Annotated in this window: 51 protein-coding genes and 1 other RNA gene (1 of these 52 running past the window's edge); 18 read left to right on the top strand and 34 right to left on the bottom strand. The window is 66.9% G+C overall.

Annotated elements, in window-relative coordinates; genetic code table 11:
• Nucleotides 1–473, bottom strand: partial view of a TlpA disulfide reductase family protein gene (locus KXJ60_RS16420; protein ID WP_291130409.1) — the 5' portion only. It extends 55 nt beyond the left edge of the window; the window shows 473 of its 528 coding nt (coding positions 1–473); it begins with the start codon at nucleotides 471–473; its stop codon lies beyond the left edge, outside the window.
• On the bottom strand, nucleotides 470–1,078 hold the full coding sequence (locus tag KXJ60_RS16415) for a hypothetical protein (RefSeq protein WP_291130406.1): 609 nt from the start codon (nucleotides 1,076–1,078) through the stop codon (nucleotides 470–472). Before KXJ60_RS16415 ends, KXJ60_RS16420 begins: the two co-directional genes overlap by 4 nt.
• 89 nt (nucleotides 1,079–1,167) lie before the next feature.
• Here KXJ60_RS16415 and mpl point away from each other — a divergent pair, with 89 nt between their 5' ends.
• Complete coding sequence (gene mpl / locus KXJ60_RS16410) at nucleotides 1,168–2,553, top strand: UDP-N-acetylmuramate:L-alanyl-gamma-D-glutamyl-meso-diaminopimelate ligase (RefSeq protein ID WP_291130403.1); 1,386 nt, start codon at nucleotides 1,168–1,170, stop codon at nucleotides 2,551–2,553.
• A 22-nt stretch (nucleotides 2,554–2,575) separates the two neighbouring features.
• Here mpl and KXJ60_RS16405 read toward each other — a convergent pair whose 3' ends face one another.
• The 4 genes from KXJ60_RS16405 to rodA all read right to left on the bottom strand — a co-directional run bounded on the left by KXJ60_RS16405 (nucleotide 2,576) and on the right by rodA (nucleotide 6,998).
• A complete protein-coding gene (locus KXJ60_RS16405) occupies nucleotides 2,576–2,896 on the bottom strand; it encodes a hypothetical protein (protein ID WP_291130400.1) in 321 nt (106 codons plus the stop codon).
• Between the two features lie 78 nt (nucleotides 2,897–2,974).
• Nucleotides 2,975–4,108, bottom strand: a complete 1,134-nt coding sequence (locus KXJ60_RS16400; protein ID WP_291130392.1) for a 3-deoxy-7-phosphoheptulonate synthase — start codon at nucleotides 4,106–4,108, stop codon at nucleotides 2,975–2,977.
• Nucleotides 4,109–4,320: 212 nt separating this feature from the next.
• A complete protein-coding gene (tldD, locus tag KXJ60_RS16395) occupies nucleotides 4,321–5,781 on the bottom strand; it encodes a metalloprotease TldD (protein WP_291130386.1) in 1,461 nt (486 codons plus the stop codon).
• Nucleotides 5,782–5,840: 59 nt separating this feature from the next.
• The gene (gene rodA / locus KXJ60_RS16390; RefSeq protein WP_291130384.1) at nucleotides 5,841–6,998 is read right to left on the bottom strand and encodes a rod shape-determining protein RodA; all 1,158 of its coding nucleotides are present in this window, start codon (nucleotides 6,996–6,998) and stop codon (nucleotides 5,841–5,843) included.
• Nucleotides 6,999–7,020: 22 nt separating this feature from the next.
• Here rodA and KXJ60_RS16385 point away from each other — a divergent pair, with 22 nt between their 5' ends.
• From KXJ60_RS16385 to KXJ60_RS16350, 8 genes are read left to right on the top strand one after another with little or no spacing between them, the layout of a single operon-like run.
• Nucleotides 7,021–7,632, top strand: coding sequence for a YqiA/YcfP family alpha/beta fold hydrolase (locus KXJ60_RS16385; protein WP_291130382.1), 612 nt, complete (start codon nucleotides 7,021–7,023; stop codon nucleotides 7,630–7,632).
• Between the two features lie 35 nt (nucleotides 7,633–7,667).
• Nucleotides 7,668–9,743, top strand: a complete 2,076-nt coding sequence (locus KXJ60_RS16380) for a ribonuclease catalytic domain-containing protein (RefSeq protein ID WP_291130380.1) — start codon at nucleotides 7,668–7,670, stop codon at nucleotides 9,741–9,743.
• A 34-nt stretch (nucleotides 9,744–9,777) separates the two neighbouring features.
• Nucleotides 9,778–10,647, top strand: a complete 870-nt coding sequence (locus KXJ60_RS16375) for a TonB family protein (RefSeq protein WP_291130377.1) — start codon at nucleotides 9,778–9,780, stop codon at nucleotides 10,645–10,647.
• A gap of 11 nt (nucleotides 10,648–10,658) precedes the next feature.
• The gene (gene mtgA / locus KXJ60_RS16370) at nucleotides 10,659–11,405 is read left to right on the top strand and encodes a monofunctional biosynthetic peptidoglycan transglycosylase (protein WP_291130374.1); all 747 of its coding nucleotides are present in this window, start codon (nucleotides 10,659–10,661) and stop codon (nucleotides 11,403–11,405) included.
• 10 nt (nucleotides 11,406–11,415) lie between these two features.
• On the top strand, nucleotides 11,416–12,033 hold the full coding sequence (locus KXJ60_RS16365) for a lysophospholipid acyltransferase family protein (protein ID WP_291130371.1): 618 nt from the start codon (nucleotides 11,416–11,418) through the stop codon (nucleotides 12,031–12,033).
• A 3-nt stretch (nucleotides 12,034–12,036) separates the two neighbouring features.
• Nucleotides 12,037–13,029 carry a phosphatidate cytidylyltransferase gene (locus KXJ60_RS16360; RefSeq protein ID WP_291130370.1) on the top strand — a complete coding sequence of 331 codons (993 nt, stop codon included), beginning with the start codon at nucleotides 12,037–12,039 and terminating at the stop codon, nucleotides 13,027–13,029.
• Between the two features lie 10 nt (nucleotides 13,030–13,039).
• Nucleotides 13,040–13,588: a crossover junction endodeoxyribonuclease RuvC gene (gene ruvC / locus KXJ60_RS16355; protein ID WP_291130367.1), complete on the top strand. Its 549-nt coding sequence runs from the start codon at nucleotides 13,040–13,042 to the stop codon at nucleotides 13,586–13,588.
• A 1-nt stretch (nucleotide 13,589) separates the two neighbouring features.
• On the top strand, nucleotides 13,590–15,152 hold the full coding sequence (locus KXJ60_RS16350; RefSeq protein ID WP_291130365.1) for a cache domain-containing protein: 1,563 nt from the start codon (nucleotides 13,590–13,592) through the stop codon (nucleotides 15,150–15,152).
• A gap of 4 nt (nucleotides 15,153–15,156) precedes the next feature.
• On the opposite strand, the gene KXJ60_RS16345 is transcribed toward KXJ60_RS16350, so the two are convergent.
• The 26 genes from KXJ60_RS16345 to dapF form a co-directional block, all read right to left on the bottom strand.
• Nucleotides 15,157–15,333, bottom strand: coding sequence for a hypothetical protein (locus KXJ60_RS16345; RefSeq protein WP_291130364.1), 177 nt, complete (start codon nucleotides 15,331–15,333; stop codon nucleotides 15,157–15,159).
• Between the two features lie 12 nt (nucleotides 15,334–15,345).
• Nucleotides 15,346–16,269, bottom strand: a complete 924-nt coding sequence (gene lpxC / locus KXJ60_RS16340) for a UDP-3-O-acyl-N-acetylglucosamine deacetylase (protein ID WP_291130362.1) — start codon at nucleotides 16,267–16,269, stop codon at nucleotides 15,346–15,348.
• A gap of 131 nt (nucleotides 16,270–16,400) precedes the next feature.
• Nucleotides 16,401–17,609 carry a cell division protein FtsZ gene (gene ftsZ, locus KXJ60_RS16335; RefSeq protein ID WP_291130359.1) on the bottom strand — a complete coding sequence of 403 codons (1,209 nt, stop codon included), beginning with the start codon at nucleotides 17,607–17,609 and terminating at the stop codon, nucleotides 16,401–16,403.
• A 159-nt stretch (nucleotides 17,610–17,768) separates the two neighbouring features.
• Nucleotides 17,769–18,998, bottom strand: coding sequence for a cell division protein FtsA (gene ftsA, locus KXJ60_RS16330; RefSeq protein ID WP_291130355.1), 1,230 nt, complete (start codon nucleotides 18,996–18,998; stop codon nucleotides 17,769–17,771).
• A 13-nt stretch (nucleotides 18,999–19,011) separates the two neighbouring features.
• The gene (locus KXJ60_RS16325; protein ID WP_291130352.1) at nucleotides 19,012–19,806 is read right to left on the bottom strand and encodes a cell division protein FtsQ/DivIB; all 795 of its coding nucleotides are present in this window, start codon (nucleotides 19,804–19,806) and stop codon (nucleotides 19,012–19,014) included.
• A 16-nt stretch (nucleotides 19,807–19,822) separates the two neighbouring features.
• Complete coding sequence (locus tag KXJ60_RS16320; protein WP_291130349.1) at nucleotides 19,823–20,788, bottom strand: D-alanine--D-alanine ligase; 966 nt, start codon at nucleotides 20,786–20,788, stop codon at nucleotides 19,823–19,825.
• Complete coding sequence (gene murC, locus KXJ60_RS16315) at nucleotides 20,785–22,194, bottom strand: UDP-N-acetylmuramate--L-alanine ligase (RefSeq protein WP_291130346.1); 1,410 nt, start codon at nucleotides 22,192–22,194, stop codon at nucleotides 20,785–20,787. Before murC ends, KXJ60_RS16320 begins: the two co-directional genes overlap by 4 nt.
• Nucleotides 22,191–23,267, bottom strand: a complete 1,077-nt coding sequence (murG, locus tag KXJ60_RS16310; RefSeq protein ID WP_291130343.1) for an undecaprenyldiphospho-muramoylpentapeptide beta-N-acetylglucosaminyltransferase — start codon at nucleotides 23,265–23,267, stop codon at nucleotides 22,191–22,193. Before murG ends, murC begins: the two co-directional genes overlap by 4 nt.
• A gap of 85 nt (nucleotides 23,268–23,352) precedes the next feature.
• Nucleotides 23,353–24,606, bottom strand: a complete 1,254-nt coding sequence (gene ftsW / locus KXJ60_RS16305) for a putative lipid II flippase FtsW (protein ID WP_291130437.1) — start codon at nucleotides 24,604–24,606, stop codon at nucleotides 23,353–23,355.
• Between the two features lie 71 nt (nucleotides 24,607–24,677).
• Nucleotides 24,678–26,471, bottom strand: coding sequence for a UDP-N-acetylmuramoyl-L-alanine--D-glutamate ligase (gene murD, locus KXJ60_RS16300; protein WP_291130340.1), 1,794 nt, complete (start codon nucleotides 26,469–26,471; stop codon nucleotides 24,678–24,680).
• Nucleotides 26,468–27,646 carry a phospho-N-acetylmuramoyl-pentapeptide-transferase gene (gene mraY, locus KXJ60_RS16295; RefSeq protein WP_291130337.1) on the bottom strand — a complete coding sequence of 393 codons (1,179 nt, stop codon included), beginning with the start codon at nucleotides 27,644–27,646 and terminating at the stop codon, nucleotides 26,468–26,470. The genes murD and mraY overlap by 4 nt, the downstream gene beginning before the upstream one ends.
• Nucleotides 27,636–29,054 (bottom strand): UDP-N-acetylmuramoyl-tripeptide--D-alanyl-D-alanine ligase, encoded by a 1,419-nt coding sequence (gene murF / locus KXJ60_RS16290; protein ID WP_291130334.1) that lies wholly within the window; start codon nucleotides 29,052–29,054, stop codon nucleotides 27,636–27,638. The genes mraY and murF overlap by 11 nt, the downstream gene beginning before the upstream one ends.
• Nucleotides 29,051–30,613 (bottom strand): UDP-N-acetylmuramoyl-L-alanyl-D-glutamate--2,6-diaminopimelate ligase, encoded by a 1,563-nt coding sequence (locus KXJ60_RS16285; protein ID WP_291130332.1) that lies wholly within the window; start codon nucleotides 30,611–30,613, stop codon nucleotides 29,051–29,053. The genes murF and KXJ60_RS16285 overlap by 4 nt, the downstream gene beginning before the upstream one ends.
• Entirely contained in the window at nucleotides 30,613–32,343 is a 1,731-nt protein-coding gene (locus tag KXJ60_RS16280; protein ID WP_291130330.1) for a penicillin-binding protein 2, read from the bottom strand. Before KXJ60_RS16280 ends, KXJ60_RS16285 begins: the two co-directional genes overlap by 1 nt.
• A 2-nt stretch (nucleotides 32,344–32,345) precedes the next feature.
• Nucleotides 32,346–32,645 carry a cell division protein FtsL gene (gene ftsL, locus KXJ60_RS16275; protein WP_291130327.1) on the bottom strand — a complete coding sequence of 100 codons (300 nt, stop codon included), beginning with the start codon at nucleotides 32,643–32,645 and terminating at the stop codon, nucleotides 32,346–32,348.
• The gene (gene rsmH / locus KXJ60_RS16270) at nucleotides 32,642–33,568 is read right to left on the bottom strand and encodes a 16S rRNA (cytosine(1402)-N(4))-methyltransferase RsmH (RefSeq protein ID WP_291130324.1); all 927 of its coding nucleotides are present in this window, start codon (nucleotides 33,566–33,568) and stop codon (nucleotides 32,642–32,644) included. Before rsmH ends, ftsL begins: the two co-directional genes overlap by 4 nt.
• A gap of 5 nt (nucleotides 33,569–33,573) precedes the next feature.
• Nucleotides 33,574–33,990, bottom strand: a complete 417-nt coding sequence (gene mraZ / locus KXJ60_RS16265; RefSeq protein ID WP_291130434.1) for a division/cell wall cluster transcriptional repressor MraZ — start codon at nucleotides 33,988–33,990, stop codon at nucleotides 33,574–33,576.
• Nucleotides 33,991–34,314: 324 nt separating this feature from the next.
• Nucleotides 34,315–35,652, bottom strand: a complete 1,338-nt coding sequence (gene hslU, locus KXJ60_RS16260; RefSeq protein WP_291130321.1) for an ATP-dependent protease ATPase subunit HslU — start codon at nucleotides 35,650–35,652, stop codon at nucleotides 34,315–34,317.
• Between the two features lie 85 nt (nucleotides 35,653–35,737).
• Entirely contained in the window at nucleotides 35,738–36,283 is a 546-nt protein-coding gene (gene hslV, locus KXJ60_RS16255; protein ID WP_291130319.1) for an ATP-dependent protease subunit HslV, read from the bottom strand.
• Between the two features lie 106 nt (nucleotides 36,284–36,389).
• Complete coding sequence (locus KXJ60_RS16250; RefSeq protein WP_291130316.1) at nucleotides 36,390–38,270, bottom strand: STAS domain-containing protein; 1,881 nt, start codon at nucleotides 38,268–38,270, stop codon at nucleotides 36,390–36,392.
• Nucleotides 38,271–38,314: 44 nt separating this feature from the next.
• Nucleotides 38,315–39,376: an RNA polymerase-binding protein DksA gene (dksA, locus tag KXJ60_RS16245; protein ID WP_291130313.1), complete on the bottom strand. Its 1,062-nt coding sequence runs from the start codon at nucleotides 39,374–39,376 to the stop codon at nucleotides 38,315–38,317.
• Nucleotides 39,377–39,806: 430 nt separating this feature from the next.
• Nucleotides 39,807–40,871: a GTP-binding protein gene (locus KXJ60_RS16240; RefSeq protein ID WP_291130310.1), complete on the bottom strand. Its 1,065-nt coding sequence runs from the start codon at nucleotides 40,869–40,871 to the stop codon at nucleotides 39,807–39,809.
• 137 nt (nucleotides 40,872–41,008) lie between these two features.
• Nucleotides 41,009–41,410, bottom strand: a complete 402-nt coding sequence (locus KXJ60_RS16235; RefSeq protein WP_291130430.1) for a DsrE family protein — start codon at nucleotides 41,408–41,410, stop codon at nucleotides 41,009–41,011.
• A gap of 141 nt (nucleotides 41,411–41,551) precedes the next feature.
• The gene (locus tag KXJ60_RS16230; protein WP_291130427.1) at nucleotides 41,552–42,553 is read right to left on the bottom strand and encodes a tyrosine recombinase XerC; all 1,002 of its coding nucleotides are present in this window, start codon (nucleotides 42,551–42,553) and stop codon (nucleotides 41,552–41,554) included.
• 55 nt (nucleotides 42,554–42,608) lie between these two features.
• Complete coding sequence (locus KXJ60_RS16225) at nucleotides 42,609–43,292, bottom strand: DUF484 family protein (protein ID WP_291130307.1); 684 nt, start codon at nucleotides 43,290–43,292, stop codon at nucleotides 42,609–42,611.
• Between the two features lie 24 nt (nucleotides 43,293–43,316).
• A complete protein-coding gene (dapF, locus tag KXJ60_RS16220) occupies nucleotides 43,317–44,192 on the bottom strand; it encodes a diaminopimelate epimerase (RefSeq protein WP_291130304.1) in 876 nt (291 codons plus the stop codon).
• Nucleotides 44,193–44,403: 211 nt separating this feature from the next.
• Here dapF and KXJ60_RS16215 point away from each other — a divergent pair, with 211 nt between their 5' ends.
• The 7 genes from KXJ60_RS16215 (at nucleotide 44,404) to KXJ60_RS16185 (ending at nucleotide 52,031) form a co-directional block, all read left to right on the top strand.
• Nucleotides 44,404–45,429, top strand: coding sequence for an ABC transporter ATP-binding protein (locus KXJ60_RS16215; protein WP_291130301.1), 1,026 nt, complete (start codon nucleotides 44,404–44,406; stop codon nucleotides 45,427–45,429).
• 56 nt (nucleotides 45,430–45,485) lie between these two features.
• Complete coding sequence (locus tag KXJ60_RS16210) at nucleotides 45,486–46,784, top strand: PotD/PotF family extracellular solute-binding protein (RefSeq protein ID WP_291130297.1); 1,299 nt, start codon at nucleotides 45,486–45,488, stop codon at nucleotides 46,782–46,784.
• A 158-nt stretch (nucleotides 46,785–46,942) separates the two neighbouring features.
• A complete protein-coding gene (locus tag KXJ60_RS16205; RefSeq protein ID WP_291130290.1) occupies nucleotides 46,943–47,863 on the top strand; it encodes an ABC transporter permease in 921 nt (306 codons plus the stop codon).
• A gap of 2 nt (nucleotides 47,864–47,865) precedes the next feature.
• Entirely contained in the window at nucleotides 47,866–48,765 is a 900-nt protein-coding gene (locus KXJ60_RS16200; protein WP_291130287.1) for an ABC transporter permease, read from the top strand.
• Nucleotides 48,762–49,505 carry a GntR family transcriptional regulator gene (locus tag KXJ60_RS16195; RefSeq protein WP_291130285.1) on the top strand — a complete coding sequence of 248 codons (744 nt, stop codon included), beginning with the start codon at nucleotides 48,762–48,764 and terminating at the stop codon, nucleotides 49,503–49,505. The genes KXJ60_RS16200 and KXJ60_RS16195 overlap by 4 nt, the downstream gene beginning before the upstream one ends.
• Before the next feature lie 14 nt (nucleotides 49,506–49,519).
• Entirely contained in the window at nucleotides 49,520–50,275 is a 756-nt protein-coding gene (locus KXJ60_RS16190) for an aspartate/glutamate racemase family protein (RefSeq protein ID WP_291130282.1), read from the top strand.
• 34 nt (nucleotides 50,276–50,309) lie between these two features.
• On the top strand, nucleotides 50,310–52,031 hold the full coding sequence (locus tag KXJ60_RS16185; protein WP_291130280.1) for an MBL fold metallo-hydrolase: 1,722 nt from the start codon (nucleotides 50,310–50,312) through the stop codon (nucleotides 52,029–52,031).
• A gap of 48 nt (nucleotides 52,032–52,079) precedes the next feature.
• Here the strand turns inward: KXJ60_RS16185 and rnpB are convergent.
• Nucleotides 52,080–52,440: RNase P RNA component class A (gene rnpB, locus KXJ60_RS16180), an RNA gene on the bottom strand.
• A 22-nt stretch (nucleotides 52,441–52,462) separates the two neighbouring features.
• On the bottom strand, nucleotides 52,463–53,821 hold the full coding sequence (locus tag KXJ60_RS16175; protein ID WP_291130278.1) for an MATE family efflux transporter: 1,359 nt from the start codon (nucleotides 53,819–53,821) through the stop codon (nucleotides 52,463–52,465).
• A gap of 124 nt (nucleotides 53,822–53,945) precedes the next feature.
• On the opposite strand from KXJ60_RS16175, the gene KXJ60_RS16170 reads away from it, so the two are divergent.
• Both KXJ60_RS16170 and KXJ60_RS16165 read left to right on the top strand, forming a co-directional pair.
• Nucleotides 53,946–55,790 (top strand): FAD-dependent protein, encoded by a 1,845-nt coding sequence (locus tag KXJ60_RS16170; RefSeq protein ID WP_291130275.1) that lies wholly within the window; start codon nucleotides 53,946–53,948, stop codon nucleotides 55,788–55,790.
• Nucleotides 55,791–55,892: 102 nt separating this feature from the next.
• The gene (locus KXJ60_RS16165; protein ID WP_291130272.1) at nucleotides 55,893–56,636 is read left to right on the top strand and encodes a glycine zipper 2TM domain-containing protein; all 744 of its coding nucleotides are present in this window, start codon (nucleotides 55,893–55,895) and stop codon (nucleotides 56,634–56,636) included.
• Nucleotides 56,637–56,711 lie beyond the last annotated feature (75 nt).

Genomic DNA, 56,711 nt, shown 5'->3' with positions numbered 1-56,711 from the left:
CGGTGCAACAGGGCGCCGTCGGCCCCGAACACCACGGTGAATGGAAGCGCGCCCGAGGGGTTGCCCAGGCTGCGACTGAGCTCCGTGCCTGCAAATCCCGCCATGCCCACCGGGAAGTTCAAGGGCAACTTGAGGAGGAATGAGCGCACCGCGCTGGGCTGGTCAACCGCGAGACCCAGCACCTTCCATCCTTTGGTCGCATGCACTTGATGGAAGCGGTTGAGCATCGGCAGCTCCTCCACGCAGGGAGGGCACCATGTGGCCCAGAAGTTCACCAGCAAGGGTTGGCCCCGGAAATCGGCCATGCGCACGCGCTCCCCGTGGGGCCCTTCAAACTCGCCCGTCCAGAAAGCCAGCTCCGCCTCGCTCATCACGGGCTGGAGCTGGAAGCGGCGTGTGGCCACCAGCGCGCCACCGCCACCGGCGGCCACTGCCACGCCCGCCATCACAAGGGTCCGGCGCTGCAGTTTCATGCGGCCACCTCCCCGGCGATCAGGCGGCGCAGGCTGGCGGCATCTCCGCGGGGTTTGCGCCCCTGTGCGTCTGGCTTGAGCGCTCCGCGCAAGTCGTCGTGCCCATGCACCATCAGATGCACCAGCACCCATTGGCCCAACGCTTCGCAGCGGGTGCGCAAGGTCAGCGCCTCCACCGGCTCGCCGCGCCAGCCGTTCACGGTGCCAGGGTGGTAGTCCACGCGGTGGTCGAGCAAAGCCCATTCCGGCGCCTTGGGATCGTCACAAAACAACTGGAGATAGATGTCGCTGTGGCGCGTGGCCAGGCCATGCCAGACCGAACCGCCCACATGAGGGCGGAAGTCCTTGAGTCGGTCCATCCAGATCAGGGCGAGTTCGCGCAAGGCCTGGAGTTCGGCCGCCTGGGTGTCGGGGCAAAACACGGCAATGTCTTCGCGCACAGCGGCCTCCAGAACGGCGTTGTCCGGCAGGGGCGTGCGCGGCGGCAGGCCGAGCTGCTTGACCGCGCGGCGTTTGGCGGCCGCGTACTCCAGGCCTTCCTCGACCACCAGGCGTGCAGCCACGGCGGCGATCTCATGGGTGATGTCGTCTCGGCTGGCGTCCATGATGCGAATTGTGCCCGCTTGCACCTGTCTCGACCGCACAGGCCAGCCATACCCCCGAGCCCCATGGGTTGCCCACCTAGAATTCGCGCATGCACATTCATATTCTGGGTATCTGTGGCACTTTCATGGGTGGCCTCGCCGCCCTGGCCCGCGAAGCGGGTCACCGCGTGACCGGCTGCGACGCCGGGGTCTACCCCCCCATGAGTGACCAGCTGCGGGCCTTGGGGATCGAGCTCATCGAGGGCTTCGCTGCAGACCAGCTGGCGCTCAAACCCGACATGTTCGTGGTGGGCAACGTGGTGAGCCGCGCCCGTCAGGCGGACGGCACGCCCAAATTTCCCCTCATGGAAGCCATCATGGACAGCGGCGCGGCGTACACCAGCGGCCCGCAATGGTTGGCAGAACACGTGCTGCAGGGTCGCCACGTACTGGCCGTGGCCGGCACCCATGGGAAGACGACCACCACAGGCATGCTGACCTGGATTCTGGAAGCCTGCGGCCTGCAACCCGGATTTCTGATTGGCGGTGTGCCCCTCAACTTTGGTGTCTCCGCTCGCCTCGGCCAGGGCAGCACGTTCACCATTGAAGCCGACGAATACGACACGGCGTTCTTTGACAAGCGCAGCAAGTTTGTTCACTACCGCCCGCGCACGGCGATCCTGAACAACCTGGAGTTCGACCACGCCGACATCTTTGACGACCTTGCCGCGATCGAGCGGCAGTTTCACCACCTGATTCGTACCGTACCCGGCACGGGCCGCGTGGTGGTGAATGGGCTGGAGGACAGCCTGGAGCGTGTGTTGCACAAGGGCCTCTGGAGCGAGTTGCGCAGTTTCGGGGCTGCGGTGAGCGACTTCACCGCACGTGGTGAACCCCACGCCTTCGACGTCTTGCACCAGGGTCGGGCTGTTGGGAGAGTGGAGTGGGCGCTCACAGGCGTTCACAACCAGCTCAACGCGCTGGCAGCGATCGCGGCCGCCGAGCATGTCGGTGTGGCGCCTGCCGATGCGTCGCGCGCGCTGGCCACCTTTCAAAATGTGCGCCGGCGTATGGAAGTGCGGGGCACGGTGCCGCGCGCGGGCGGCGCCATCACCGTCTATGACGATTTCGCTCACCACCCGACGGCGATCCGCACCACGCTGGATGGGCTGCAGCGCAAACTCGGTTCTCCGCGGGGGCGCATCCTGGCGGTCTTCGAGCCCCGCAGCAACACCATGAAACTGGGCACGATGAAGGCTCAGTTGCCCTGGAGCCTGGAAGCGGCCGACCTCGCGTTCTGTCACGCCGGCGGACTCGACTGGGATGCCGCAGAAGCGCTCGCCCCGATGGGCTCAAGGGCCAGCGTGGGTCGCGACATTGACGAGCTGGTGTCGATGGTGAGCGCCGCCGCGCAACCCGGCGATCACATCGTATGCATGAGCAACGGCGGCTTTGGCGGCATTCACGACCGCCTGCTCAAGGCCCTCGCGGTCTGAGCAGCTCGGCGTACCGCAGCGCCTAATAGGTGAGTGACTGACGGGGCACGTCAATGGAGACGACCGGCTTGGCCAGTGCCGCGCTCGCCGCACGCGCAAAGGCTGCGGCCCAGGTGCTGTGCAGCGCGTCTCGAAAACGCGCTTCGCCCGCGGCCTCTGCCACGCACAGCACCTTGTCTGCGGTGAGCACTTTGCCCGTGGGCCGAATCGGCTCACAGCCCAGGGTGGTGAATTGTTCGTCCAGCCACGCCCGGGCCAGGTCGTGGGGCATCGGCTGGACTTCTTCCAGATCAAATCGGTAGCTGGCAGGCTCACCCCAGCTCACGGTCACTTGGCTGCGCATGGCGTTCTCCTGGTGAATCGATGCATTGTGGACCAGCGCACCCGCGCGATCCACCCCGGAGAAGCCCGCGACCACGCCTCATCCGCGAACGCTTCGCGCCTTCTGCACCGCGCCCGACAACACCTCCAGCGCCTGCAGGGAATCGCTCCAGCCCAGGCAGGCATCGGTGATGCTCTGACCGTACTTGAGCGCGCCAACCTCGTCCTTTCCGGGGGTGAACTTCTGCGCGCCGGCCTCGATGTGGCTCTCGATCATCACGCCGAACACGCTGCGCGAGCCTCCGGAAATCTGGCCCGCGATATCGCGTGCCACATCCAGCTGCTTTTCATGCTGTTTGCTGCTGTTGGCATGGCTGCAGTCGACCATGAGGCGCGGCGGCAACTTGGCGGCTTCCAGCTCCTTCACGGACGCGGCCACGCTGGCGGCGTCGTAATTGGGTGCCTTGCCACCGCGCAGGATGACGTGGCAGTCCTTGTTGCCATTCGTCTGCACGATCGCGACCTGGCCGTTCTTGTGCACCGACAGGAAGTGGTGCCCGCGCGATGCGGCCTGGATCGCGTCGGTGGCGATCTTGATGTTGCCGTCCGTGCCGTTCTTGAAACCAATCGGCGCCGACAGGCCCGATGCCAGTTCGCGATGCACCTGGCTTTCGGTGGTGCGCGCGCCGATGGCGCCCCATGCGATCAGGTCACCGATGTACTGGGGCGAAATCACATCCAGGAACTCGCTGCCCGCTGGCAGGCCCAGGCGGTTGATCTCGATCAGCAGTTGGCGAGCGATGCGCAAGCCCTCGTCGATGCGGTAGCTTTCATCGAGATAGGGGTCGTTGATCAAGCCCTTCCACCCCACCGTGGTGCGCGGCTTTTCGAAGTACACGCGCATCACGATCTCCAGCGTGTCGGCGTACTTTTCGCGCAGCGGCTTGAGTCGACGCGCGTAATCCAGCGCGGCAGCCGGGTCGTGGATCGAGCACGGACCAATGACCACCAGCAAACGATCGTCGTGTCCGTGAAGGATGTTGTGAATGCGCTGTCGGGTCTGGCTGATCAGCGCCTCCACCGGCGTGCCGCCAATGGGAAAGAAGCGGATCAGATGCTCGGGAGGGGGCAACACGGTGATGTCCTTGATGCGTTCGTCGTCGGTCTGGCTGGTTTTGTCGACAGGACGGGCATGCCAGGCGTCGCTGCTGGCGGGGGCGTTCTGGGCGGTCATCACAAAGCTCCTGGGTGGGGTTGGGTGGGTAACTTGAGGGGCGAAAAAAAACCGCCGGGCTTGTGGCTCCGGCGGTTTGATCGAGATTCGGTGATGCGCTTACAGCCTCGCCTCTCGTCCGCCGGGGACTGAGAACCAAAAGTAAAAAGCAAAAAAGGTGAAGCGCGAAGACATGGGCGAGAAATGTAGCACAGGCAAACGGGGCCGCGGTGTCAGGCTGTTCCGCCCACGGTCAGGCCATCGATCCGCAACGTGGGTTGACCCACGCCCACTGGCACGCTCTGGCCTTCCTTGCCGCAGGTGCCCACACCGCTGTCGAGTCGCATGTCGTTGCCGATCATCGACACGCGGGTGAGGGCATCCGGCCCGTTGCCCACCAGCGTGGCGCCCTTCACCGGGTACTGGATCTGTCCGTTTTCCACCCAGTAGGCCTGGCTCGCGGAGAACACGAACTTGCCACTGGTGATGTCGACCTGACCACCGCCGAAGTTGGTCGCGTACAGGCCCTTTTTGATGCTGGCGACGATTTCCTCGGGCGCCTTGTCGCCGCCCAGCATGTAGGTGTTGGTCATGCGCGGCATGGGCACGTGTGCGTAGCTTTCCCGCCGGCCATTGCCGGTGGGCTTCACACCCATCAAGCGCGCGTTCATGGCGTCCTGGATGTAGCCACGCAGGATGCCATCCTCGATCAGCACGTTCTTCTGCGAAGTGTGGCCTTCGTCGTCCACGTTGAGCGACCCACGCCGGTCGGCGATGGTGCCGTCATCGAGGACCGTAACGCCCTTGGCCGCCACCCGTTGGCCGATGCGCCCGGCAAACGCGCTGGAGCCTTTGCGGTTGAAGTCGCCTTCCAGGCCGTGGCCCACGGCTTCATGCAGCAGGATGCCCGGCCAGCCCGAACCCAGCACCACCACCATTTCACCAGCAGGCGCTGGACGGGCATCGAGGTTGGTGAGTGCATAGCCCACGGCCTCGTCCACATACGACTGCACCATCGCGTCGTCGAAATACGCCAGGCCGAAACGACCACCGCCACCGGAAGACCCGGCTTCACGCCGGCCAGACTGCTCGGCGATCACCGTGACCGAGAGGCGGATCAAAGGGCGCACGTCGGCGGCCAGCGTGCCGTCGGCCCGCGCGACCAGGACCACGTCGTACTCGCTGGCCAGGCCGGCCATGACCTGCTTGACGCGCGGATCTTTGGCCTTGGCCATGCGCTCGACCTTTTCCAGTAGCGCCACCTTGGCCGTGCTGTCCAGCGTGGCAATGGGGTCCAGGCCAGGGTAGAGAGAGCGCGACTTGGACACCTTCACCGCCGGCACGCGCACCTTGCGGCCCTGCCCTTGCGCAGAGATCGAGCGCACGGTGTGGGCGGCGTCGATGAGCGAATCCCAGGACAAGTCGTCGGAGTAGGCAAACGCCGTCTTCTCACCACTGACCGCGCGCACGCCCACGCCCTGATCAATGCTGAAGCTGCCCGTCTTGACGATGCCTTCTTCCAGACTCCAGCCCTCGCTTCGCGTGGTCTGGAAATACAGGTCGGCGTCGTCTACGCCATGCGACATGATCTCGCCGAGCGCGCGCTGCAGGTGCGCGGGGCTCAGACCGAAGGGCTCAAGCAACAGGCTTTGGGCGGTGGCAAGACGGGCCAGGGTGGGTTCGCGTGAAATCATCGGGCCATTGTAAGAACCCCTGCGCTGCGCGCTGGCGTCAGGGTCTTGCCCGTCGCCGGCTACGACTGCATGAGCCGCTTGGACTTGGCGATCGACATCAGGATGCCCAGCCCCACGCCCAGTGTGACCATGGCGGTGCCCCCATAGCTCACGAACGGCAGCGGCACCCCCACCACGGGCAGGATGCCGCTGACCATGCCCATGTTGACGAAGGCATACACGAAGACATTGAGCGTGACCGCGCCCGCCAGCAGGCGCGAGAACTGGGTAGGCGCCTCCACGGCGATCATCAGGCCGCGAACGATCAGGAAGATGAAGCCGCTCATCAGGCAGAGCACACCGACCAGACCGAACTCCTCCGAAAAGGCCGCGTAGATGAAGTCGGTCGTGCGCTCCGGGATGAATTCCAGGTGGGTCTGGGTGCCCTGCATGAAGCCTTTGCCCCAGACCCCCCCCGAGCCGATGGCGATCATGCCCTGGATGATGTGAAAGCCCTTGCCCAGCGGGTCCTTGGAGGGATCCAGCAGCGTGCACACGCGCTGGCGCTGGTATTCGTGCAGGATCTGCCAGTCCACACCGGGCGCGCACCATTGGGATTCCATGGCGATCAGCGTCACGACCCCCACCACGCCGAGCAGCAACGGCGGCAAGATGAGCTTCCAGCTCAAGCCGGCAAAGAAGATCACGAACAGCCCGGAAGACAGCACCAGCAGCGAGGTGCCCAGGTCGGGCTGCTTGAGAATCAGCGCCACCGGCATCATTAGCAGACCGCCGGCGACCACGAAGTCCAGCGGCTTGAGCTGTCCCTCGCGCCGGTGAAACCACCAGGCCAGCATGAGCGGCATGGCGATCTTCATGATTTCGCTGGGCTGGATCACGGTGACGCCGATGTCCAGCCAGCGCTGCGAGCCCTTTCGCATGATGCCGAAAAGCTCAACGCCCAGCAGCAGCAAGACGCCCGCCGCGTACAGCGGCAAGGCCAGCGCCATCAAGCGTTGCGGCGGCACCTGAGACACCAGAAACAGCAGCCCCAGCGCCAGAAGCATGTTGCGGCTGTGGGCAGAAAAGCGGGTGCCGTGGTCGAAACCCACCGAATACATCGTGACCAGCCCGGCGCCCGCCATGAGCAGGATGGCAAACAGCAGCCAGCCATCGAAGCCCTGAAAGATCGGGGCGATGCGCTGCAGGATGGTGGGCTTGTCGAAGGCGGCGGACATAGCCGGCGATTATCCTTCGCCCATGGCCGTTCCCACCACCACCCACCTCCTCTACCTGCATGGTTTTCGCTCATCTCCGCAATCGATGAAGGCGCAGAAGGTCGCGTCGCGCGTGCGCACTGCGCACCCCGATGTGGTGTGGTGGTGTCCGCAGCTGCCCCCCTCCCCACAAGGCGCCCTGGAGATGGTGATGCGCGGCATTGAAATGTGGCCTCGGCACACCATGGCGGTCGCAGGGTCATCGCTCGGCGGGTTTTATGCGCGCTGGCTGGCGCTGCAGACCGGCTGCCGCGCGGTGCTTCTCAACCCGGCGGTGTTCCCGGCGCGCGATCTCGCCCGGCACATCGGCGAACAGACGGCCTGGCACGACCCGCAGGAACGCTTCTTCTTCGAACCCGGTTTCGTGGCCGAGCTGCAGGCGCAACAGGACGACATCGAGCGCTGCTCGTCTCTTCGGCCGACCACGCCCGAGCGCCAGTTCGCCATCGTGGCCCGGGGCGACGAGGTGCTGGACTGGCGCGAGATGCAGGCCTTCTGCGCTGGCGGCACCATCCGGCTGCTGGAAGGCAGCGACCACGCAATCAGCGACTTTGACGACCACATCGACGCGGTTTTTGCCTTCCTCGGCCTGTAGCCGACACCCTCTGCCCCCATGGGACAATCGCGCCCATGCACATCCTGTTTGATGAAGCCGGCAAGCTGTTGACCGGCCGCCTCCTGTCGGAGGCCGAAAGTTCCCTGCAAGTCGAGCTCGAATCGGGCAAGCGGGTCAAGGTCAAGTCCGCCAATGCCCTCCTCCGTTTTGAAAAACCCGCCCCCAGCCAGCTGATGGCTGCCGCCACCGAGCTCTGCGGCTCGATGGAGCTGGAGCTGGCGTATGAATTCGCACCCGAGGACGAGTTCGGGTTTGCAGACCTCGCGCGCGAGTATTTCAGCGACCACGCCAGCACCACCGAACAGGTGGCCGCACTCATGTGCCTGCAGGGCGCGCCGCACTATTTCCGCCGCGCAGGCAAGGGCCGCTACAAAAAGGCGCCGGCAGACATCCTCGCGCAGGCACTGGCAGCCATCGAGAAGAAAAAGCAGGTCCAGGCGCAGATCGAGGCTTGGGCCGCCGAGCTGGGCAGCGGCGTGTGCCCCGAGCCCGTGCGGCAGCAGCTCTACAAAATCCTCTTCAAGCCGGACAAGAACGCGCCGGAATACAAGGCGGTGGTCGAGGCCGCGCGCCACACCCACACCGCGCCACTCACCCTGCTGCAGAACGCCGGCGCGATCCGCAGCGCGTACCAGTTCCATTGGCAACGCTTCCTGTTCGATCAGTTCCCCAAGGGCACCGGCTTCCCGGCGCTGCAGGCGCCCGTCATCGCCGACGAGCTGCCGCTGGCGCCTGTGCAGGCGTTTTCCATCGATGACTCGCAGACCACCGAGATCGACGACGCGCTCTCGCTGCAGGGGCTGGGCAGCGGCACGGTCACGCTGGGCATTCACATCGCCGCACCGGGCCTGGCCATCGCACCCGACAGCGCCATCGACCAGGTGGCGCGCACCCGCCTGTCCACCGTGTACATGCCAGGCCACAAGATCACGATGTTGCCCGACGAAGTGGTGCAGGCCTACACGCTGATGGCCGGGCGCGACTGTCCGGCCGTGTCGCTGTACGTGACGTTCGAGGAAGCCACGTTGGCGGTGACCAGCAGCCGCACGGCGCTGGAACGCGTGCCCATTGCGATCAACCTGCGGCACGACCAGCTCGACGCCGTGATCACGCAGGCCTGGCTCGGAGGCCAGGCGTCTGAGTCCGAAGTCGCGCCCGACATTGCGGCTTTGCAGCCCTCGCTGGCCTTCCTGTTCCGCCTCGCGCTCCACCTGAAGGCGCAGCGCGAGGTGGTGCGCGGCAAACCTGAAAACTTCAACCGCCCGGACTACACCTTCCGCCTGGAAGGCGTGAGCGGCGAGGAGCCGCAAGGCGACGAACGCGTGCTGATCGGCACGCGTCAGCGGGGTGCACCGCTGGACCTGATGGTAGCCGAGGCGATGATCCTGGCCAACAGCACCTGGGGCAACTGGCTGGCCGAATGCGGCGTGCCGGGCATCTACCGCAGCCAGGCCAGCCTGCAGCCGGGTGTGAAGGTGCGCATGGGCACCAAGGCGCAGCCCCACGCGGGCATCGGCGTCAAAAGCTACGCCTGGAGCACGTCGCCCCTGCGCCGTTACGTGGACATGGTCAACCAGTGGCAGATCATTGCCTGCGCGCGCCACGGCAAGACAGCGGCGCTGGCCGCGCCTTTCAAGCCCAAGGACGCCAACCTGTTCTCGGTCATCAGCGCGTTCGATGCCGCCTACACCGCCTACAACGGTTTCCAGAACGGCATGGAGCGCTACTGGACACTGCAACACGTGAAGCAGCAGGGCATCACGGAGCTCACGGCCACGCTGATCAAGGACAACCTGGTGCGCGCAGACACCCTGCCGCTGGTGCTGCCGGTGCTGGGCTCGGACGGCCTGCCGCGTGGCGCGCACGTGCGCGTGAAGCTCGGCGAGATCGACGACATCACCCTGGACATCCACGGCACCGTGACCGAGCGGCTGGACCTGCCGGTGGACGATGTCGGCGAAGCATCGGGCGACGAGGGCGAGGACGACGAAGCGCTGGCCGCGCCGCTGGCCCTGGCCATCGACGTGAACGAAGCCGATGGCGAGTCTGCCGCCCAGCCCCCACAAACGCCCGACCCGGCAGGGGATTGAGGCACTGGCGACACCCAGCACGGATAATGCCCGCGTGAAGTCGTCTGCCCTGTCCTTTTTCAAGAAGCTGAGCACGCTGCAACTGGCACTGGGTGTGTCGGTGGCGGTTCACGCGGCGCTGCTCACTGTGCGCTTTGTGGACCCGGAGCGCTTCAACCGTGTGTTCCAGGACACCCCCCTGGAAGTCATCCTGGTCAACTCGCGCAGCACCGAGCGGCCCGAGAAGGCCACGGCGATTGCACAGGCCTCGCTGGCTGGCGGTGGCGACAAGGAACGGGGCCGCGCCACGTCTCCCCTGCCCCCTTCTGCCGTGGCGCGCATCGGCGACGCGAACGAAGACAACGACCGCATGATCGAAGCGCTGCGCGAGCAGCAAAACCGCCTGCTCGCGCAAGTGCGGCGAGAGCTCGCCAAGATGCCCCCGCCCGATCCCGAGTCGGTCAACCCCAGCGCCGAATCGGCCGACCGCGAACAGAAGCGCCGCGCCCTGGTGAAGATCCTGGCCGAGATCGAGAAGCGCATCAACGAGGAAAACGCGCGGCCCAAGAAACGCTACATCAGCCCCGCCACCCGCGAAGCGGTGTACGCCATTTACTACGACGAGCTGCGCCGCAAGATCGAAGACCGGGGCACCTCCAACTTCCCCGAGGCCGGTGGACGCAAGCTGTATGGCGAGCTCACCATGACCATCACCGTGAACCACAACGGCACCGTGCTCGACACCGAGGTCGTGCAACCCTCGGGCGTCGCCCAGCTCGACCGGCGGGCCCAGGCCATCGTGCGCAGCCTGTCGTTCGGCAGCTTCAATGACGCCATGCGGCGCCAGGCCGACCAGATCGTGGTCGTCTCGCGCTTTCGCTTCACCCGCGACGAGACGCTGCAGACCCAGCTCTCCGGGCAATAGATCGCCACCGCATGAGAGGCTTGGGTCGCTGGTTGTTGTGGTTGTTCCTGGCGGGCGTGGCGCTGCAACTGTTTTTCGTGGCGCGCATCGCGCTGATGGTCGCGGTCGATCCCGCGAGCACCGCCTTCATGCGCTCCGAGGCATGGCGCGTCGCCGGTGGCAGCCTGCAGGGCGACAAGGCCTGGCGCTGGTCCCACCAGTGGGTGGACGACGCGCAGATCAGCCCCTACCTCAAGCGCGCCGTGATCGCATCGGAGGACGCGGGGTTTGTGGACCACCGTGGCGTGGACTGGAGCGCGATCGAAGGCGCCTGGCAAAAGAACGAGCGGCGCCAGCAGCAAGCCGAGAAACGCGCGGCGCGCCAGCCAGCACAGCCTGCGCGCGAGCCCCGCATCGTCGGCGGCTCCACCATCACCCAGCAACTCGCCAAGAACCTGCTGCTCTCGGGCGAACGCCAGCTGTTTCGCAAAGGCCAGGAGCTGCTGCTCACGCTCGCGCTGGAGGCCCTGCTCGACAAGCGCCGCATCCTGGAGATCTACCTCAACAGCGTGGAATGGGGCGAAGGCGTGTTCGGTGCTGAAGCGGCGTCGCAGCGTTACTTCAACAAGCCCGCCAGCAAGCTCAGCCCGAGCGAGGCCGCCCGGCTGGCCGTGATGCTCCCCTCGCCCAAGTTCTTCGAGACCCGGCAGGGGTCTGCCTACCTCGCCCGGCGCACGGGCACCATCGTCGCGCGCATGGGCGCTGTGGCCCTGCCATGAGGCTCAAGCGATGAACTGGCGCGCGCAACTCATGAGCTTCTTTCTGCTCGGCCTCGTGCGCCTGCTCACCGGCGCACAGGCACGCTGGTACGGCTGCCCACCCAAGGCCGAGCAGCGCATTTACTTCGCCAACCACCAGAGCCATGCCGATCTGGTGCTGATCTGGGCCGCGCTGCCGCAGGAGCTGCGCAGCATCACACGCCCGATTGCGGCCAAAGACTACTGGACGGCCTCGAACTTCAAGCGCTGGATCACCACCGAGGTGTTCAACGCCGTGTACGTCGAACGCGAACGCAAGGGCGACGAAGACCCGCTGGCGCCGCTGGCCGAAGCGCTCCACAGCGGCGACTCGCTGATCCTGTTCCCCGAAGGCACGCGCGGCCACGAGGAAGACCCGCAGCCCTTCAAGTCGGGTCTGTACAACCTGGCGCAACGCTTCCCCGACGTGGTGCTCGTGCCCGCCTGGATCCACAACGTGCAGCGCGTGATTCCCAAAGGCGAGGTGGTGCCCGTGCCCGTGCTCTGCTCGGTGACCTTTGGCGAACCTGTCGCGCTCGGCACCGACGAACCCCGAGCCGATTTTCTGAAACGTGCGCGCGAGGCCGTGATGGCCCTGCGGGAAGTCTGATCCATGGGCTCCTTTCTGCGCAGCCTCACCGCGGACCAACAGGTCAGCCTGGTGTTCGTGCTGCTGTTCGGTTTGCTGCTGATTGCCAGCGGCGTGGGCGTTTTGCTCTCCGTGCGCGAGCGCCGCGCCAGCGACGACGACCTCACCGGCGAACGCGCTTTGCGGTTGCAAGACAACCAGGCGCTCCTGCGCAGCTCCTGGATGATGATGGTGGTGTTCTGGATCGGCTGGGTGATGGGCGAAGGCTTTGCCATCGTGCTGTTTGGCGCGGTGTCCTTCTTCATCCTGCGCGAGTTCATCAGCCTCTCTCCGACGCGCCGGGGCGATCACCGCAGCCTCGTGCTCGCGTTCTTTGCCGTGCTGCCCCTGCAGTACGCGCTGGTCTGGACGGAGCGCTTCAACCTCTTCACCGTGTTCATTCCGGTGTACGTGTTCCTCGCCATCCCCGTGGTGAGCGCACTGGGCAACGACCCGCAGCGTTTTCTGGAGCGCAACGCCAAACTGCAGTGGGGCATCATGGTCTGCGTCTATGGCATGAGCCATGTGCCCGCGCTATTGCTGCTCAACTTCCCCGGCTTCGCGGGCAAGACCGCGTTTCTCGTGTTCTTTCTCGTGCTGGTGGTGCAGACCTGCATGCTGGTGCAGCACCTCGCTGCGCGAGGACTGCGCCGCCCGGTGGCCCCCGCCATCAGCGTGAGCTTTCACTGGCGCAGCTGGGCGCTGGGCCTGGCCGCGGGCGGTTTCCTGGGCGTCCTGCTCTCGGGCTTCACGCCCTTCAAACCCTTGCCCGCGCTGGCCATGGCGCTCGTGGCCTGCGTGGCGGGCAGCCTGGGCCATCTGGTCATGAAAGCCATCAAGCGCGACCGCGGCGTGACCCACTGGGGCCTGGCGGGTCGCTCCGTCACGGGGGCCAGCGGGCTGCTCGACCGCGTCGACGCCCTGTGCTTTGCCGCACCCGTGTTCTTCCACTCGGTGCGCTGGACATTCAACCTCTGAGGCCCACGCCATGCGCATTCTTGGCATCGACCCCGGCCTGCAGTGCACCGGCTTTGGCGTCATCGACACCGAAGGCTCGCGGCTCCACTACGTGGCCAGCGGCACCATCCAGACCAGCCCCAAAGACGGCGCCCTGCTGCCCGGGCGCCTGAAGGTGCTGTTTGACGGCATCACCGAAGTGGTGGCGCGCTACAAACCCGAGGTATCGGTCTGCGAGATCGTGTTCGTCAACGTCAACCCGCAGGCCACGCTGTTGCTGGGCCAGGCGCGCGGCGCCTGCCTCACCGCCTTGGTGGCCAACCAGCTCGACGTGGCGGAATACACCGCGCTGCAGTTGAAGAAAGCCGTCGCCGGCAGCGGGCGCGCAGGCAAGCCGCAGATGCAGGAAATGGTCAAGCGGCTGCTGCAGTTGCCTGGCCTGCCGGGCAAGGATGCCGCCGATGCGCTGGGTCTTGCCATCACGCATGCGCAGGTCAGCCGCACACTCGCGGCCATCAACAAGGTCTCGCCCCAGCAGGCGCGCACGCACGCGGCCTACAAGGACGGCCGGGTGTACTGACATGAACCTGGATCGCTGGCGCCGCTTCAGCCTGGGCGCGTGGCTGGCAGTCGCATTCACCGCGCTCTCGCTGCTGCTCACGCTCAGCCTCACGCTCTTCAGCGACCGCACCGCCAGCCACCAGGTGCGCGAAGGCATCGGTGCCAACCTGACCGAGCTGGCCCAGCAAACCGCCAGCCATCTCGACCGCGACATGTTCGAGCGCTACCGCGAGGTGCGCCTGATCGCCCAGCAACTCAACGGCAACATCGACGCGGTCGCTGCCCGGCGCGCCATCGAGGCGCTGCAAAAGAGCTACCCGTATTACGCGTGGATCGGCGTGACCGACACGGCGGGCGTGGTGCGCGTGGCCACCCGCAGCATGCTCGAAGGCGTGGACGTGTCGCAACGCCCGTGGTTTGAAAACGCGCAGGCCGACCGCCCCATGGGCGATGTGCACGAAGCCATGCTGCTGGCCCCATTGCTGGGCGCACCGGGCAATGAACCCCTTCGGTTCGTCGATATCGCCTTTCCCCTCACCGACGCCCAGGGGCAGTTTGCCGGCGTGCTGGGGGTGCACCTGTCGTGGAACTGGGCCAGTGAAGTGCGCGACGCCATCTTTGCACCGGTGGGCCGGCATCGCGCAGTCGATCTGCTGATCGTTTCAACCGCTGGCACGGTGCTGCTGGGACCACGCGACTTGCAGGGCACCGTGTTGCAGGTGCCCAGCCTGGATGCTGCGGGTCGCGGCACATCGGGCCATTCCAGAGAAACCTGGCCCGATGGCAAGAGCTATCTGGTGGGCTACAGCCGCGACGCCGGCTTCGAGGCTTACCCCGGCCTGGGTTGGCGCGTTCTGGTGCGCCAGCCGCTGGACGAGGCCTACGCGCCGGTGAACCAGCTGCACCGGCACATGCTGCTGGGTGGCGTGGGCGCGGCGCTGCTGTTCTCGCTGCTCGGCTGGGCGGTGGCCCGCCTGATCACCCGCCCCCTGCTCGACCTGACCGACGTGGCGCGCGGCATCGCGGCCGGCTACGCCGTGAAGGCGCCCGCCAGCGCCGCCTACCGCGAAGTCGCCTTGCTGGGCAGCGCATTCAACGCGCTGGTGAAAGGCCTGCAGGACAACGAGAACGAACTGCGCCACATCAATGCCGCCCTGGAACGCCGCGTGAGCGAGCGCACCGCCGAACTGCGCGAAGCCATGGACGACGTGCGCGCCAGCACAGAGCGCGTGCACGCGGTGATCGACCACGCACAGGAGGCCTTCATCGGCATGGACTTTGAAGGTGTCATCACCGACTGGAACGATCAGGCCGAGAAGCTGTTCGGGTGGAAGCGCGCCGACGTGCTGGGCGAGTCGCTGGCCGACACCATCCTGCCCGAGCGCTACCAGACCGCGTTCGTGCAGGCACTGGCGCACTTCCTCACCACCGGCGAGGCGCCCTTCACCGGGCAGCTGATGGAGCGCACGGTGGTCCACCAGCGTGGCGAGGAAATGCAGGTGGAGATGACGATCGGCCTGATCAACACCGCCCACCTGAAACTGTTCAATGCGTTCGTTCGCCCGGCATCGCGGCGGACATGATCCGCTAGAGCAGCCGCTCGAGCACCAGCACACCAAAGAAGCCGAGCGCGGCGATCACCGTCCATTTGAGGATGACGATGCCCCAGGTGCGAAAGCGCGGCTGCCCGGTGCCGATGTAGAACGCAAAGCACACGCCCGCTGCGATGAGCAGCAGCATGACCGTCCAGCGAAACAGCAGCATGGCGGCGAACGCTTACCAGGCAGGCGCGAGTTGCGCGAAGCCGCGCGGCGCGTCGCGGTCTTGCTCAAAGCTCACGACCTCATAGGCGTCGGAGCGCTCCAGCAGCGCGCGAAGCAGCTGGTTGTTCATCGCGTGGCCACTGCGAAACGCGCTGTACGCGGCGAGCAAGGGCTTGCCCACGATGTACAGGTCACCCATGGCGTCCAGGATCTTGTGCTTGACGAATTCGTCCTGGTAGCGCAGCCCGTCGGCATTGAGCACCTTGACGTCGTCCATCACGATGGCGTTATCCAGCCCACCGCCCATGGCCAGCCCGTTGGAGCGCATCATTTCCACGTCGCGCGTGAAACCGAAGGTGCGCGCACGGGCAATTTCGCGTGCGTACTGGCCGCTGCCGAAATCGAATTCCACGCGCTGACCGGTGGAATTCACCGCAGGGTGGTTGAACTCGATTTCAAACGCCAGCTTGTACCCATGAAACGGCTCGAGCCGTGCCCATTTGAGCGAGCGGCCTTCGCCCTCGCGCACTTCCACCGGCTTGGTCACGCGGATGAAGCGCTTGGGCGCGGTCTGGGTCACGATGCCCGCGCTCTGCAGCAGGTAAACGAACGACGCAGAGGAGCCGTCCAGGATCGGCACTTCCTCTGCGGTGATGTCCACGTACAGGTTGTCCAGCCCGAGGCCGGCGGCTGCGCTCATCAGGTGCTCGATCGTGTGCACCTTCACGCCACCGTTGGAAATGGTGGAAGCCAGGCGCGTGTCGGTCACGGCCTGGGCGTTCACGGGAATTTCGACCGGCGCGGGCAGGTCGACGCGCCGGAAAACGATGCCGGTATCGGGTGCGGCCGGACGCAGCGTCAGCTCGACACGCTGACCGCTGTGCAGACCGACACCCACCGCCTTCGTCAGCGACTTGAGGGTGCGTTGGGCAAGCATGCCGCGATTGTAGGTTTCCGGTTTGCGAAACATGTTGAGCATTCGCGATGACCGCAATAGCCAAAAGGATGGGCGCCCTGCTGCCCCGCCGCCCCCCGGAAGGGAGGCGGCGCGGTCGCGCAGGGGAGGCCTCAGTCCGCCTGCTTGCGCAGGAAGGCCGGGATCTCGAAGTCGTCCATGCCACCGGAGGCCAGCGCGTCCACCTTGGCCGCGGCCTGGGTGCGGTTGGTGCGCCACACGCTGGGCACGGCCATGGAGTTGTAGTCCGGCTGGGCGGCGCCCGGGCCGCCCACGGCGGTGTTGACGGTCGGCACGTTGAACGGCACGTTGTCGGTGCCGGTGCGCAGCACCTGCAGCGGAGGCGCCGTGCGGCGGGCACCCTGGCGCGACAGGCCCGTGGCCACCACGGTCACGCGCATTTCGTCGCCCAGGTTGTCGTCGTAGGCCGCGCCGTAGATCACGTGCGCTTCCGGCGAAGCGTAGGCGCGGATGGTGTTCATCGCCAGCTTCGACTCGGACAGCTTGAGCGAGCCCTTGGCCGCGGTGACCAGCACCAGCACGCCCTTGGCGCCCGAGAGGTCGATGCCTTCGAGCAGCGGGCAGGCCACCGCCTGCTCGGCGGCGATGCGCGCGCGGTCGGGGCCCGAGGCCACGGCGGTGCCCATCATGGCCTTGCCGGGCTCGCCCATCACCGTGCGCACGTCTTCAAAGTCGACGTTCACGTTGCCGTATTCGTTGATGATTTCGGCAATGCCGCCCACTGCGTTCTTGAGCACGTCGTTGGCGTGTGCGAACGCTTCGTCCTGGGTGACTTCGTCACCCAGCACTTCCAGCAGCTTTTCGTTGAGCACCACGATCAGCGAGTCCACATTGGCCTCGAGTTCGGACAGGCCGCTGTCGGCGTTGGTCATGCGGCGGCCACCTTCCCAGTCGAATGGCTTGGTGACCACGCCCACGGTGAGGATGCCCATCTCCTTGGCCACGCGCGCAATGACGGGTGCAGCACCGGTACCGGTGCCGCCGCCCATGCCGGCGGTAATGAAGAGCATGTGCGCGCCTGCGATGGCTTCGCGGATGTCGTCCACCGCCACCTCAGCGGCTTCGCGGCCCTTCTCGGGCTTGCTGCCAGCGCCCAGGCCGCTGGTGCCCAGCTGGATGGTCTTGTGGGCCGCGCTGCGCGAGAGCGACTGCGCATCGGTGTTGGCGCAGATGAACTCCACGCCCTGCACGCTGCGCGAGATCATGTGTTCGACCGCGTTGCCGCCGCCACCGCCCACGCCAATGACCTTGATCTGGGTGCCTTGGTTGAATTCTTCGACTTCGATCATTTCGATGCTCATGTGGTGCTCCTTGTGTGGCTCCTGGAAGAGCCCTGTCAATTCAATGAAAAAACTAAAAACGCTTGAAATTCAGTGAAGGGGGTGCTCAGCCAGGCGGACCGGTGCACTCGGTGCACCGGGATCTGGGCGACGTGCGTGGAACCGTGTGGATGGTGTGCATCAGAAAGTCCCCAGAAACCAGTTTTTGACCCGCTCGACAGCGCCTTGCATCGAGCCCGCTTTTTGCGCCACCTTGTGCCCGCGAACACGGGCGAGGCGCGCCTCCTCGAGCAAACCCATCACGGTGGCCGCGCGCGTCTGCGCCACCATGTCCGAGAGCGCGCTGGTGTAGTTGGGAATGCCGCGGCGCACTGGCTTGAGGAAGATGTCCTCGCCGAGTTCCACCATGCCGGGCATCACCGCGCTGCCGCCCGTGAGCACGATGCCGGAGGACAGCATTTCCTCGTGGCCCGAATCGCGCAGCACCTGCTGCACCAGCGAGAAGATTTCTTCCACGCGCGGCTCGATCACGCCGGCCAGCGCCTGGCGGCTGAGCATGCGCGGGCCACGGTCGCCCAGGCCGGGCACTTCCACCTGCGTGTCCGGGTCGGCGAGCAGCTGCTTCGCGCAGCCGCTCTCCACCTTGATGTCTTCCGCGTCTTTCGTCGGGGTGCGCAGCGCCATGGCGATGTCGCTGGTGATGAGGTCGCCGGCAATCGGGATCACGGCCGTGTGGCGGATGGCGCCACCCGAGAAGATCGCCACGTCGGTCGTGCCCGCGCCGATGTCCACCAGCGCCACGCCCAGCTCCTTCTCGTCGTCGGTCAGGATGGCCTGGCTGGAGGCCAGCGGGTTGAGCATGAGCTGGTCCACTTCCAGGCCGCAGCGGCGCACGCACTTGATGATGTTCTCGGCCGCGCTTTGCGCCCCGGTGACGATGTGCACCTTGGCTTCGAGGCGAATGCCGCTCATGCCGATCGGCTCTTTCACCTCCTGGCCGTCGATCACGAATTCCTGTGGCTCGACCAGCAGCAGGCGCTGGTCGGTCGAGATGTTGATCGCCTTGGCCGTCTCGATCACGCGCGCCACATCGGCGGCGGTGACTTCGCGGTCCTTGATGGCCACCATGCCGCTGGAGTTGATGCCACGGATGTGGCTGCCGGTGATGCCGGTGTACACGCGGGCGATGCGGCAGTCGGCCATCAGCTCGGCTTCCTTGAGGGCCTGCTGGATGCTCTGCACCGTCGCGTCGATGTTGACCACCACGCCGCGTTTGAGGCCGTGGCTGGCGGCCACGCCCAGGCCCGCGAGCTTGAGTTCGCCATTCGCCTGCACTTCGGCGACCACCACCATGATCTTGGCGGTGCCGATGTCCAGACCGACCACCAAATCCTTGTATTCCTTGGCCATGATTGCTTCTTGCTTATCTACGGGTTGGTTTAGCGCCGGGCGGCGTGTCGATGACGGTGGTCACGCCGCGCAAGCGCAGTGCGTAGCCATTGGGGTAGCGCAGATCCACCGACTGCACCGCACCCGCATAACGTTCGGTGAGCTGCGACAGCGTGCCGGTGAAGCGGCGCGTGCGCTCCAGCAGTTCGTCCGGCGTGCCGCGGCCCAGCTCCATCTGGGCACCGCTGTCGAGCTTGGCGCGCCAGGTACCGCGCTCGGTGAGTTCGAGCCGCTCCAAGCCCAGCTGCAGGCGACCCAGCTCGGCGCCCAGCAACTGGTAGAGCGACCACACCTGGGCCGATTTCTCCACCGGGCCGGCCAGCTCGGGCAGGCCATCGCCGTCGTCGGGGCTGGCATCGAACACCTCGCCCAGGCGGTTGACCAGTTGACCGGAACCCGACTCGCCCCACCAGGCCACGGCCTGGTGTTCTTCCAGCGTCACGCGCAGGCGGTTGGGAAATTCGCGCTGCACCACGGCCTTGCGCACCCAGGGCACCGACTCGAACAGCTCGCGCACCTGCTGCAGATCGACCGTGAGGAAGCTGCCGCTCAGGCGCGTCTTCATCTGCGAAGACAGCTGGGCGCGGAAGGTCACGGCGTTCTGGTGGGTCACGTCGCCATGCACTGAGATCGCCTTCACCGTCCAGACCGGGTGCCGCACCAGCCAGGTCGTGAACAGGCCCAGGCTGAGCACGGCAAACACCACGACCAGGGCGTGCGTCACCACGGTCATGAGCTTGACGTCCAGGGGCAGTTCGGTGCTGGGCATGGTGGGGGTCCGTGGCTCAGCCAGCGTGGTCCAGCGAGGCGGTCGCCAGCAGCGACACGCACAGGTCTTCGTACGACAGGCCCGCCGCGCGCGCCGACATCGGCACCAGCGAATGGCCCGTCATTCCGGGCGAGGTGTTGATCTCCAGCAGCCAGGGCTTGCGCGTGGTGGCGTCGATCATCACGTCGGCGCGCGACCAGCCGCGGCAGTCCAGCGTGAGGTAGGCCTTGAGCACCAGCGCCTGAATGGCGGCCTCTTCGCCTTCGGGCAGACCGCAGGGCACGAGGTACTTCGTGTCGTCGGTGAAGTACTTGTTCTGGTAGTCGTAGTTGCCATCGGGCGCCACGATGCGGATCACCGGCAGCGCGCGCGCCTCAGCGCCGGTGCCCAGCACCGGGCAGGTGACCTCGTCGCCCGCAATGAACTGCTCGCACATCACCAGCGGGTCGAGCTTCGAGGCCAGCGCGTAGGCTTGGGCGCACTGCGCTTCGCTGGTCACCTTGGTCAGGCCGATGGTGGAGCCCTCGCGCACGGGCTTGACGATCATGGGCGAACCCAGGGCGCGGAACGCGGCCACGGTTTCGTCGGCGCTGTGCACCTGGCGCCAGGCTGGCGTGGGCAGGCCTTCGGCGATCCAGATGCGCTTGGTCATGAGCTTGTCCATGGCCACGCTGGACGCCATCACACCCGGGCCGGTGTACGGGATGCCCATGAGTTCGAGCGCGCCCTGCACCGTGCCGTCTTCACCGAAGCGGCCATGCAGGGCGATGAAGCAGCGCGCAAAGCCGTCGCGCTTGAGCTCGCTCATCTCGCGCTCGGCGGGGTCAAACGCGTGGGCGTCCACGCCTTTGGACTGGAGGGCGGCCAGCACCCCGTTGCCCGACATCAGCGAGACCTCGCGCTCGGCCGAACGCCCACCCATGAGCACGGCCACCTTGCCCAGTGCCTTGATATCCACTGCCATTGCTTTCTCTGTTGTCATGCGGTTGCTCCCTGGGCCAGCTCGATCACACGGCCCGCCACGCTGCCCACCGTGCCTGCGCCCATGCACAGCACCACGTCGCCATCGCGTGCGTTGTCCAGCACGGCCTGCGGCATGGTGGCGATGTCGTCCACGAACACCGGTTCGAGCTTGCCCGCCACGCGCAGCGCGCGGGCGAGTGAGCGTCCGTCGGCGGCGACGATCGGCGCTTCGCCCGCGGCGTACACCTCGGCGAGCAACACCGCGTCGGCCTGGCCGATCACTTTCACGAAGTCCTCAAAGCAGTCGCGCGTGCGGGTGTAGCGGTGCGGCTGGAAGGCCAGCACCAGGCGGCGGCCCGGGTAAGCGCCGCGCGCGGCTGAGAGCGTGGCGGCCATCTCCACCGGGTGGTGGCCGTAGTCGTCCACCACGGTGCAGCTGCCGCCCGAAGGCAGCGCCGCTTCGCCGTAGCGCTGGAAGCGGCGGCCCACACCCTTGAACTCGGCCAGGGCTTGCTGCACGGCTTCGTCAGGCACACCCAGCTCCACCGCAATGCCGATGGCGGCCAGCGCGTTGAGCACGTTGTGGCGGCCAGGCAGGTTGAGCACCACGTCCAGGTCGGGCAGCTCCACGCCGTTGCGGCGCTGCACGGTGAAATGCATCTGGGTGTCCACCGCGCGCACGTTGAGGGCGCGCACCTGCGCGTCTTCCGAAAAGCCGTAGCTGGTGATGGGGCGCGCGATCTGCGGCAGGATCTCGCGGATGGCGGGGTCGTCCACACACACCACGGCCGCGCCGTAGAACGGCATCTTGTGCAGGAACTCCACGAAGGCCAGCTTGAGCTTGCCGAAGTCGTGGCCGTAGGTGTCCATGTGGTCGGCGTCGATGTTGGTGACAACCGAGAGCACCGGCAGCAGGTTGAGGAAGGAGGCGTCAGACTCGTCGGCCTCGACCACGATGTACTCGCCCGAACCCAGTTGCGCGTTGGCACCCGCGCTGTTGAGGCGGCCACCGATCACGAAGGTGGGGTCCATGTGGGCGGCGGCCAGCACGCTGGCCACCAGGCTGGTGGTGGTGGTCTTGCCGTGCGTGCCGGCAATGGCCACGCCCTTCTTCATGCGCATGAGCTCGGCGAGCATCACGGCGCGCGGCACCACCGGCACCAGCTTCGCGTGCGCCGCAACCACCTCGGGGTTGTCTTCCTTGACAGCGGTGGACGTGACGATGGCGTCGGCGCCTTCGATGTGCGCCGCGTCGTGACCCACAAACACCTGGGCGCCCAGCGCCACGAGGCGGCGGGTGACGGTGCTCTCGCCCAGGTCGCTGCCGGAGATGCGGTAGCCCTGGTTGAGCAGCACCTCGGCAATGCCGCTCATGCCGGCGCCGCCGATGCCCACGAAGTGGATGTGTCGAATGGCGTGCTTCATGGTTGCTGGACTTTCGCGAGTTGCTCGCAGGCGGACACCACGGCCGCCACGGCTTCGGTTTTCTGCAGGGCTTTGGCCCGGGTGGCCATGGCCACCAGCTGCTCGCGCTGCACGGTCTGCAGGGTCTGGGCCAGCCGCTGGGGGGTGAGTTCGGTTTGGGGCACGAGCCATGCGGCTTGTGCGTCCACGAGGAAACGGGCGTTGGTGGTCTGGTGGTCGTCCACCGCCGCGGGGAAGGGCACGAACAAGGCGGCCGCGCCCACGGCGGCGATCTCGGTCACGGTGCTGGCGCCGCTGCGGCAGACGATGAGGTCGGCGTCGGCAAAGGCTTGCGCGGTGTCGTCAATGAAGGGGGTGAGTTCGGCCTGAATGCCGGCGGCAATGTAGTTGGCGCGCAGCGCGTCGATCTGCTTTTCGCCGCTCTGGTGCGTCACATGCGGCTGCTGCACCTTCGGCAACAGGGCCAGTGCCTGCGGCACCACGTCGTTGAGCGCCTTGGCGCCCAGGCTGCCGCCCACCACCAGCAGGCGCAGCGGACCGCTGCGTGGGGCGAAGCGCTCGGTGGGCTCGGGCTGTTGCAGGAAGGCTGCGCGCAGCGGATTGCCCACCCACTGCGCCTTCTTGAACACGTTCGGGAATGCGGTGAACACACGATCGGCCACGCCAGCGAGCACGCGGTTGGCCATGCCGGCCACCGAGTTCTGCTCATGCAGCACCAGCGGCTTGCCGGCGAGCACACCCATCATTCCGCCCGGAAAACTGATGTAGCCGCCCAGGCCCACCACCACGTCGGGCTGCACACGGCGCACCACCTGCAGCGCCTGCCAGAAAGCGCGCAGCAGGCGCAGCGGCAGCAGCGCGAGCGTGACCACGCCCTTGCCACGCACGCCACCGAAATCAATGGTTTCCAGCGCGAAGCCGCGCGGGGGCACCAGCCGGCTTTCCATGCTGGCGGGCGCGCCCAGCCAGTGCACGCGCCAGCCGCGCTCGCGCAGGGCCTCGGCCACCGCGAGCCCCGGGAAAATGTGGCCACCGGTACCGCCGGCCATGATGAGGGCGCAGGGTGCCGTCATGAGCGCCCCCCTTTCATCGCGGATGCGTTCCGCATCCCCAGGCGCTGCGCGCCCGGCTGTCGATTTTGAATAAACCGCCGCGGGGTCACGAGCGCCCACCCTTCATCATCTGGCGGTTTTCATAGTCCACCCGCAGCACGATGGCGATGGCGACCAGATTGAGCAGCACCGCCGAGCCGCCGTAGCTCATCAGCGGCAGGGTCAGGCCCTTGGTGGGCAGTGCGCCGAGGTTCACGCCGATGTTGATGAAGGCCTGGAAGCCCATCCACAACCCCACGCCCTGCGCCACCAGACCGGCAAACACCTGGTCCAGCGCGATAGCCTGACGCCCGATGTGCATGATCCGCCGCGTGAGCCAGAGGAAGAGCGCAATCAGCACCACCACACCGAGCAGGCCGAACTCTTCGCCGATGACGGCGAGCAGGAAGTCGGTGTGGGCTTCGGGCAGCCAGTGCAACTTTTCCACGCTGCCGCCCAGACCGACGCCAAAGATTTCACCGCGCCCGAATGCGATCAGCGAATGCGAGAGCTGGTAGCCCTTGCCGAGGGCGTGCTCCACGCTCCACGGGTCCAGGTAAGCAAACACGCGCTGGCGACGGAACTCGCTGGTCATGACCATGAGCGCGAACGCGCCCACCACCACCAGCGCCATGAGGAAGAACATGCGCGCGTTCACACCCCCCAGGAACAGGATCCCCATGGCGATCACCACGATCACCATGAAGGCGCCCATGTCGGGCTCGGCCAGCAGCAGCATGCCAACCACACCCACGGCCACCGCCATGGGAGCCACGGCATGGAAGAAGCGCTCCTTCACCTCCATCTTGCGCACCATGTAGCTGGCCGCATACAGCAGCACGGCCAGCTTGCCCAGCTCGGAAGGCTGGAAGTTCATGATGCCCAGCGAGATCCACCGGCGCGCGCCATTCACACCGCGGCCAATGAAGGGGATCAGCACGATCACCAGCAGCACCAAGGCCACCGCAAACAGCCAGGGCGCCATCTTTTCCCACGACTTCAGCGGGAACTGGAAAGCCACCATGGCGGCGATCACGCCGATCACGATCGAGATGGCGTGGCGCACCACGAAGTGGGTGTGTGCGTAGTTGGCAAAGCGCGGGTTGTCGGGCAGTGCAATAGAGGCCGAATACACCATCACCAGGCCCCAGGCGAGCAGCGCCACCACCACCCACACCAGCGGCTGGTCAAAGCCGAGTTCGCGCACGGCGACGTTGCGCGTGCCGGCGTAGGTGCGGTTGGACAGGCGCACTGGCAGGTCATCGCGCGCGGAGCCGCCTGCCAGCGCACCCGCGAGGTCGCGCCCGGGGAAGCGGGGCAGCAGCCCGGCCAGGGCGCTGCGCACGCGCTGGCCCCAGGGTGCGCGGGTGGTGCTGGCGGCGGCTTTCTTTTTCACAGGCCTCCCTCCAGGCTCATGCCCTGCTCGGCCGCCAGGGCGTTGACCGCCTCCACGAACACTTGCGCGCGGTGCATGTAGTTGTCAAACATGTCCAGGCTGGCGCAGGCGGGCGACATCAGCACGGCGTCACCCGCCTGCGCCTGCTGCGCAGACAACTGCACCGCCTCGGGCAGGGTGGTGGCGTCGAGCTGCGGCACGGCGGCTTGCTCCAGCGCTGCGCCCACGGCCTCGCGGATGCGGCCCGCGTCCCGGCCGATGTAGACCACGGCGCGCGCGAAGCGGGCCAGCGGCTGGGCCAGCGGTGCGAAGTCTTGTCCCTTGCCGTCGCCGCCCAGAATCACCACCAGCCGGCGCTCGGCGCCCAGGCCGCTGACCGCGGCCAGGGTGGCGCCTACGTTGGTGCCCTTGCTGTCGTCGAAATACTCGACGCCATCGATCAGCGCCACGGGCTCCACGCGGTGCGGCTCGCCCCGGTATTCGCGCAGGCCGTGCAGCATGGGGCCCAGCGCCGCGCCGGTGGAGGTCGCCAGCGCGAGCGCTGCGAGGGCATTGGCGGCGTTGTGCCGGCCGCGGATGCGCAGGGCGTCCACCGGCATGAGGCGCTGGAAATAGATTTCTTCGTCGTCTTCGGCCCCGCGGCCGCGCTTGCGGGTTTCATCGAGCGCGAGCGCGCGCACCAGCCAGGCCATGCCGTTGACCGTTTCAATGCCCCAGTCACCGGCGCGGGTGGGCACATCAAAGCCGAAGCTGGCCCAGGGCCGCGCGCTTTGCTGGCGGTTGCGGTTGCCCACCTTCACCGTCACCAGGCCGGGCTGCATGGCCATCACGAGCGGATCGTCGCGGTTGAGCAGCATGAGCGCCTGCGCGCCGAACACCGCGGCCTTGGCCTGGCCGTAGGCGGCCATGCTGCCGTGCCAGTCGAGGTGGTCTTCGGTGAGGTTGAGCACGGTGGCGGCGCTGGGCACGGCGTCCCAGCTGCCGCCGGCAGTGCCGTCGAGCTGGAAGCTGGAGAGCTCGAGCACCCAGGCGCGCGGCAGGTGCGCGGGCTGCGGGGGCTCCACAGGCGGCGGCACCAGCTGGGCCGACGCTTCATCTTCGGGAGCGTCGCTGGCGTCGGTTTCGTCGTTGGCGACCGCGTCGGCAGATGCCACGGCGTCATCGGTCTCTGCCACGGCGGGCGCCTCGATCTGCACGGCGTCGGCCTGTGCGGCTGCCTCGGCGGCGGCCTGCGCCGCTTCGGCGGCTGAGCGCTCGTCGTCAGCGGCCTGGGCCACCGCTTCGGCATCCAGCGCGGCCGACAGCACGTCCAGCAGCGCCGGGCCGATGTTGCCGGCCACGGCCACGTTCAGCCCGGCTCGCTGCAGCAGCAGCGCGGTCAGCGAGGTGACGGTGGTCTTGCCATTGGTGCCGGTGATGGCCAGCACTTTCGGGCGGTACGGCAGGCGGGAGCGTTGCGACAGTTCGCGCAGCGCGCGGGCAAACATATCGAGCTCGCCGACCACGGCCACGCCGTGCGTCTGCGCCCAGGCAAACACAGCCTGGAGCGCCTCGGGCGCCAGGCCCGGGCTGCGGGCGATGAGCGCCCATCCGGCGCGCGCCAGCAAGGCGCCGTCAAACGCACCGGACACAAACTCCGCCTGCGGGCACTCGGCGCGCAGCACCGCCAGCTGCGGCGGTGTGGGCCTCGTGTCGGCCACGGTCACGCGTGCGCCCTGGCGGGTGCACCAGCGTGCCATGGACAGGCCGGAGGCGCCCAGACCGAGGATGAGGACGTGCTGTTCGTTCATCGCAGCTTGAGCGTGGACAGCCCCACGAGGCACAACAGCATGGTGATGATCCAGAAGCGCACGACGACCTGCGTCTCCTTCCAGCCCTTCTTCTCGAAGTGGTGGTGCAGCGGTGCCATCTGGAACAGGCGGCGACCGGTGCCATAGCGGCGCTTGGTGTACTTGAACCAGGTCACCTGCAGCATCACCGAGAGCGCCTCGACCACGAAGATGCCACCCATGATCGCCAGCACGATTTCCTGGCGCACGATCACGGCGATGGTGCCCAGTGCCCCACCGAGTGCCAGGGCTCCGACGTCGCCCATGAACACCTGCGCGGGATGCGTGTTGAACCACAGGAAGGCCAGGCCCGCGCCAGCCATGGCGGCGCAGAAAATCATCAGCTCGCCAGCACCGGGAATGTGAGGCACCAGCAGGTAGCGCGCGAACACCGCGTTGCCCGTGACGTAGGCGAACACGCCGAGGGCCGAGCCCACCATCACCACCGGCATGATGGCCAGGCCGTCCAGCCCGTCGGTGAGGTTGACCGCGTTGCTGGCGCCGACGATGACCAGGTAGGTCATGACCACGAAACCGAACACGCCCAGCGGGTAGCTGATTTCCTTGAAGAAGGGCACCAGCAGGCCGGCCTGCGGCGGCATGTCCAGCGTGAAGCCCGAGCGCACCCAGGCAATGAACAGCTCGAACACACGCTCGTTGCTGGTGCCGGACACGGCAAACACCAGGTAGAAGGCGGCCACGAGGCCGATGACGGACTGCCAAAAATACTTCTCGCGCGAGCGCATGCCTTCGGGGTCTTTGTGCACCACCTTGCGCCAGTCGTCCGCCCAGCCAATGGCACCGAAGCCCAGCGTGACCAGCAGCACGATCCACACGAACCGGTTGGACAGGTCGAACCACAGCAGCGTGGAGAGTGCGATGGCGAACAGGATCAGCACACCGCCCATGGTGGGCGTGCCGCCCTTGCTCAGGTGCGTCTGCATGGCGTATTCGCGGATGGGCTGACCGATCTTGAGCGCGGCCAGCCGGCGAATGAAGTACGGCCCCGCCACCAGCCCCACGAGCAGCGCCGTGAGCGCGGCCATGACGGCGCGGAAGGTGATGTACTGGAACACCCGCAGGAATCCGAATTCAGGCGACAGGCCTTGCAGCCAGGTGGCCAGGCTAAGCAGCATGGGCGTTGTCCTTCTTGTCTTTCTGTGCCGACGCGTCCAGTGCCTGCAATGCCTGCACCACGCGCTCCATGCGCATGAACCGCGATCCCTTGACGAGCACGCTGCGGTACACCGGCCGGTCGTCTTTCACGGCGGCGCAAACGGCACCGGCCATGGCGGGTACTTCCACCCAATGCGTCACGCCGGGCAGTTGGGCGCTGGCCTGGCGCATCCAGTCGCCTGCCACGTGCACCGCCTCGATGCCGCGGGCCTGCGCGTGGCGCAGCACCTCGTCGTGAAAGGCCAGCCCCTGCTCACCGACTTCGCCCATGTCGCCGAGCGCGAGCAGGCGCGGCGCGGGCAGCTCGGCCAGCACGTCGATGGCCGCGCGCACCGAGTCGGGGTTGGCGTTGTAGGTGTCGTCGATCAGGGTGATCGCGCGGTCGCCCACGCGCAGGGCCAGCGCGCGGGAGCGGCCACCCACGGGCTCAAACGCGTTGAGGCCGCGCACCACCGCCTCCAGCGACACACCGGCGGCCAGCGCTGCGGCCGTGGCCGCCAGGGCATTGCGCACGTTGTGGCGGCCAGCGATCTGCAGGCGCACTGTGGCGGTGCCGGCGGGTGAAGACAGGTCCAGCGCCCAGGCGCCCTCTTGCCATTCAGCGCGGCGCGCCATCACGTCAGCGCCCGGGTCGCTGTCGCTGAAAGTGACCACACGGCGGCCGGCGGCCAGCTCGCGCCACAAGGGCGAGTAGGTGTCGTCCGACGGGAACACGGCCACACCGTCGCTCGCCAGCGCCTGGATGACCTGCCCGTTTTCGCGCGCCACGGCTTCCACCGTGGCCATGAACTCCTGGTGCTCGCGCTGCGCGTTGTTGACCAGCGCCACCGTGGGCAGCGCGAGTGCCGCCAGTTCGGCGATTTCGCCGGGGTGGTTCATGCCCAGCTCCACCACCGAGCAACGGTGCGATGCGTTCAGGCGCAGCAGCGTGAGCGGCACGCCGATGTCGTTGTTGAAGTTGCCTTGCGTGGCATGCGCTGCATCGCCCGCCGAGGCGCGCAGGATGCTCGCAATCATCTGCGTGACGGTGGTTTTGCCGTTGCTGCCGGTGACGGCGATCAGCGGCAACGCGAACTGGCCGCGCCACAGGCGGGCGAGCTCGCCGAGCGCGCGACGGGTGTCGGGCACTTCCACACCCGGCAGGCCAGCGGCCGCCAGGCCATGGTCGGCCAGGGCCGCGAGGGCGCCCTGCCCTTGTGCCTGTGGCAGGAAGTCGTGAGCGTCAAAGCGCTCACCCTTCAAGGCCACGAACAGATCGCCCGGCTGCAGGCTGCGCGTGTCGGTGTGCACGCGGGTGAACGGCAGATCGGGCTGACCCACCACGCGTGCGCCTTCGAGCTGCAGCAGGCACTGGCCGAGCGTCTTCATGCGTGCACCCCCTGGCCTTGGCGCTGCGCCAGTGCGGCGCGCGCGTGCAGCACATCGGAGAAAGGTGTCTTCACACCCATGCTGTCCTGGTAGTCCTCGTGGCCCTTGCCCGCAATCAGCACCACGTCGGCAGCGTCTGCGCGCAAGGTGGCCAGCGCGATCGCAAGGGCGCGGTCGGGCTCCACCTGCGCGGCATCCGGGGCACTCAGACCCGCCACCATCTGACGCAGGATCGCCTGCGGGTCTTCGCTGCGGGGGTTGTCGCTGGTGAGCACCACGCGCTGGGCCTGGCGCTGTGCCACCGCAGCCATCAGCGGCCGTTTGCCGGCATCGCGGTCACCACCACAACCGACCACCACCCACAGCGCACCGCCGCGCCGCGCGGCCAGCGGCTGCAGCGCCTGCAAGGCCTTGTCCAGCGCGTCCGGCGTGTGGGCGTAGTCCACGAGCACCAACGGCTGGTCGGGCGAGGCCACCGCAACCTGTTCCATGCGGCCCGGCACGGGTGTGAGCGCGGCGCAAGCCTGCACGGCTTCGGCCAGCGGCACACCCAGTGCGCGCGCCGACGCCAGCACACACAGCAGGTTCGACACGTTGTACTGCCCCACCAGCGGCAGGCTCAGCGCGTGCAGGGCCATCACTTGCCCTTGCGCGTTGCGCTCACCCACCTCAAACGCCATGCCACTGGGGGTGATGGTCAGGCCTTGTGCAAACAGGCGGGCCTTGGCCATGCGCGGCGGGCGCTCGCCTTCGTCCGGTTCCACTGCAACGGTCCAGAGGTTCATGCCTGGACGCGCCGCCAGGGAAGCGGCCAGACCCACGCCGCGCACGTCGTCAAGGTTGATCACGGCGCCAGCCAGCCCCGGCCAGTCGAACAGCGCGGCCTTGGCGGTCCAGTAGGCGTCCATGCTGCCGTGAAAGTCGAGGTGGTCCTGCGTGAAATTGGTGAACACCGCTACGCGCACGCGGGTGGCGTTGAGCCGGCCTTCCACCAGGCCGATAGACGAGGCCTCGATGGCGCAGGCTTTCAAGCCGGCATCCACGAAGCGGCGCAGTTCGGTTTGCAGCATCACCGGGTCGGGCGTCGTCAGCCCCGTGGGCACGAGCGTGGCGGTGTGACTGCCCTGCGCGGGTGGGCAACCCATGCCCAACGTGCCGATCAAGGCGCACGGCTTGGCGCACGCCGAGAGCAACTGCGCCGTCCACCACGCGGTGGAGGTCTTGCCGTTGGTCCCGGTGATGGCCACCATGTCGAGCGATGCGCTGGGCGTGCCGTGGAACGCGCTGGCAATGGCGCCTGCGGCCGCCTTGAGGCCGGGCACGGCGAGCACGCGCTCGTCGTCAAACGCATAGGTCTCCACGCCCTCGCGCTCCACCAGCGCGGCCAGGGCACCCGCCGCGAGCGCGCTGGCCACGAAGCGGCGCCCGTCGGTGGCCGCGCCGGGCCACGCCACGAAAGCGTCGCCCGCCTGCACGCGGCGGCTGTCGCAATGCAGGGCACCCACGCCGCGCTCTCGCAACCAGTTGGCCACCGTCAGGGCTTGCTGCGTGGTGGGCATCAGAACGATTCCTCCACGTCGGTCACGATCTGCGGCTTGACGTTCATGTCGGGCTGCACACCGAGAATGCGCAGCGTCTGCTGCACGGTCTCGCTGAACACAGGGGCGGCCACCACGCCACCAAAGTACTGGCCGTTGCTGGGTTCGTCCAGCATCACGGCCACCACGATACGAGGCGCTTCGACCGGGGCCAGTCCCACAAACCAGCTGCGGTATTTCTTGTCGGCGTAGCCCTTGCCTTCCTGCTTGTGCGCCGTGCCGCTCTTGCCACCCACGGAATAACCCATGGTCTGCGCGCGCGAGCCGGTGCCGCCAGGGCCGGCGGCCAGGCCCAGCATCTGCCGCACGGCCACCGCGTTCTTGGCGCTGAACACCCGCACGCCTGCGGTCTGTTCGTCGGACTTTTGCAGCGTGAGCGGAATCAGCTCGCCATCGCGCGCAAAGATGGTGTAGGCCTGCGCCAGCTGGAAGAGCGACGTGGACAACCCGTAGCCATAGCTCATGGTGGCCTGCTCGATCGGACGCCAGGTCTTGTAAGGCCGCAACCGGCCCGTGACGGCGCCCGGGAACGGCACCTGCGGCTTCTGCCCGAAACCCGCCTGCGCGTACGTCTCCCACATCTCACGCGGGCTCATCTGCATGGCCATCTTGACCGTGCCCACGTTGCTCGACTTCTGGATCACCTGCGACACCGTGAGCACGTCGTTCGGGTGCGAGTCGCTGATCGTGGAACCACCAATGGTGATGCGGCCTGGCGCGGTGTTGATCGGCGTGTTCGGCGTGACCAGCCCCTTCTCCAGCGCCAGTGCGGCAATGAAGGGCTTCATGGTCGAGCCCGGCTCGAAGCTGTCGGTGAGCACGCGGTTGCGCAACTGCTCACCGCTGAGGTTCAGGCGACGGTTCGGGTTGTAGCTGGGGTAGTTGGCGAGCGCCAGCACCTCGCCCGTGAGGGTGTCGATCACCATCACGCTGCCGGCGCGCGCCTTGTGCAGCAGCACCGCGTCCTTGAGCTTCTGGTAGGCGAAGTACTGCACCTTGCTGTCGATGGAGAGCTGCAGATCCGGGCCGTCCACGGGCGGCACCACGTCGCGAACGTCTTCCACCACACGGCCCAGGCGGTCCTTGATCACCCGGCGCGAACCGCTCTTGCCCGCCAGCTGCCGGTTGAAGGCGAGCTCTACGCCCTCCTGCCCGATGTCTTCCACATTGGTAAAGCCCACCACGTGCGCAGCGGCTTCGCCCTCGGGGTACTGGCGCTTGTACTCGCGCCGCTGGTAGATGCCCTTGATGCCCAGCGCCGCAATTTCCTTGGCCACCGGCTCATCGACCTGGCGCTTGACCCACACGAAGGTCTTGTCCTCGTCGGCCAGGCGCTTGCGCAGATCGGCCAGCGGCATGTCCAGCAGCTTGGCCAGCTGGCGCAGCTTGGGATCGGCGCGGTCCACGTCTTCGGGGATCGCCCAGATGCTCTGCGCCACCACGCTGGAGGCGAGGATCAGGCCGTTGCGGTCCAGCACCCGGCCACGGTTGGCCGGCAGCTCCAGCGTGCGCGCAAACCGCACCTCGCCCTGGCGCTGAAAGAAGTCGTTGCCAAACACCTGCACATAGGCTGCCCGCCCGGCCAGCCCCGCGAAGGCCACCGCCAGGATGGCGACGATGAACTTGCTGCGCCACACCGGCGTGCGGCTGGCGAGCAGCGGGCTGGCGGAGTAGTTGATGCTGCGGCCCATGCTCAACGCTCCGGGGTGGTGGGGGCGGTCGGCTGCGGCTCGAACACCGTGACGTACTGCGTGATGCCCGGCGTGACAGGACGCATCTGCAACTGACGGGAGGCCAGCAGCTGCACCCGCGCAGGCGTGGCTTGCGCGCGCTTCTGCACTTGCAGCTGCTCGTGCTCAGACTCCAGCTTGCGCGCCTGCGCCTGCGAACGGTCCAGCGCGGTATAGAGGCGACGCGACTCGTACTGCGTGTGCACGAGGTAGAAAGCGCTGGCAATCACCGCCGCCAGCAGCACCAGATTCAGGCGGATCATGCGGGCGCCTCCGTGCGCTCGGCCACGCGCATCACCGCGCTGCGTGACCGCGGGTTGGCCTTGACCTCTTCATCCGATGGCATCACGCGCTTGAGCCCGACCAGCGCCATGGGCGCCGGCTCGGCAAACGGCACGCGACGATCCACCACGGCACGCGAATGGCGCGCCATGAACTGCTTGACCATGCGGTCTTCGAGCGAATGGAAGCTGATCACCACCAGTTTTCCCCCTGGGCGCAACACATGCAGGCTGGCTTCTAGCGCTTGTTGCAACTCTTCAAGCTCGGCGTTGATGAAAATCCGAAAAGCCTGAAATGTGCGCGTTGCAGGGTCCTTGCCCGGCTCGCGGGTTTTGACCGCGCCAGCCACGACTTCGGCCAGCTCGCTGGTGGTTCGAAAAGCGCCCCGTTCTTGTCGGCGACGATCAATCGCCTTTGCAATCGATTGAGCAAACCGTTCTTCGCCATAGTCACGAATGACCTCCGACAGGGTTGAGACATCGGCCGTCTCCAGCCACTGCGCCACGCTTTGGCCGCGCGTGGTGTCCATGCGCATGTCCAGAGGCCCGTTGTGGCGAAAAGAAAAACCCCGCTCGGGGTCGTCGATCTGCGGTGAGCTCACGCCCAGGTCCATCAGCAGCCCGTCTGCGCTGCCCGCACCCAGCTCGCCCAGGTGGCTGAAGCCTTCGTGCCGAATGGTCAGTCGCTCGTCGCTGGCAGCGATGGCCTGCGCCGCCTGCACCGCCTGCGGATCTTTGTCGAAGACGGTCAGCCGGCCCTTGCGGGACAACTGCTCGAGGATCAGACGCGAATGACCGCCACGCCCGAACGTGGCATCGACGTAGTGCCCGTCCGGGTTGATCGACAGCGCTTGCACAGCTTCGCTCAACAGGACGGTTTGATGGTTCCATGCGCCTTGCACCATCGCCCTTAAAAAGAGAAGTCCTTGAAGACATCGGGCATTTCGGCCTTCATGGCTTCGGCTTCCTGCTCGGCGTACACCTGCGCATCCCACAGCTCGAAGTAAGCCCCCATGCCCAGCAACACGACGTCCTTGCTGATGCCGGCGGAGGCGCGCAACTCGGGCGACACCAGCACGCGACCGGAGCCGTCCATCTCGACGTCCATCGCATTGCCCAGGAAAATCCGCTTCCACCACTGCGCCTGCATGGGCAGCGATGCAATGCGGTCACGGAACTGCTCCCAGGCGCTGCGCGGAAACACCATCAGGCAGCCGTGGGGGTGTTTGGTGATGGTGAGGGCCGTGCTCAGGGCGTCACGGTGCCGGGTCGGCATGGACAGCCGGCCCTTGACATCGAGACTGAGAGAAGACGCACCCTGAAACACCGCTGCTAGCCCCTGGAAGACACTTTTCACCACTTAATTGCACTTTTTTCCACTTTATCAGGAAATGCCGTGTCCACAATGGGGCAACTACACATTTTTTCAATGAAATCAACCACTTAGGAAGCATTTAGAAGCTTCTTGAAGCGCAAAAACACATTAAAAGCAAGCACTTACAACAAGCACTGCATGTGATGCTTCAAAACCCTGTTACACGCAGGGCTGTATGGACGATCAGGTGGGGGAAAGGGCCCGGCGCAACAGCCGCGACGCGGGGTGCGGCTGGGCCTGAGGGTCCGCCGGCGCAGAGCCGACGGACCGCGAGCTTCACAAGATGTAGCGCGAGAGGTCTTCGTTGCGGCTGAGCTCGCCCAGACGGCCGTCCACATAGGCGCCATTGATCGTGATGGTCTGACCCTGCAGACGCGTCGCGTCAAAGCTCACCTCGTCGAGCAGGTGCTCCATCACGGTGGCCAGGCGGCGTGCACCGATGTTCTCGGTGCGCTCGTTCACATCACAGGCAATCTGGGCGAGACGGCGGATGCCTTCCGGCGCGAACGCCAGCGTCACGCCCTCGGTGGCCAGCAGCTCCTGGTACTGGCGCACCAGAGAGGCATGCGTCTGCGTCAGGATGGCTTCGAAGTCCTCCACCGACAGCGACTGCAGCTCCACACGAATGGGGAAGCGGCCCTGCAACTCGGGAATGAGGTCGCTTGGCTTGGCCAGGTGGAACGCGCCGCTGGCAATGAACAGGATGTGATCGGTCTTGATGACGCCGTACTTGGTGGACACGGTCGTGCCCTCCACCAGCGGCAGCAGATCGCGCTGGACGCCCTGCCTCGACACCTCGGCACTGCCGCCGGCGTCGCTGCGCGAGGTCACCTTGTCGATCTCGTCGATGAACACAATGCCGTTCTGCTCGACGCTGTGCAACGCTCGCGTCTTGATGTCGTCTTCATTGACGAGCTTGCCGGCCTCTTCATCAATGAGGAGCTTCATCGCTTCGCCGATCTTGAGCTTGCGCGTCTTGCGCTTGCCTGCGCCCATCTGGCTGAACATGCCGCGCAGTTGCTCGGCCATGTCCTCCATGCCGGCCGGCCCCATGATCTCCATGGCCGGACGCGGTTCGACCAGATCGATCTCGATCTCACGGTCGTCCAGATCACCCTCGCGCAGCTTCTTGCGAAAGTTCTGCCGCGCGGTGCTCTCTGGCAGCGGCACCACGTTGGCGGTGGGCTCGGCGCCGCGGGCCGGAGGAATGAGGATGTCGAGGATGCGGTCTTCAGCGGCGTCTTCTGCGCGCACGCGCTGCTTGCGCATTTCCACCTCGCGGGTCTGCTTGATCGCGATGTCGGCCAGGTCACGGATGATGCTGTCCACATCCTTGCCGACGTAACCCACCTCGGTGAACTTGGTGGCCTCGACCTTGATGAACGGCGCATCAGCCAGGCGCGCCAGCCGGCGCGCGATTTCGGTCTTGCCCACGCCGGTGGGACCGATCATGAGAATGTTCTTGGGCGTGATCTCGGGCCGCAGTTTTTCATCGACCTGCTGGCGCCGCCAGCGGTTGCGCAGCGCAATGGCCACCGCGCGCTTGGCGCCTTTCTGGCCGATGATGAAGCGGTCCAGCTCGGAGACGATTTCCTGGGGAGTCATGGAGGACACAGGGCCCCCTCACTCCGCCGCTGGCGCGGGTCGTTGCCCCCCGAGGGGGAGCGAGCTTGCTGGGGGCTGCCCTGCACTGCGCTCATCAAAGCACCTCCACTGTGTGGTTCATGTTGGTGTAGATACACAGCTCGCCCGCGATCGCGAGCGACTTGCGCACCACCTCTTCCGCGCTGAGATCGGTGTGATCGACCAGCGCCTTGGCCGCCGCCTGCGCGTAGGCGCCGCCGGAGCCGATGGCCACGATGCCGTGCTCGGGCTCAAGCACATCGCCATTGCCCGTGATGATGAGCGAGGCACTGTGATCGGCGACCGCCAGCATGGCCTCCAGGCGACGCAGCACGCGGTCGGTGCGCCAGTCGCGCGTCAGCTCGATGGCCGCGCGCACCAGATGGCCCTGGTGCTTCTCCAGCTTGGCCTCGAAGCGCTCGAACAGCGTGAACGCGTCCGCCGTGGCGCCCGCGAAGCCCGCCAGCACCTGGTCGCGGTAGAGCTTTCGCACCTTGCGCGCCGTGCCCTTGACGACGATATGGCCCAGCGTGACCTGACCGTCACCGCCAATGGCGACCTGCACGCCCTGGGGTGTCTGGCGCCGCACGCAGACGATGGTGGTTCCGTGAAATGATTCCATGACGTTGAAGTGAGGATGGTTGGCGCAATTGCAACGGCCCATGCCGCTGCGATTGCAAGCCGATGTGAACCGCTTGCGCGCCGACGCGGCGAACGCGCGCCAGCGGTCAATCGACGCGAACGACGACCTTGGCGTACTCGGTGATACCGATCACGTGGAAGAACGCCGACACCAGACGGTGCGCGTCCACGAACTGCACCACGCGACCTTCGGCGTGATGGTTCGACACCCAGTTGAGCAAGGTACCTGCGGCGGAGAAGTCCACCCGAATCAGATGGCGGCAGGAAATGATGAGCACGTCGGCACCCCGTAGCTTGCGCTCCAGCGCCTCCAGCGTGGCCTGAGGATCGCCACGAATTTCGCCCGACAGCTCCACCAGTCCCAACTGATTGAAGTCGGTGGCCTGACTGTCGAAATGCGACTCGCTGTTGGGGTATCCCGACGCGACTTGCTCCAGCACGGATTCACCCAGCACCGACTGGCCGGCTTCACCGGGTTTTTCGGCCGCCTGGGAGGTGTAGTAGCAGCGCGGCTTCTCCCAGCCGGGGGGCGAGACCTCGTAAGTGACGCAAAAATCCAGCGCGGTGAGCTCGAATTCGTCGGGGCGGTTCATCACCCGCAACACCGCCATGCGCAGCTCCCACCAGAGCTGCTCCACATCGCGCCGCCCGGAAGGCGTCTGGCTCTTGAGCAGCTCTCGAAACGGCGACGCACCCTGAAAGCGCAACTCCACGTCCTGATCGCCCCACAGCGTGAAGATGCCCAGCAGCGCACGCGCGGCCTTCAGGTCCATGCTTTCCAGAGGGGTCCAGTCCAGCACCCAAGGCTGCGCGGCGCGCAAGAGCACGTTCTGCAAGGTACCCACGGCGTGGGCATCCAGTTCGGATTCGCTGACCCACACGGCGCGGTTGTGGCCGGTGGAGGGCGTGTAGACCTTGCCCGTCATGCTGGAGACGGTCTCGGGCATGTCGTACCACTGGGGCGCCGAGCGGTTGAAGCGGTTGACGAAATCGACCGCACGGCTCTCGAAGGGCGCCAGCTGGCCGGTGGCACGGTACAGGTCGAACAGCGCCAGCCAGTCTTCCTGCTGATCGGCCTTGCTGCCGCCGTCGCCCAGCACCTCCAGCAAACCCTGTTCCGCACCGGCGTCATCGCCATTGGCAAAGCGAATCGCGGCCTCTTCCACTTCCGGGTCCTGCGCAATTTCCTGCACATCGAGGGCATAGAAATGCGAAGCTGAAAACGCAGGTGCGTCAGAGCGGGAGTCGCCCGAAGACCTGGGCGCCATCAAACCCGTGCGGGAGGACGACGGCGGGGCCGCGGCAGGCACCGTGGGCGCCACTTCGCTCTCGCGCGAGGGTGACCAGCTCTTGCGCAAGGCGGCCGGGGCGGACGCGGACGCGGGGATATTCAGGGTGGGCACTTCCAGCGACTGGGGCACGGGCGCAGCGGCAGCAGCAGCGGCAGGATTGGGCAGAGGGCCCGGCTCCGTCTCGTCGTACTGGGCCTTGCGCTGCCTCACGCTGGTGTCGGGAACCTGGGGCGTCAGTGGCGCCTCGCGGGTTTTGCCGCCCGGCGCGTGCGCGCCAGTGTTCAGACCCGAACCGGTGCTGACCAGGGAGTCGGGCCCTTTGGTCTTCCACCATTGCATCGACATCTGCGCCTCGATCTCGTCGATCTTCTTGAGGGTTTCGGCGCGGTCGTCCGGCTTGGATGGGAGGCTGCTCTGAAAGAAAGAGGGCCGCATGCCGGGGCCTTCGACGCCCGTGCCTTCGCGGCTCCGGATTTTGCGCAGCATGTCGAATTCACGCTTGCGCACGAAGTCGTTGCGCCGCTTGCGCTCGATCATCTCCTTGAGCGCCGCCTTGCTGTATTCGCTCTCGCGGTCAGCCTGCCTCGTGTCGAGGTCCGACCAGCTGGTGGTCGGATGGCGCACGAATTTCACCACCTTGGACAGGAAGCCGCCGCTGGAGTCGTCCTTGGACATGTGAAGTCGTTACCGGAAAAGAAACTGGGTGGAAAAACGGAAACTCAGTCCCCGAACATCTTCTGCTTGAGCTCCCGGCGTTGCTGCGCTTCCAGGGAGAGGCTAGCGGTGGGGCGGGCCATCAGGCGACCCACGCCGATAGGCTCACCCGTTTCCTCGCAGTAGCCGTAATCGCCCGAGTCGATGCGTGCAATGGCCTGTTCGATCTTTTTGAGCAACTTGCGTTCCCGGTCGCGGGTGCGCAGCTCGAGGGCATGCTCCTCTTCAATCGTGGCGCGATCGGCCGGGTCCGGCACCACCACGGTGTCTTCGCGCAGGTGTTCGGTGGTTTCACCGGCATTGGCCAGCATGTCGGCCTTGAGCTGCGAGAGCTTGCGACGGAAATACGCCAGCTGCAGGTCGCTCATGTATTCGCTGTCAGGCATGGCCTGAACGTCCAGATCGGTGAGTTGCTCGACCGACAGGGTCTTCCAGTTGTTGGCCCGCTTGGGGTCTTTCTGGATCGAGGAAGGAACGGGAGGGGTCATCACGGCACGTTGATTCATGTGAGAAAAAGTCGCTTTGGCAGCGTCTGGGGCGTGGGTGGGCACCACCGCCGCCTGCGTCATCTGCTCCATCATGACCTTTTTGGCGGCCCGCTTGCCCAAGGGGCGAGGCGTGGGCTCCACCACAACCGGCGGCGGCGCGGCGGGGCGCTTGGCGCTGGGGGTTTTGGAAGCAGGGGCTGCGGCAGGCGCGGCCTTGGAAACCGGTGGGGTCACGGAAGATACAGCCGCTTTGGCAGCGGGCTGGGTCGTTGCTTTGGGGGCGGTCTTGCCCGCCGATTGAACGGCAGGTTTGACCGCTTTGGCGGGAACCGGGGTCTTGACCGGAGCCGCCTTGACGGGTGGACGGGCAGCGGTCTTGACGGGTGTCGACACCTTCTTGGCAACAACCGGCTTGGCCTTGGTGGTCGACTTGACCGCCGCCTTCGCCACCGGTTTGGCAGAAGGCTTGGCTTTTGCAGATGGGGCAGCCGCTTTGGGAGCGACTTTGGAGGGCGCCTTGGCAGCCGCCTTTGCCACCGGCTTGGCAGCCGGTCGCGCGGGTTTGGTAGCTGCTTTCACGGCGGGCTTGACGGTTTTGGTCGCCGCTGTGCTTTTCTTTGCCGCCGACGCGCGCGCCTGGGCACCCGACGCGGCGGGCTTGCCTGATTTCGCTGTCTTGGTTGCCGGGGCTTTCACAACGGGTCTCCTCTCAGTGACTGACGAAGCGGGATCTTGGGCGGTGCGCCGGGCGGATCTGGCCCGCACTGGCGTCACGGTGGGTCGCCGACGGATGCGACGTTATACCCTCATCGCCCCACGGCGCTGGACGTCGGCACATCAGGCCCCGCGAGGGAGACTGGGCAGCCAACTTGGGCCGCGATTGTAACGAGCCCCGCCCTGCAGCCCCGGATTCCTTTTCGGGCAGCCAGAGCGGTCGTTGGGGAAGCGAGACAAACGGCATGCCGGATCTCGTCGGATGTGCACACAAGAGACGCCGCGCTCCTGGCGATCAGACAAGGCTCTGGTCAAGGCCCTGCACCAGGATGTCCTTGGGCAGGTCGATGCCGATGAACACCATCTTGCTGGTGCGCTGCTCACCTTCGGCCCAGACCGGACCCAGATCGCTGCCCATGAGCTGGTGGACACCCTGGAAGATCACCTTGCGGTCGGTGCCCTGCATGTGCAGAACGCCCTTGTAACGCAACATGCGGGGGCCGTACACCTGAACGATCGCACCCAGAAAGTCTTCGAGCTTTTCGGGGCTGAAGGGCCGGGTGGCCCGGTAAACGAAGCTCTTCACATCGTCATCGTGGTGGTGGTGATGGCCGTGGCCCGCGTGGTCGTGCTGGTGCGACGGGTGATCGCAATGTTCGCCGTGCTCGTGGTCATGGTGCTCATGCCCGTGATCGTGGTCATCGACCTTCAGGAAGTCGGGGTCGATGTCGAGCTTGGCGTTGAGGTTGAAGCCGCGCAGGTCGAACACCTCCTTGAGCGACACCTCACCAAAGTGCACCGGGCGCATCGGGGCGCGCGGGTTCATGTGCTTGAGGCGGTGTGTGAGCGCACTCAGGTCGTCTGCACTCACCAGGTCGGCCTTGCTGATGAAGATCTGGTCGGCAAAACCCACCTGACGCCGTGCTTCCTGGCGGTCATTGAGCTGCTCGGCCGCGTGCTTGGCGTCCACCAGGGTCAGGATCGAGTCGAGCAGGTACTGCTCGGCGATCTCGTCGTCCATGAAAAAGGTCTGCGCCACGGGGCCGGGGTCGGCCAGGCCGGTGGTTTCAATGACCACGCGCTCGAAATCGAGTTCGCCCTTGCGCTTCTTCTGCGCCAGGTCCTGCAGCGTGGCGCGCAGGTCGTCGCGAATGGTGCAGCAGATGCAGCCGTTGCTCATCTGGATGATGTTTTCGGTGGTGTCGGCCACCAGGATTTCGTTGTCGATGTTTTCTTCACCGAACTCGTTTTCCACCACGGCAATTTTCTGGCCGTGCGCCTCGCTGAGCACGCGTTTGAGCAACGTGGTTTTTCCAGACCCGAGGAAGCCGGTGAGGATGGTGGCGGGGATGAGTGACATGGAGGGCGCAAGCGGAACGGGGGAGGGTATGAGAGAGGCCGTCGGGGAGTGTATGCCACCACTGCGAGCGGCGCCCCCGGGAGGGCATGCCAAAAAGAAGCCGGGCGACGCCCGGCTGGTGAACCCGGCGCGTGGCCTCAGGGTCGCAGGTAAACGATGCCTTCGCGGGCCTGCAGGCGCGCGACCTCGGCCACGCCAGAGGGCACCACCTTGGCTTCCATGGCGACCTTGGACGGATCGATGTTGCGCGACACCAGCGTGTTGTTGCACACCGCGAAGGTCACTCCCTTGGCCGACAGGTCGCCGATGGCACCCGCAAAGGACTGCCCTGCGGTGTTGTTGGCGCCTTCCAGCAGGAAGTCAATGCCCGCACCGTGGGTGACGACCACGATCTTGGCCGTGGGGTCGGCCGCAAGGTGGTTGCGGATGTTGTTGATGGCGCGCGAGGCCTGGGGGATGCCGTCGCTCAGGTGGTAGACCACCTTGACAGCGGGTTGCGCAGGCGCCTGCGCTTGGGCTTGCAGGGAGGTGGCCAGCATGGCACCGAGCATGAACGTCTTGAGGGCGGCGAGGAACTTGAACATGGCGGTCTCCATGGAGGTGAGGAAAGGTGGTCGCGTGCGCGGCGGAGCCGCATCCTACAGGTAATGCCCTGCCCGCGCCGCCGCCATGGGATCGCGTCAGCGCGATCGGGGGCCGCGGGCCGTGGGTTTGACGGTGCGATGCAGGCCGGGCGCATCCGCCATGGGCTCGGGCGCCTGGCCCGCGCGGCTGCCTGCGCGGGGGTGCGCCGCGTCGTAGACCTGCGCGAGGTGCTGAAAATCGAGCCGCGTGTACACCTGCGTGGTGCTGATGCTGGCATGTCCCAGCAGCTCCTGGACCGCGCGCAGGTCGCCGCTGGACTGCAGCACATGGCTGGCAAACGAGTGCCGCAGCATGTGCGGATGCACCGGCGTGGCCAGGCCCGCCAGCAGCGAACGGCGCTTGAGGCGCACGCGGATGTGCTGGGGCGTGAGCCGCTGGCCGCGCGAGCCGATGAAAAGCGCAGGGTCTTCACCCGCCCAGGCCGGGCGCAGCAACAGCCAGGCCTGCAGGGCGGCCAGCGCCGGCTGCCCCACCGGCACGCTGCGGCGCTTGGAGCCTTTGCCCAGCACGTGGGCCTCCCCGGCCTGCGCGTCGACCCAGCCGCGCGCGCTGCCGCTGGCGGCCACATCCAGGCCCACCAGCTCGCCGATGCGCAGGCCGCAGCCATACAGCAGTTCGGTGATGCACGCATCGCGCGCTTCCAGTGCGGGGTCGTCAGACGCTTCGTGGTGCACGGCCAGCTGCACGGCCTCATCCACCCCCAGCGCCTTGGGCAGGGGCTTGCCGGCCTTGGGGGCCCGCACGTCCTGCACAGGGTTGTGGTCGATCAGGCCCTGACGACCCAGCCACACATAAAAGCCGCGCCATCCCGACAGGATGAGCGCGATGCCGCGCGCGCTGCGCCCGGCGCCGTGCATCTGCGCGACCCAGCGCCGGACATGCGGGCTCTGCACGGCGCGCAGCGCCACCCCGGCTTCCCGGGCGTGCGCCACCAGCCGTTCCAGATCGAAGGTGTAAAGAATGACCGTGCGGTCCGCCAGACGCTTTTCCACCCGCACGTGGTTCAGATACGCCTGCACCAGCGCTGCATCGTCCAGCGCAGGGCGGTTGACTGTGGCGTGGACCGGAGGGCTCACGGCAGCCTGCGCGGGCTCACTCAGGCCGCAGGCGCGAGAGCGCGGCGCTGGTCAGTTCACCGATGCGCTCCAGGAAGTCGGTGCCCATGTCGGGCGCGAAACGCTGGTGATCGGGCGAGGCCAGCACCAGCAGGCCGAAGGCTTGCGGCGCAATGCCCGCGCGCAGCGGAATGAGGGCCAGCGACGCCGCCGCAGCGGGGTCGTCCAGCCACTGCGCCGCTTCCAGGCCCGGGTTGGCACCGCAATAGGGACGGGTGAGGGATGACGCGAACGCCGTCACGTCCTCGCTGGCGCCCAGAGCAAACGGCTCGCCGGCAAACGATGGCGCCACGTCCCACACCTTGATGGCGACCTGGGGCACCAGGAAATGGTCGGCGATGGCCTGTGTGGCCACGCCGGGCAGGTCGCGCGCTTCCCGCGTGAGCAGCAGCTCGCGCGTCCAGCGCTGCAGCTTGTCGGCAATGACCGTGTTTTCGTTGCCATGGCGGATCATCTCGGCGCCCTTGAGCTCCAGACCCCGGATCTTCTCGCGCAGCATTTCGGCCTGGCGCTCCTGCAGGCTCACGGCGCGCTGGCCATGCGGGCTGGTCAGCTGCACGGCGGCCAGCAGGCTCGCGTGGCGCTCGAAGAAGTCGGGCGTGTTCGCCAGGTAGTTGGCAATGTCGTCTTCGGTGATGGGCGGGATCTGGTTGGCGTTCATGGTGGGGCTGTGCGGTGACGTGGATCAGGCGAGGTCAGGGATGTCGATTTCGCCATCGAAGACGGTGGTGGCTGGGCCGGTCATGAGAACCGGACGGTTGTGTTGGGGGCTGTCCTGCCACTCGATGGTGAGCCGGCCGCCGCGGGTGTTCACGTCCACCCGCGCGTCCAGCAGGCCCAGCCGGATGCCGGCCACCACGGCGGCGCAGGCACCGGTGCCGCAGGCCAGGGTTTCACCCGCGCCGCGCTCGTACACGCGCAGGTTCACCTCACTGCGGCTGACGACTTGCAGAAAACCGGCGTTGACGCGCTGCGGAAAGCGCTCGTGCGATTCAATCCACGGCCCCCAGGAGCCCACCGGCGCGGACTGCACGTCGTCCACCAGCAAAACCGCGTGCGGATTGCCCATGGAGAGCACCGCTACCGGCACATCGCCGGCGTAGGGCAAGTCCAGCGGCCAGCGCTCGAAGGTGCCCATGGGCTCGGCCGTCAGGCCCTCGGCCTTGAATGGCACGCGGTCCAGGGCGAACACGGGTGGCCCCATGTCGACCGTGACGCGGCCGTCGGCGTGCATCTGGAGCTCCAGCTCTCCATTGACCACCTTCACGCGCAGCGGGTTGCGCGTGCTCAGTCCTTTGTCGTGCACGTAGCGCACAAAGCAGCGCGCGCCATTGCCGCAGTGCTCCACCTGGCCGCCGTCGGCATTGTGGATGGCGTATTCGAAGTCCAGCCCTTCGGCCGGCGACGGGCGCACGCTCAGGATCTGGTCGGCGCCGACGCCGAAGTGGCGATCCGCCAGGAAGCGGTATTGCGCAGCGGTCAGCCCCAGGCGGCCCTGCGTTTCGTCCAGCACGACAAAGTCGTTGCCGGCGCCTTGCATCTTGGTGAATCGGATGTGCATGAAAACCATTATCCGTCCTGCGCACCGCGCGGGCGCCACGCACCGTTACTGGTGCGCATCGAGCGGGTGCACGCGCACCGCCGTGGCCATGGCATCCCTGCCTTCTGGCCCGATGCGCACAATCCGGGTGCTTTTTTGTATGCAACTTTCATCAGATTGCGTACAAAACGGGCAAGCAAGCGCTGGCACGGGATATGCAACGGATGAGCGCATGAACGCTCTACCGCCCCTGCCCGCCGGCATCGAACTCGTCGCGCTGACCAAGCAATACGCTGCCGGCAGCGTGGCGGTGGACAGCATCAACCTGCGCATCGCCAGCAGCAGCTACTGCTGCCTGCTCGGTCCCTCGGGCTGCGGCAAGAGCACCACGCTGCGCATGATCGCCGGCCACGAGACCACCACCAGCGGCGACATCCTGCTGGAGAACCGCAACATCACGCACCTGCCCGCCGCCGGCCGCGGCACGGCCATGATGTTCCAGAGCTTTGCGCTGTTCCCGCACCTCTCGGCGCTGGACAACGTGGCCTTCAGCCTCAAGATGAAAGGCGTGGACAAGACCACCCGCCACCGGCAGGCGCAGGACCTGCTGGAGCGCGTGGCCATGGGTCACCTCGCGCAGCGCAAACCGGGCGAGCTCTCGGGCGGACAACAGCAGCGCGTGGCGCTGGCGCGCGCGCTCATCACGCAGCCGCGCGTGCTGCTGCTCGACGAGCCGCTGTCTGCGCTCGACCCGTTCCTGCGCATCCAGATGCGCGCCGAGCTGCGCCGCTGGCAGAAAGAACTGGGCCTCACCTTCATCCACGTCACGCACTCGCAGGAAGAAGCGATGGCGCTGGCCGACACCATGGTGGTGATGAACCACGGCCGCATCGAACAGGTGGGCCCGCCGCACGAGGTCTACAACCGGCCGGCCAGCGAATTCGTGGCCCGCTTCATGGGCGGCCACAACGTGCTGGAGACCACCCAGGGCAAGGTGGCCGTGCGCAACGACCACATTCAGCTCGCACCGCTGTCGCACGGCGAAAACGGCTGGCCCGCCACCGTGCACGACGTCGAGTACCAGGGCACCTATGTGCTGCTGGGCCTGCGCCTGGACCAGGGCCAGCCCGGCGAAAACATCTCGGTGATGCTGCCCGAGGCCAGCTTCGCCCAGCGGCCCTACGCGCCGGGCGACCAGGTCAGCATGACCTGGGCCGCCTGGCAGGCCCACACCTTTCCCCCCACCCTGGCCGTTTGAACCGCGCCCGGTTGTCCTTCGTTTCCCCCACCCACCCGCACCGCAGGAGATCTCCCATGTCGCACACCGATCACGACGAGCACGCCACCCCCGCCGCCCCGACGGGCCTGAGCCGCCGCAGCCTGCTGCAAGGCACCGCCGGCATGGCCGGCATTCTGGCCAGCGGCCTGGCCCCGGCCGTGCACGCACAAGAAAAAATCGTGCTGCGCTACCTGGGCACGGCGGTGAACCAGGACAAGGCCATTGCCGAGAAGTTCAAGGCCGACACCGGCATCGAAATTCAATACGTGGCCGTGACCACGGACGACGTCACCAAGCGCGCCGTGACCGCACCCAACAGCTTCGACCTGATCGACACCGAGTACTTCTCGCTCAAGAAGATCGTGCCCACCGGCAACCTCAAGGGCATCGACACGAAGAAGATCAAGAACGCCGACAAGATCACGCCGCTGTTCACCACCGGCACCGTGGCCGGCAAGGCCGTGGGCGATCAGGGCACGGCGCCCAAGAAGGTGATTTACCTCGAAGGCGAGAAGAGCAAGAAGTTCGCGACCGCGCCCACGCAGTTCATGTCGCTGATTCCCACCGTGTACAACGCCGACACGCTGGGCATCCGCCCCGACCTGATCAAGCGCCCCATCGAGAGCTGGGCCGAGCTGCTCAACCCCGAGTTCAAGGGCAAGGCCGCGATCCTGAACATTCCCTCCATCGGCATCATGGACGCGGCGATGGTCGTGGAAGCCAAGGGCATCCACAAGTACAAGGACAAGGGCAACATGACCAAAACCGAGATCGACCTGACGATCAAGACCCTGATCGAAGCCAAGAAGGCCGGCCAGTTCCGCGCGCTGTGGAAGGACTTCAACGAGTCCGTGAACCTGATGGCGTCGGGCGAGGTGGTGATCCAGTCGATGTGGTCGCCGGCCGTGACCGCCGTGCGCACCAAGGGCATTGCCTGCAACTTCCAGCCGCTCAAGGAGGGATACCGCGCCTGGGCCGCCGGCTTCGGTCTGCCCACCACGCTCAGTGGCCGCAAGCTGGACGGCGCCTACGAGTTCATCAACTGGTTCCTCGACGGCTGGGCCGGCGCCTACCTGAACCGCCAGGGCTATTACAGCGCCGTGCTCGACACCGCCAAGGCCAAGATGGAAGGCTACGAGTGGGCTTACTGGATGGAAGGCAAGCCCGCGTCGCAAGACATCAAGAGCCCCAATGGCGACGTGCTGGCCAAGGCGGGCGCGGTGCGCGACGGCGGCAGCTACGAGGCGCGCATGGGGGGCATTGCCTGCTGGAACGCGGTGATGGACGAGAACGAGTACATGGTCAGGAAGTGGAACGAATTCGTGGCGGCCTGACGGCCTCCCCCCGCGCCGCCTGCGGCGTCACCCCCCGGAGGGGGGCGCCACTGGCGGCCCGGCAAAGCCGGTTCCGCGGTGGCCTGGAGGGGGATTCGCTGCGCTTGCCGTGCAAACACCCTCCAGCGCTTTGTCCTTCGTTTTGATTGCGTGAACCCATGAGCACCACGACCACCCCTGTCGGCCCGCCCGCCATCAGTCCCACGCGCACCGTGAAGGCCTGGTGGCAGGCCGCGCCGTTCACGTTGGTGTTCGTGGTGTTCTTCCTGATTCCGCTGGCGCTCACCGTCATGGTGAGCTTCTGGAACTTCAACGAGTACGAACTCATCCCCGGGTTCACGCTGCGCAACTACGCGGCCATCTTCGAGGGCTGCTCCACACTCACCGAGCACGGCGATTTCTGTGTCTCGCTCTCCACCTACCTCTCCACGCTCAAGTTCTGCCTGCTGGTGTGGGCCATCACGCTGGTGGTGGGGTTTGCCGTGGCCTATTTCCTCGCCTTCCACGTGCGCTCGCCCGGCATGCAGACGCTGCTGTTCGTGCTGTGCACCGTGCCGTTCTGGACATCCAACGTCATCCGCATGATTTCCTGGGTGCCGCTGCTGGGGCGCAACGGCCTGGTGAACCAGGGCCTGATGGGCATGGGCGTGATCAACGAGCCGGTGGAGTGGCTGCTGTTCTCCGACTTTTCGGTGGTGCTGGCCTTCGTGCACCTCTACACCATGTTCATGATCGTGCCGATCTTCAACAGCATGATGCGCATCGACCGCAGCCTGCTCGAAGCCGCCAGCGACAGCGGCGCCAGCAGCTGGCAGACGCTGTGGAACGTGATCGTGCCGCTGTCCAAGACCGGCATCATCATCGGCTCGATCTTCGTCATCACCATCGTCATGGGCGACTTCGTCACCATCGGCGTGATGGGCGGCCAGCAGATCGCTTCGGTCGGCAAGATCATCCAGGTGCAGACCTCTTACCTGCAGTTCCCGCTGGCCGCGGCCAACGCGGTGATCCTGCTGGCCATCGTGCTCATGATCATCTGGGGCCTCACGCGCCTGGTCGACATCCGCAAGGAACTCTGAACATGGCCACCCCCCGCATTGCCGAACCCCGCGCCCCCGGCTTCTGGCCGCTGGCCATCGTCTTCGCCCTGTTCGTGCTGTTCATGTACGGGCCGATGTTCGTGATCTTCGTGCTGAGCTTCCAGGGCCCCGAAGGTGGCCTCACCTTCCCGCTGCGCGGTGTGTCGCTGCACTGGTTCTACAAACTGGCCGAAGGCCTGGGCACGGTCGACATTGGTGCGGCCTTCCTGCGCTCGCTCATGCTGGGCGGCGTGGTGATGCTCTTCACCGTGGTGCTCTCGGTGCTGGCCGGCCTGGCGTTTCGCAAGCCACTGCGCGGCGGCAACGCCCTCTTCTACATGACGGTGGCCAGCCTGATCATGCCGTCGATCATCGTGTCGCTGGGCATCGGCCTGCAGTTCCGCCTGCTCGATGGCGGCATCAAATGGCTGCTGGAGGCCGTGGGCGCCACCGGCACGCTGGAAAACTACGGCACCGCGCTGGGCCTGCTCACCTCGGCACTCGGCGCCCACCTCACCTGGACACTGCCCTTTGGCCTGCTGATCATGTTCGCGGTGTTCAACCGTTTCAACCCCGCCTATGAAGAAGCCGCGCGCGACCTCGGCGCCACACCGTGGCAAGGCTTCCGCCACGTGGTGCTGCCCCTCATTGGCCCCTCGGTCGTGGGCATCGGTATGTTTGGCTTCACGCTGAGCTGGGACGAAATCGCGCGCACCTCGCAGGCCATTGGCGACGTGAACACATTGCCACTGGAACTGCAGGGCCTCACCTCCACCGTGACCACGCCGGCGATCTACGCGCTGGGCACCGTCACCACCGTGGTCTCGCTGCTGGTGATGGGCGTGGCCGTGTCGCTCGCGCTGTGGCTGGGCCGGCGGCAGAAAAAGGGGCGGCCGCAATGACCACCCGGGCGCGCGCCCGCGCTGCGGCCGCCAGCGACGACACCCCACCCACCGGCACCGACAGCGTCATCTACGACCGCGTGGTCTCCGCCATCCTGGACCACCGCCTGCCACCCGGCACCAAGCTGGTGGAAGACCGCCTGGCCAACGCCTTCGGCGTGTCGCGCACGCTCATTCGCCCCGTGCTGGTGCGCCTGGCCAACGAGCAGGTGGTCACGCTCACCCCGAACCGGGGCGCCACCATCGCCCAGCCCAGCGAACAAGAGGCGCGCGAGGTGTTCGAGGTGCGCCGGCTCATCGAGTCCAGCCTGGTCGAACGCTTCACCGCGTGCGCCGACCGCGACGACATCCAGCTGCTCACGCAATGCATCCGCGACGAAGAGGCCGCACGCACCGCCGGCGACATGCGCCGCGCGATCCGGCTCTCGGGCGACTTCCACCTGCACATCGCCGACCGCGCCGGCCAGCAGACCATGGGCCGCATCCTGCGCGAGATGGTCTCGCGCACCTCGCTCATCCTCATGACCTACAGCAACAGCCACTCGCAGGCGCGGCGCGAGGCCACCGCCTGCGGCTGCGACGAGCACCGCGCGCTGCTGGCCGCCATCCGCCTGCGCGACGCGCGCGAGGCCACCCGGCTCATGCGCGAACACCTCGACCGGCTCGAAGCCCAGCTCGACTTCTCCCCACCCACTGGCCAGGCGCCCGACCTCGAGCGGCTGTTCGCTCCGCTGGCCTGACGGCTTCCCGTTGCATGCGCCAGCTGCTCGTCATCAACCCCAACACCTCGGCCAGCGTGAGCGCCTTGCTGCAGACGCACGTGCAGCAGGCCGCTGGTTCGCATGTGCAGGTGCGCACCGTCACGGCCCGCTTTGGCTCGCCCTACATTGCCGACGAAGCCAGCTTTGCCGTGGCCGCGCACGCCACGCTCGACGCCTGGGCGCACGCCCTGTCCACCGAGGCGCCCGCGCCCGACGCGGTGCTGATCGGCTGCTTCGGTGACCCCGGCCTGATGGCCTTGCGCGAGAGCAGCCCGGTGCCCGTCACGGGCCTGGCCGAAGCCGCGTTCATTGAAGCCGCGCGCCACGGGCGCTACGCCATCGTCACCGGCGGCGCGCGCTGGGGCCCCATGCTGCAACGCCTGGCGCAAGGGCTGGGGCAGGCGCAGCAACTCGCCGGCATCCACACCGTGGCCCCCACCGGCGCCCAGCTCGCCGCCGACCCGGTGGCCGCGCGCGCCCTGCTCGCACAAGCCTGCCGCGACGCCTCGCGCCAGCTCGGCGTGCAGGCGGTGATCCTGGGCGGCGCGGGCCTGGCGGGCATGGCCAGCGCAGTGCAGGCCGACGTGCCCATTCCCGTGATCGACAGCGTGATCGCCGGCGCCCACTGGGCGCTGCGCTGCGCGCCGCTGCCGCCCGAGCGTTCGACACCGGGTTTCAATGTGGCGTGGCAGGGCGTGTCGCCCGAGATGACGTTGCTGGGTGTCGCGCATCACGCCCGTTCAGGCTGAGCCTGTTCGCCATCGGCATGTCGCAAAATGCCGCATGGTCCGCCCCACCCAACTCCTGCACCCTCCCCGCCCTCTCGCCAGCGTGAGGCCCGCCGCCACCGTGCTGCTGCTGCGCGACAGCACCGACCCCGCCCGCCCCGGCATTGAAGTGCTCATGACCCGCCGATCCATGACGGCGAGCTTCGCACCCGGTGCGTACGTGTTCCCCGGTGGCGGCATCGACGCCGCCGACGCGCAGGCCCACGGCATTGCGTCGCGCCGCCCCACGCAGAGCGACCTGCACCTCACCCAGGCCATTGCTGCCATCCGCGAAAGCTTTGAAGAGCTGGGTGTGCTGCTGGCCCACCGCGCCGACGGCACACCCGTGACCGACAGCGACATCGCGCCACTGGACCGAAAGGCGCCCTTTGCCGCGCAGTGCCAGGCCCGGGGCCTCACGCTGGATGGCGCAGAGGTGTTCGTGCTGGCGCACTGGATCACCGACCGCGACCTGCCGCGCCGCTTTGACGTACCCTTTCTCGTGGCCCGCATGCCCGAGGGCCAGCAACCCGTGGCCGACGAAGCCGAGCAGTTCGAACCCTGCTGGGTGCGCCCGGCCGACGCGCTGGAGCGCCACAAGGCCGGTGGCTTTTTCATCATCTTCCCGACCATCCGCACGCTCGAGCGCCTGCTGGCCTATGCCAACGTGCAGGCCGTGCTCGACGCCTGCGCCCTGAACGACGAACCGCTGTGGACGAGCTGCCCGCGCGCTGGCCTGATGCGCGGCGCCGAAGAGCGCTACATGGAACACGAGCCGCCGTTTGGCGAGCTCGCCATGGTCTGCCCCGACGGCCAGATGGTGCACAGCCTGGACTGGCAGCACGAGCAACCGGTGCAGCTGCTGAAGAACGTGCAGCGCCTGACCGCGCCCAACCCCGGCTTCATGACCGGCCCCGGCACCAACAGCTATGTGGTGGGCGACCCCGCCAGCGGCCACATCGTGATCGACCCCGGGCCGGACGAGCCCGAGCACCTGGAGCGCCTGTGGCGTGCCGCGGGCGGGCGCATCCAGGCGATCGTCTGCACCCACTCGCACCCCGACCATTCGCCGGGCGCGCCACGCCTGCAAGCCCTGTGCGTGGCCGCCGGCCTGGAGAAGCCGCCCATCCTCGGCCTGCCCAGCGCACCCACCTCGCGCGAAAACAGCCGCTTCACGCCCGAGCGCGCGCTCGCCGATGGCGAGCAGCTCGTGCTGCTGGGCCAGTCGGGCGAGTCCACCGTGTCGCACACGCTGGAAGTGGTGCACACCCCCGGCCACGCCGCCAACCACCTGTGCCTGGCCCTGCTGGAAGACGGCCTGCTGTTCACGGGCGACCACATCCTCAACGGCAGCACCACCGTGATCGACCCACCCGACGGCAACATGGGCGCGTACCTCGATTCGCTGGACAAGCTCGACGCGCTGTGCGAACGCCACGGCATCGAATTCCTGCTGCCCGCGCACGGCTACGTGCTGGGCGACCTGCGCCGCAGCGCCGACAACCCCAGCGCCCCCGCCCATGGCGGCGCACGCGCGGCCATCGCCCACCTGAAGGCGCACCGCCTCGCGCGCGAAGCCAAGGTGGCCCGCGCCATGGCGGCCGAGCCCGAAGGCTCGATGGACGACTGGGTGAAGCTCGCCTACGACGACGTGCCCGAGCGGCTGTGGCCCGTGGCCAAACGCTCGATGGCGGCGCACGTGGAGCGCCTTCAGAGCCTGGGTGGGTTCAACCTCTGAACGGCAAAGCCAGCGGAGCGCTGGCTGCACAGAGGCAGAAATAAAAAAGTGTGAAGCGCACCGTTACGCCGGATTCTGTGCATCCGGAGCCCTCTTTCGAAGGCCCGGACGTGACCGCCATTCATCTGGGCCGGGGGTTGCCCGCCCGGCTCGGTGCTACCTACCCGCCAACTCCGCGGAACCACGTCAACGTTGGCCTATTTGGTATTGCTGCGCGTAGAGATTGCCCGTTTCACCCGAACTGAATCGGCTCGTCTCTGTTGCTCTGATCCTCACCTTAGGGCCCTCGGAGCGAACTCTTCGGGCTTGTCGGTGGAGAGGTGTTACCTCCTACGCTGTCCTGTGCAGTCCGGACGTTCCTCCAGCACACCCTTTCGGGTCTCGTGCCAGCGGCGGCCTGGTGCGCTTCACGGGCGCGATTATCCCCTGCCTCAGACCAGCCGCTCGATCTTGCGGTGGCGCCACACGAAGTGGTAATAGCCCGTCTGCATCAGCAGCATGGCCACATAGGCAATCGGGAACGCCATCCACACGCCCTGCAGCCCCAGTTGCGCGTCGAGCACATACGCCGCCGGCAGCTGGATGCCCAGGATGCAGAACACCGAGATCGCCATGGGCACCAGCACCACGCCGCTGGCGCGCATGAGGCCACCCACCACCGCCTGGAAGCCAAACACCAGGATGCTCCAGAGCATGATGTGCAAGAGGTGTTGGGCCTGCTGGCGCACCTCGGGCTGCGTGAGGAACAGGCCCAGCAAGTGGTGCGAGAGCGCATAACCCAGCAGCACCAGCGAGCCGGTGAGCGCGGCGTTGAGCCACAGGCCGGTGCGCAAAATCGCGCCCAGGCGGTCCACCCGCCCCGCGCCAATGGACTGCGCCGCCAGGATGGACGCGGTGATCGCAATCGACAGCGCCGGGAACTGCACATAGTTCACCACCTGCGTGACCGCGCCGTAAGCGGCGGTGGCCTGCGACCCGTGCCCGTTCACCAGCGCCAGGATCACCAGCTCCGACATCGAGATCACCACCATCTGCAAGCCCGTGGGCAGGCCGATGCGCATCACTTTGGCGAGGATGGCGCGGTCCAGCCGCAGGGCACCGAGCAGCTCGCGGTCAAAGGCCATCACGTGCTGGCGGCGCCCCAGCCGCCACACCAGAAAGCCCAGCGCCACCGCATACGACACCAGCCCCGCGTACGCCGCACTCTGAATGCCCAAGGGCGGCAACCCCAGCCAGCCCTTGATCAGCGCGGGCGTGAGCAACAAGCCCAACGTGGTCGACAGCAGCAGCGCCAGCAGCGGCGAGACGGTGTCGCTCACGCCCCGCAGCAACTGCGTGAACAAAATGAACACCAGCAGCAGCGGCATGATGAGCAGCACGACCCGCGCGTAGGCCACCGCGTCGTCCAGCACGTCCACCGGCGTGCCCAGCGCCTGCATCGTAGGGCGCGCAAACACCCCGCCGAGCACGGCTGCCGCCACCCCGATGAGCGCGCCCAGCATGAGCGCGGTGCCGGCAATCGCCTTCACCTTGTGCGGCTCGCGCGCGCCCCACGCCTGGCCAATGAGCACCGAAGCGCCCGCGCCAATCCCGATCACCAGCGAGATGAAGAAGAACACGATGGGGAACATGCCCGAGACCGCCGCCAGCGCGTGCGTGCCCAGCATCTGGCCAATGAAGATGCCGTTGAGCGTGCCAGAGAGCCCTTGCAGGATGTTGGACAACACCATGGGCAAGAGGAACACGAGGTAGACGCGCCAGAGCGGGCGCGCAGCGGAAGGTGTGGTCATGGGAATGCAAGTGAAGGTGCGGGAGTATCCCGCCGCCAGATCCTGGCGGGCACCCGATGGCGGCGCATTGGCGACAATACACGGGCTTTCGTCTTCTGCTTGATCAACACAAGCCCCACGACACATGATCCGACTCTCCGAACTCAAGCTTCCCCTGGCCGCCGTGCCCGCCGAACACCGGCGCGCCGCAGACGCCCCCACCGAAACCGACGCCGACCGCCTGCCCCCGCCCCACCCGGTGGAGGCCCTCACCGCGCTGGCCGCCGCCGCACTGGGCATCACGCCGGCCCAGATCGCCCACCTGCACGTGTTCAAGCGCAGCTTCGATGCGCGCAAGGCCGACCTGCTCGCGGTCTACATCGTGGACGTGACGCTGGCCGAGCCGGCACAAGAGGCGGCGCTGCTCGCCGCGCACGCGGGCAAACCGCACGTGCTGCCCACGCCCGACATGGCCTGGCACCCGCCCGGCCACGCACCCGCCGGCTGGCCCGCCCAAGAGCGCGACCGCCCGGTGGTGGTCGGTCTGGGCCCCTGCGGCCTGTTTACCGCGCTGGCCCTGGCGCAAATGGGGCTCAAGCCCATCGTGCTCGAACGCGGCAAGCCCGTGCGCGAGCGCACCAAGGACACCTGGGGCCTGTGGCGCAAGCAAGTGCTCAACCCCGAAAGCAACGTGCAATACGGCGAAGGCGGTGCCGGCCTGTTCTCCGACGGCAAGCTCTACAGCCAGATCAAGGACCCGCGCTTCCTGGGCCGCAAGGTGATGCAAGAGTTCGTCGACGCCGGCGCGCCGCCCGAAATCCTCTACACCGCCCACCCGCACATCGGCACCTTCAAGCTGGTGCGCGTGGTCGAAGCGATGCGCGAAAAGATCATCGCGCTGGGCGGCGAGATCCGCTTTCAGCACCATGTGCGCGGGCTCACACTGGCGCGCGACGAAGACGGCGTGCAGCGCGTTGACGCCTTGCAGGTGCAGCGCCTGGACACGGGCGAGCAGACCAACATGCCGGTGCGCCATGTGGTGCTGGCGCTGGGCCACAGCTCGCGCGACACCTTTGCGCTGCTCTGGGACGCCGGCGTCTTCATGGAAGCCAAGCCGTTTTCGGTCGGCTTTCGCATCGAACACCCGCAGGGCGTGATCGACCGCGCCCGCTGGGGCCGCCACGCCGGCCATCCGCTGCTGGGCGCGGCCGACTACAAGCTGGTGCACCACGCCCAGAACGGGCGCGCTGTCTACAGTTTCTGCATGTGCCCGGGCGGCATGGTGGTGGCGGCCACGTCCGAGCCCGGCCGTGTGGTCACCAACGGCATGAGCCAGTACTCGCGCAACGAACGCAACGCCAACGCCGGGCTGGTGGTGGGTATCGAGCCGGTCGACTTCCCGCAGACCTTCCCGCACGACGCGCCGCAATGGACCGCCGCCTTCGGCGAGACCGACGGCCAGCGCTACGCCGCGCAAGCGGCGCAACTCGCCGCCACGGGCCAGACGCACCCGCTCGCCGGCATCGTGCTGCAGCGCCAGCTCGAAGCGCGCGCCTATCAGCTGGGTGGCGGCACCTACGAAGCGCCGGGCCAATTGGTGGGCGACTTCCTGCAGCAGCAGCCTTCCAGCGCGCTGGGCAGCGTGGAGCCGTCCTACCAGCCGGGTGTGAAGCTGGGCGACCTCGCCCCCGCCCTGCCCGCCTACGCCATCGAGGCCATGCGCGAAGCGTTGCCGGTGTTCGGCCGCAAGATTCAGGGCTACGACATGCCCGATGCAGTGCTCACTGGCGTCGAAACCCGCACCTCGTCGCCGCTGCGCCTCACCCGGGGCGAAGACTGCCAGAGCCTGAACACCCGCGGCCTGTACCCGGCGGGTGAAGGCGCGGGCTATGCCGGCGGCATCTTGTCGGCGGGGGTGGACGGCCTGAAGGTGGCCGAGGCGCTGGCCCGCAGCGTTTTGAACGCGCCGGTGGTCGCCCGGGCAGCCTGAATGCGACAGACGGCACGCCGCGGTCACGAATCTTTACACCGGATGCAAGCAGGGTTGACAGACCCGGTGCATGCTTCAGGCTATCCCTCAAAGGAGCTTTCCATGAAAACCCCCGTTCTGATTCCCGTGATGACCGGCCTGCTCGCCCTGGCCGGCAGTGGCCTGGCGCACGCTCAGGATGAGCAAGGCCGGGTGATCAGCAGCACGCCGATCATCCAGCAGGTGGCTGTGCCGCGCGAAGTGTGCAGCGACCAGCAGGTGACCTACCAAGGCCAGAAGTCCGGCGCCGGCGCGCTGATTGGCGGCATCGCGGGCGGCGCTGTGGGCAACGCCATCGGCGACGGCAGCGGCCGTGCGGCGGCCACGGTGCTGGGCCTCATTGGCGGCGCCATGCTGGGCAACCGCATCGAAGGCCCCGGCCAGGCGCAGACCGAAACCTACCGCCAGTGCGGCACGCAGACGTTCTACGAGAACCGCACCGTGGCCTATGACGTGCTGTACGAATACGCGGGCAAGCAATACCGCACGCAGATGCCCAACGACCCGGGCCGCTTCGTGCGGCTGAATGTGTCGCCGGCCGATGCCCTGCTGCCGCCCCCGCCGGTCACTTACCCGTCGTACCGCCCGCAAACGCAGTACGTCGAACCCACCACGCGCATCACCATCGGCACGACCTACTACCCGAACCCGGGCTCGGTGGTGCCGATTCATGGGTACCGGTATGGCCCGGGCTACCAGCCGTATCCGCGCCAGGATGGCTACAACCGTCGCGACGACTACCGTCGGGATGAAAACCGTCGGGACGGCGGCCGATGGGACAACGACCGCTGGGAACGCAACCGCTGAGCGGTCGAGCCCCATGAAAAAAAAGCGACCCGCGGGTCGCGTTTTTATTGGGCCAAAGCCCGGGCGTGCAGCGGG

It is taken from the genome of Hydrogenophaga sp. (assembly GCF_019264445.1).
In the GTDB taxonomy this organism is placed as follows: Bacteria; Pseudomonadota; Gammaproteobacteria; order Burkholderiales; family Burkholderiaceae_C; genus Hydrogenophaga.
Note: the sequence above shows the minus strand (reverse complement) of the source record. Positions and strands in the feature narration are given on the sequence as shown.

Bases quoted from the DNA above. Each gene is read 5' to 3' on its own strand.
- KXJ60_RS16240 (WP_291130310.1), bottom strand. From the start codon at position 40,871: ATGTCACTCATCCCCGCCACCATCCTCACCGGCTTCCTCGGGTCTGGA.
- KXJ60_RS16280 (WP_291130330.1), bottom strand. From the start codon at position 32,343: ATGGGCCGCAGCATCAACTACTCCGCCAGCCCGCTGCTCGCCAGCCGC.
- KXJ60_RS16195 (WP_291130285.1), top strand. From the start codon at position 48,762: ATGACCACCCGGGCGCGCGCCCGCGCTGCGGCCGCCAGCGACGACACC.
- ruvC (WP_291130367.1), top strand. From the start codon at position 13,040: ATGCGCATTCTTGGCATCGACCCCGGCCTGCAGTGCACCGGCTTTGGC.
- rsmH (WP_291130324.1), bottom strand. From the start codon at position 33,568: ATGGTGCAAGGCGCATGGAACCATCAAACCGTCCTGTTGAGCGAAGCT.
- mpl (WP_291130403.1), top strand. From the start codon at position 1,168: ATGCACATTCATATTCTGGGTATCTGTGGCACTTTCATGGGTGGCCTC.
- KXJ60_RS16175 (WP_291130278.1), bottom strand. From the start codon at position 53,821: ATGACCACACCTTCCGCTGCGCGCCCGCTCTGGCGCGTCTACCTCGTG.
- KXJ60_RS16215 (WP_291130301.1), top strand. From the start codon at position 44,404: ATGAACGCTCTACCGCCCCTGCCCGCCGGCATCGAACTCGTCGCGCTG.
- murF (WP_291130334.1), bottom strand. From the start codon at position 29,054: ATGAAGACGCTCGGCCAGTGCCTGCTGCAGCTCGAAGGCGCACGCGTG.
- KXJ60_RS16250 (WP_291130316.1), bottom strand. From the start codon at position 38,270: ATGTCCAAGGACGACTCCAGCGGCGGCTTCCTGTCCAAGGTGGTGAAA.
- lpxC (WP_291130362.1), bottom strand. From the start codon at position 16,269: ATGCTTGCCCAACGCACCCTCAAGTCGCTGACGAAGGCGGTGGGTGTC.
- tldD (WP_291130386.1), bottom strand. From the start codon at position 5,781: ATGATTTCACGCGAACCCACCCTGGCCCGTCTTGCCACCGCCCAAAGC.
- KXJ60_RS16385 (WP_291130382.1), top strand. From the start codon at position 7,021: ATGGCCGTTCCCACCACCACCCACCTCCTCTACCTGCATGGTTTTCGC.
- rodA (WP_291130384.1), bottom strand. From the start codon at position 6,998: ATGTCCGCCGCCTTCGACAAGCCCACCATCCTGCAGCGCATCGCCCCG.
- KXJ60_RS16405 (WP_291130400.1), bottom strand. From the start codon at position 2,896: ATGCGCAGCCAAGTGACCGTGAGCTGGGGTGAGCCTGCCAGCTACCGA.
- murD (WP_291130340.1), bottom strand. From the start codon at position 26,471: ATGAACGAACAGCACGTCCTCATCCTCGGTCTGGGCGCCTCCGGCCTG.
- KXJ60_RS16200 (WP_291130287.1), top strand. From the start codon at position 47,866: ATGGCCACCCCCCGCATTGCCGAACCCCGCGCCCCCGGCTTCTGGCCG.
- KXJ60_RS16170 (WP_291130275.1), top strand. From the start codon at position 53,946: ATGATCCGACTCTCCGAACTCAAGCTTCCCCTGGCCGCCGTGCCCGCC.
- murG (WP_291130343.1), bottom strand. From the start codon at position 23,267: ATGACGGCACCCTGCGCCCTCATCATGGCCGGCGGTACCGGTGGCCAC.
- KXJ60_RS16415 (WP_291130406.1), bottom strand. From the start codon at position 1,078: ATGGACGCCAGCCGAGACGACATCACCCATGAGATCGCCGCCGTGGCT.
- KXJ60_RS16360 (WP_291130370.1), top strand. From the start codon at position 12,037: ATGGGCTCCTTTCTGCGCAGCCTCACCGCGGACCAACAGGTCAGCCTG.
- hslV (WP_291130319.1), bottom strand. From the start codon at position 36,283: ATGGAATCATTTCACGGAACCACCATCGTCTGCGTGCGGCGCCAGACA.
- dapF (WP_291130304.1), bottom strand. From the start codon at position 44,192: ATGCACATCCGATTCACCAAGATGCAAGGCGCCGGCAACGACTTTGTC.
- murC (WP_291130346.1), bottom strand. From the start codon at position 22,194: ATGAAGCACGCCATTCGACACATCCACTTCGTGGGCATCGGCGGCGCC.
- KXJ60_RS16190 (WP_291130282.1), top strand. From the start codon at position 49,520: ATGCGCCAGCTGCTCGTCATCAACCCCAACACCTCGGCCAGCGTGAGC.
- ftsL (WP_291130327.1), bottom strand. From the start codon at position 32,645: ATGATCCGCCTGAATCTGGTGCTGCTGGCGGCGGTGATTGCCAGCGCT.
- KXJ60_RS16345 (WP_291130364.1), bottom strand. From the start codon at position 15,333: ATGCTGCTGTTTCGCTGGACGGTCATGCTGCTGCTCATCGCAGCGGGC.
- mraY (WP_291130337.1), bottom strand. From the start codon at position 27,646: ATGCTGCTTAGCCTGGCCACCTGGCTGCAAGGCCTGTCGCCTGAATTC.
- KXJ60_RS16400 (WP_291130392.1), bottom strand. From the start codon at position 4,108: ATGACCGCCCAGAACGCCCCCGCCAGCAGCGACGCCTGGCATGCCCGT.
- KXJ60_RS16285 (WP_291130332.1), bottom strand. From the start codon at position 30,613: ATGCCCACCACGCAGCAAGCCCTGACGGTGGCCAACTGGTTGCGAGAG.
- KXJ60_RS16185 (WP_291130280.1), top strand. From the start codon at position 50,310: ATGGTCCGCCCCACCCAACTCCTGCACCCTCCCCGCCCTCTCGCCAGC.
- KXJ60_RS16225 (WP_291130307.1), bottom strand. From the start codon at position 43,292: ATGAACGCCAACCAGATCCCGCCCATCACCGAAGACGACATTGCCAAC.
- mtgA (WP_291130374.1), top strand. From the start codon at position 10,659: ATGAGAGGCTTGGGTCGCTGGTTGTTGTGGTTGTTCCTGGCGGGCGTG.
- KXJ60_RS16380 (WP_291130380.1), top strand. From the start codon at position 7,668: ATGCACATCCTGTTTGATGAAGCCGGCAAGCTGTTGACCGGCCGCCTC.
- KXJ60_RS16320 (WP_291130349.1), bottom strand. From the start codon at position 20,788: ATGACAACAGAGAAAGCAATGGCAGTGGATATCAAGGCACTGGGCAAG.
- KXJ60_RS16350 (WP_291130365.1), top strand. From the start codon at position 13,590: ATGAACCTGGATCGCTGGCGCCGCTTCAGCCTGGGCGCGTGGCTGGCA.
- KXJ60_RS16325 (WP_291130352.1), bottom strand. From the start codon at position 19,806: ATGCCCAGCACCGAACTGCCCCTGGACGTCAAGCTCATGACCGTGGTG.
- ftsA (WP_291130355.1), bottom strand. From the start codon at position 18,998: ATGGCCAAGGAATACAAGGATTTGGTGGTCGGTCTGGACATCGGCACC.
- ftsZ (WP_291130359.1), bottom strand. From the start codon at position 17,609: ATGAGCATCGAAATGATCGAAGTCGAAGAATTCAACCAAGGCACCCAG.
- KXJ60_RS16165 (WP_291130272.1), top strand. From the start codon at position 55,893: ATGAAAACCCCCGTTCTGATTCCCGTGATGACCGGCCTGCTCGCCCTG.
- KXJ60_RS16205 (WP_291130290.1), top strand. From the start codon at position 46,943: ATGAGCACCACGACCACCCCTGTCGGCCCGCCCGCCATCAGTCCCACG.
- KXJ60_RS16235 (WP_291130430.1), bottom strand. From the start codon at position 41,410: ATGCTGGCCACCTCCCTGCAAGCCCAAGCGCAGGCGCCTGCGCAACCC.
- KXJ60_RS16365 (WP_291130371.1), top strand. From the start codon at position 11,416: ATGAACTGGCGCGCGCAACTCATGAGCTTCTTTCTGCTCGGCCTCGTG.
- KXJ60_RS16210 (WP_291130297.1), top strand. From the start codon at position 45,486: ATGTCGCACACCGATCACGACGAGCACGCCACCCCCGCCGCCCCGACG.